General features: G+C 68.6%; 56 protein-coding genes and 2 tRNA genes (2 of these 58 only partly in view). 30 read left to right on the plus strand and 28 right to left on the minus strand.

Annotation, left to right across the window (positions count from 1 at the left end):
- The 6 genes from aceE to ACPCXD_RS15175 form a co-directional block, all read left to right on the plus strand.
- Positions 1-1,724, plus strand: partial view of a pyruvate dehydrogenase (acetyl-transferring), homodimeric type gene (gene aceE, locus ACPCXD_RS15150; RefSeq protein WP_088897245.1) — the 3' portion only. The gene continues 1,126 nt to the left of window position 1, outside the view; the window shows 1,724 of its 2,850 coding nt (coding positions 1,127-2,850); the start codon falls outside the window, past its left edge; the stop codon is at positions 1,722-1,724.
- A gap of 66 nt (positions 1,725-1,790) precedes the next feature.
- Positions 1,791-3,113: a PucR family transcriptional regulator gene (locus ACPCXD_RS15155; RefSeq protein WP_229565065.1), complete on the plus strand. Its 1,323-nt coding sequence runs from the start codon at positions 1,791-1,793 to the stop codon at positions 3,111-3,113.
- A 128-nt stretch (positions 3,114-3,241) separates the two neighbouring features.
- A complete protein-coding gene (locus ACPCXD_RS15160; protein ID WP_088897295.1) occupies positions 3,242-4,159 on the plus strand; it encodes an ACP S-malonyltransferase in 918 nt (305 codons plus the stop codon).
- Positions 4,160-4,279: 120 nt separating this feature from the next.
- On the plus strand, positions 4,280-4,558 hold the full coding sequence (gene acpM / locus ACPCXD_RS15165; RefSeq protein ID WP_016691373.1) for a meromycolate extension acyl carrier protein AcpM: 279 nt from the start codon (positions 4,280-4,282) through the stop codon (positions 4,556-4,558).
- Positions 4,555-5,811 carry a KasA/KasB family beta-ketoacyl-ACP synthase gene (locus tag ACPCXD_RS15170; RefSeq protein WP_186455110.1) on the plus strand — a complete coding sequence of 419 codons (1,257 nt, stop codon included), beginning with the start codon at positions 4,555-4,557 and terminating at the stop codon, positions 5,809-5,811. Before acpM ends, ACPCXD_RS15170 begins: the two co-directional genes overlap by 4 nt.
- A 91-nt stretch (positions 5,812-5,902) precedes the next feature.
- Positions 5,903-7,336: an acyl-CoA carboxylase subunit beta gene (locus ACPCXD_RS15175; RefSeq protein WP_016691371.1), complete on the plus strand. Its 1,434-nt coding sequence runs from the start codon at positions 5,903-5,905 to the stop codon at positions 7,334-7,336.
- 112 nt (positions 7,337-7,448) lie between these two features.
- Here the strand turns inward: ACPCXD_RS15175 and ACPCXD_RS15180 are convergent, their stop codons facing one another.
- The 3 genes from ACPCXD_RS15180 to ACPCXD_RS15190 all read right to left on the minus strand — a co-directional run bounded on the left by ACPCXD_RS15180 (position 7,449) and on the right by ACPCXD_RS15190 (position 10,071).
- Positions 7,449-7,955, minus strand: a complete 507-nt coding sequence (locus tag ACPCXD_RS15180; RefSeq protein ID WP_423660166.1) for a DUF3145 domain-containing protein — start codon at positions 7,953-7,955, stop codon at positions 7,449-7,451.
- 123 nt (positions 7,956-8,078) lie between these two features.
- The gene (locus tag ACPCXD_RS15185; protein ID WP_423660168.1) at positions 8,079-8,891 is read right to left on the minus strand and encodes a serine hydrolase domain-containing protein; all 813 of its coding nucleotides are present in this window, start codon (positions 8,889-8,891) and stop codon (positions 8,079-8,081) included.
- A gap of 52 nt (positions 8,892-8,943) precedes the next feature.
- The gene (locus ACPCXD_RS15190) at positions 8,944-10,071 is read right to left on the minus strand and encodes an NDMA-dependent alcohol dehydrogenase (protein WP_016691368.1); all 1,128 of its coding nucleotides are present in this window, start codon (positions 10,069-10,071) and stop codon (positions 8,944-8,946) included.
- 168 nt (positions 10,072-10,239) lie between these two features.
- Here ACPCXD_RS15190 and ACPCXD_RS15195 point away from each other — a divergent pair, with 168 nt between their 5' ends.
- The 4 genes from ACPCXD_RS15195 (at position 10,240) to ACPCXD_RS15210 (ending at position 14,876) form a co-directional block, all read left to right on the plus strand.
- The gene (locus ACPCXD_RS15195) at positions 10,240-11,892 is read left to right on the plus strand and encodes an MBL fold metallo-hydrolase (protein WP_301845523.1); all 1,653 of its coding nucleotides are present in this window, start codon (positions 10,240-10,242) and stop codon (positions 11,890-11,892) included.
- 143 nt (positions 11,893-12,035) lie between these two features.
- Positions 12,036-12,455, plus strand: a complete 420-nt coding sequence (locus ACPCXD_RS15200) for a Zn-ribbon domain-containing OB-fold protein (protein WP_088897239.1) — start codon at positions 12,036-12,038, stop codon at positions 12,453-12,455.
- Between the two features lie 31 nt (positions 12,456-12,486).
- The gene (locus ACPCXD_RS15205; protein ID WP_088897294.1) at positions 12,487-13,638 is read left to right on the plus strand and encodes a thiolase family protein; all 1,152 of its coding nucleotides are present in this window, start codon (positions 12,487-12,489) and stop codon (positions 13,636-13,638) included.
- Between the two features lie 200 nt (positions 13,639-13,838).
- Entirely contained in the window at positions 13,839-14,876 is a 1,038-nt protein-coding gene (locus ACPCXD_RS15210) for an alpha/beta hydrolase (protein WP_229565071.1), read from the plus strand.
- 10 nt (positions 14,877-14,886) lie between these two features.
- On the opposite strand, the gene ACPCXD_RS15215 is transcribed toward ACPCXD_RS15210, so the two are convergent.
- The gene (locus tag ACPCXD_RS15215) at positions 14,887-15,852 is read right to left on the minus strand and encodes an endonuclease/exonuclease/phosphatase family protein (RefSeq protein ID WP_088897237.1); all 966 of its coding nucleotides are present in this window, start codon (positions 15,850-15,852) and stop codon (positions 14,887-14,889) included.
- A 39-nt stretch (positions 15,853-15,891) separates the two neighbouring features.
- On the minus strand, positions 15,892-16,857 hold the full coding sequence (locus tag ACPCXD_RS15220) for a helix-turn-helix transcriptional regulator (protein WP_301845529.1): 966 nt from the start codon (positions 16,855-16,857) through the stop codon (positions 15,892-15,894).
- A gap of 61 nt (positions 16,858-16,918) precedes the next feature.
- Here ACPCXD_RS15220 and ACPCXD_RS15225 point away from each other — a divergent pair, with 61 nt between their 5' ends.
- Complete coding sequence (locus ACPCXD_RS15225; protein ID WP_088897235.1) at positions 16,919-17,491, plus strand: DinB family protein; 573 nt, start codon at positions 16,919-16,921, stop codon at positions 17,489-17,491.
- 1 nt (position 17,492) lies between these two features.
- On the plus strand, positions 17,493-17,930 hold the full coding sequence (locus ACPCXD_RS15230; protein WP_229565073.1) for a VOC family protein: 438 nt from the start codon (positions 17,493-17,495) through the stop codon (positions 17,928-17,930).
- A gap of 12 nt (positions 17,931-17,942) precedes the next feature.
- Here ACPCXD_RS15230 and ACPCXD_RS15235 read toward each other — a convergent pair whose 3' ends face one another.
- Positions 17,943-18,332, minus strand: coding sequence for a VOC family protein (locus ACPCXD_RS15235; protein ID WP_423660173.1), 390 nt, complete (start codon positions 18,330-18,332; stop codon positions 17,943-17,945).
- Positions 18,333-18,405: 73 nt separating this feature from the next.
- On the opposite strand from ACPCXD_RS15235, the gene ACPCXD_RS15240 reads away from it, so the two are divergent.
- Complete coding sequence (locus ACPCXD_RS15240; protein WP_423660175.1) at positions 18,406-19,152, plus strand: TetR/AcrR family transcriptional regulator; 747 nt, start codon at positions 18,406-18,408, stop codon at positions 19,150-19,152.
- A gap of 38 nt (positions 19,153-19,190) precedes the next feature.
- Positions 19,191-19,478 carry a hypothetical protein gene (locus ACPCXD_RS15245; protein ID WP_258261199.1) on the plus strand — a complete coding sequence of 96 codons (288 nt, stop codon included), beginning with the start codon at positions 19,191-19,193 and terminating at the stop codon, positions 19,476-19,478.
- Between the two features lie 69 nt (positions 19,479-19,547).
- On the opposite strand, the gene nhaA is transcribed toward ACPCXD_RS15245, so the two are convergent.
- Positions 19,548-21,401, minus strand: a complete 1,854-nt coding sequence (gene nhaA, locus ACPCXD_RS15250; protein WP_423660177.1) for a Na+/H+ antiporter NhaA — start codon at positions 21,399-21,401, stop codon at positions 19,548-19,550.
- A gap of 437 nt (positions 21,402-21,838) precedes the next feature.
- Between nhaA and ACPCXD_RS15255 the strand changes: the two genes are divergently transcribed.
- Positions 21,839-22,285 carry a hypothetical protein gene (locus ACPCXD_RS15255; RefSeq protein ID WP_088897230.1) on the plus strand — a complete coding sequence of 149 codons (447 nt, stop codon included), beginning with the start codon at positions 21,839-21,841 and terminating at the stop codon, positions 22,283-22,285.
- Here the strand turns inward: ACPCXD_RS15255 and ACPCXD_RS15260 are convergent.
- From ACPCXD_RS15260 to ACPCXD_RS15270, 3 genes are all read right to left on the minus strand, one after another.
- On the minus strand, positions 22,282-22,662 hold the full coding sequence (locus tag ACPCXD_RS15260; protein ID WP_088897292.1) for a hypothetical protein: 381 nt from the start codon (positions 22,660-22,662) through the stop codon (positions 22,282-22,284). The genes ACPCXD_RS15255 and ACPCXD_RS15260 overlap by 4 nt on opposite strands.
- Positions 22,663-22,784: 122 nt before the next feature.
- Positions 22,785-22,858 (minus strand) — tRNA-Ile (locus ACPCXD_RS15265).
- A gap of 189 nt (positions 22,859-23,047) precedes the next feature.
- Positions 23,048-23,120 (minus strand) — tRNA-Asn (locus ACPCXD_RS15270).
- Between the two features lie 148 nt (positions 23,121-23,268).
- Between ACPCXD_RS15270 and ACPCXD_RS15275 the strand changes: the two genes are divergently transcribed.
- On the plus strand, positions 23,269-23,514 hold the full coding sequence (locus ACPCXD_RS15275) for a hypothetical protein (protein ID WP_024101344.1): 246 nt from the start codon (positions 23,269-23,271) through the stop codon (positions 23,512-23,514).
- A 4-nt stretch (positions 23,515-23,518) separates the two neighbouring features.
- On the opposite strand, the gene dnaG is transcribed toward ACPCXD_RS15275, so the two are convergent.
- From dnaG to ACPCXD_RS15290, 3 genes are all read right to left on the minus strand, one after another.
- Positions 23,519-25,414, minus strand: a complete 1,896-nt coding sequence (gene dnaG / locus ACPCXD_RS15280) for a DNA primase (RefSeq protein WP_088897229.1) — start codon at positions 25,412-25,414, stop codon at positions 23,519-23,521.
- Between the two features lie 79 nt (positions 25,415-25,493).
- Positions 25,494-26,765, minus strand: a complete 1,272-nt coding sequence (locus tag ACPCXD_RS15285; RefSeq protein WP_088897228.1) for a deoxyguanosinetriphosphate triphosphohydrolase — start codon at positions 26,763-26,765, stop codon at positions 25,494-25,496.
- Positions 26,766-26,803: 38 nt separating this feature from the next.
- Positions 26,804-27,496 (minus strand): YdcF family protein, encoded by a 693-nt coding sequence (locus ACPCXD_RS15290; RefSeq protein ID WP_059380849.1) that lies wholly within the window; start codon positions 27,494-27,496, stop codon positions 26,804-26,806.
- 86 nt (positions 27,497-27,582) lie between these two features.
- Here ACPCXD_RS15290 and ACPCXD_RS15295 point away from each other — a divergent pair, with 86 nt between their 5' ends.
- Positions 27,583-29,592 (plus strand): TPM domain-containing protein, encoded by a 2,010-nt coding sequence (locus ACPCXD_RS15295; protein ID WP_059380848.1) that lies wholly within the window; start codon positions 27,583-27,585, stop codon positions 29,590-29,592.
- Between the two features lie 3 nt (positions 29,593-29,595).
- The gene (locus ACPCXD_RS15300) at positions 29,596-30,666 is read left to right on the plus strand and encodes a DUF6670 family protein (RefSeq protein ID WP_145692475.1); all 1,071 of its coding nucleotides are present in this window, start codon (positions 29,596-29,598) and stop codon (positions 30,664-30,666) included.
- Positions 30,667-30,748: 82 nt separating this feature from the next.
- Here ACPCXD_RS15300 and ACPCXD_RS15305 read toward each other — a convergent pair whose 3' ends face one another.
- Positions 30,749-32,140, minus strand: a complete 1,392-nt coding sequence (locus ACPCXD_RS15305) for a glycine--tRNA ligase (protein ID WP_006554466.1) — start codon at positions 32,138-32,140, stop codon at positions 30,749-30,751.
- A 116-nt stretch (positions 32,141-32,256) separates the two neighbouring features.
- Between ACPCXD_RS15305 and ACPCXD_RS15310 the strand changes: the two genes are divergently transcribed.
- Complete coding sequence (locus tag ACPCXD_RS15310) at positions 32,257-32,700, plus strand: ArsR/SmtB family transcription factor (protein ID WP_202399854.1); 444 nt, start codon at positions 32,257-32,259, stop codon at positions 32,698-32,700.
- Complete coding sequence (locus tag ACPCXD_RS15315; protein WP_088897226.1) at positions 32,697-33,113, plus strand: Fur family transcriptional regulator; 417 nt, start codon at positions 32,697-32,699, stop codon at positions 33,111-33,113. The genes ACPCXD_RS15310 and ACPCXD_RS15315 overlap by 4 nt, the downstream gene beginning before the upstream one ends.
- A 40-nt stretch (positions 33,114-33,153) precedes the next feature.
- Here ACPCXD_RS15315 and ACPCXD_RS15320 read toward each other — a convergent pair whose 3' ends face one another.
- Genes ACPCXD_RS15320 through recO form a run of 4 tightly spaced genes read right to left on the minus strand, consistent with a single transcriptional unit; the run spans position 33,154 to position 35,723 of the window.
- Positions 33,154-33,711: a T3SS (YopN, CesT) and YbjN peptide-binding chaperone 1 gene (locus tag ACPCXD_RS15320; protein ID WP_088897225.1), complete on the minus strand. Its 558-nt coding sequence runs from the start codon at positions 33,709-33,711 to the stop codon at positions 33,154-33,156.
- Entirely contained in the window at positions 33,708-34,133 is a 426-nt protein-coding gene (locus ACPCXD_RS15325) for a hypothetical protein (protein WP_016691345.1), read from the minus strand. Before ACPCXD_RS15325 ends, ACPCXD_RS15320 begins: the two co-directional genes overlap by 4 nt.
- Complete coding sequence (locus tag ACPCXD_RS15330) at positions 34,130-34,936, minus strand: isoprenyl transferase (RefSeq protein ID WP_051032947.1); 807 nt, start codon at positions 34,934-34,936, stop codon at positions 34,130-34,132. Before ACPCXD_RS15330 ends, ACPCXD_RS15325 begins: the two co-directional genes overlap by 4 nt.
- Positions 34,893-35,723 (minus strand): DNA repair protein RecO, encoded by an 831-nt coding sequence (gene recO, locus ACPCXD_RS15335; protein WP_072740431.1) that lies wholly within the window; start codon positions 35,721-35,723, stop codon positions 34,893-34,895. The genes ACPCXD_RS15330 and recO overlap by 44 nt, the downstream gene beginning before the upstream one ends.
- A 103-nt stretch (positions 35,724-35,826) precedes the next feature.
- On the opposite strand from recO, the gene ACPCXD_RS15340 reads away from it, so the two are divergent.
- The 4 genes from ACPCXD_RS15340 (at position 35,827) to ACPCXD_RS15355 (ending at position 40,278) form a co-directional block, all read left to right on the plus strand.
- The gene (locus ACPCXD_RS15340) at positions 35,827-37,236 is read left to right on the plus strand and encodes an amidase (RefSeq protein WP_423660183.1); all 1,410 of its coding nucleotides are present in this window, start codon (positions 35,827-35,829) and stop codon (positions 37,234-37,236) included.
- Positions 37,227-37,802 carry a TetR/AcrR family transcriptional regulator gene (locus ACPCXD_RS15345; protein ID WP_258261013.1) on the plus strand — a complete coding sequence of 192 codons (576 nt, stop codon included), beginning with the start codon at positions 37,227-37,229 and terminating at the stop codon, positions 37,800-37,802. The genes ACPCXD_RS15340 and ACPCXD_RS15345 overlap by 10 nt, the downstream gene beginning before the upstream one ends.
- A gap of 260 nt (positions 37,803-38,062) precedes the next feature.
- Complete coding sequence (locus tag ACPCXD_RS15350) at positions 38,063-39,589, plus strand: permease (RefSeq protein WP_423660185.1); 1,527 nt, start codon at positions 38,063-38,065, stop codon at positions 39,587-39,589.
- A 41-nt stretch (positions 39,590-39,630) separates the two neighbouring features.
- Positions 39,631-40,278, plus strand: a complete 648-nt coding sequence (locus ACPCXD_RS15355; protein ID WP_423660229.1) for a cysteine hydrolase family protein — start codon at positions 39,631-39,633, stop codon at positions 40,276-40,278.
- Positions 40,279-40,288: 10 nt separating this feature from the next.
- Here the strand turns inward: ACPCXD_RS15355 and era are convergent, their stop codons facing one another.
- From era to ACPCXD_RS15380, 5 genes are all read right to left on the minus strand, one after another.
- The gene (gene era / locus ACPCXD_RS15360; protein WP_024101353.1) at positions 40,289-41,206 is read right to left on the minus strand and encodes a GTPase Era; all 918 of its coding nucleotides are present in this window, start codon (positions 41,204-41,206) and stop codon (positions 40,289-40,291) included.
- Positions 41,203-42,519, minus strand: coding sequence for a hemolysin family protein (locus ACPCXD_RS15365; protein ID WP_423660187.1), 1,317 nt, complete (start codon positions 42,517-42,519; stop codon positions 41,203-41,205). Before ACPCXD_RS15365 ends, era begins: the two co-directional genes overlap by 4 nt.
- Before the next feature lie 58 nt (positions 42,520-42,577).
- A complete protein-coding gene (gene ybeY / locus ACPCXD_RS15370) occupies positions 42,578-43,120 on the minus strand; it encodes an rRNA maturation RNase YbeY (protein ID WP_006554478.1) in 543 nt (180 codons plus the stop codon).
- 49 nt (positions 43,121-43,169) lie between these two features.
- The gene (locus ACPCXD_RS15375; RefSeq protein WP_016691337.1) at positions 43,170-44,231 is read right to left on the minus strand and encodes a PhoH family protein; all 1,062 of its coding nucleotides are present in this window, start codon (positions 44,229-44,231) and stop codon (positions 43,170-43,172) included.
- A gap of 102 nt (positions 44,232-44,333) precedes the next feature.
- Positions 44,334-44,936, minus strand: a complete 603-nt coding sequence (locus tag ACPCXD_RS15380; RefSeq protein WP_172414873.1) for a TetR/AcrR family transcriptional regulator — start codon at positions 44,934-44,936, stop codon at positions 44,334-44,336.
- A gap of 181 nt (positions 44,937-45,117) precedes the next feature.
- Here ACPCXD_RS15380 and ACPCXD_RS15385 point away from each other — a divergent pair, with 181 nt between their 5' ends.
- Positions 45,118-46,731, plus strand: a complete 1,614-nt coding sequence (locus tag ACPCXD_RS15385; protein ID WP_423660190.1) for an MFS transporter — start codon at positions 45,118-45,120, stop codon at positions 46,729-46,731.
- On the opposite strand, the gene ACPCXD_RS15390 is transcribed toward ACPCXD_RS15385, so the two are convergent.
- The 4 genes from ACPCXD_RS15390 to hrcA all read right to left on the minus strand — a co-directional run bounded on the left by ACPCXD_RS15390 (position 46,675) and on the right by hrcA (position 50,575).
- On the minus strand, positions 46,675-47,487 hold the full coding sequence (locus tag ACPCXD_RS15390; protein WP_088897217.1) for an alpha/beta hydrolase family protein: 813 nt from the start codon (positions 47,485-47,487) through the stop codon (positions 46,675-46,677). The genes ACPCXD_RS15385 and ACPCXD_RS15390 overlap by 57 nt on opposite strands.
- A gap of 76 nt (positions 47,488-47,563) precedes the next feature.
- Positions 47,564-48,322 carry a 16S rRNA (uracil(1498)-N(3))-methyltransferase gene (locus tag ACPCXD_RS15395; protein WP_088897216.1) on the minus strand — a complete coding sequence of 253 codons (759 nt, stop codon included), beginning with the start codon at positions 48,320-48,322 and terminating at the stop codon, positions 47,564-47,566.
- Between the two features lie 9 nt (positions 48,323-48,331).
- Positions 48,332-49,483, minus strand: a complete 1,152-nt coding sequence (gene dnaJ, locus ACPCXD_RS15400; protein ID WP_088897215.1) for a molecular chaperone DnaJ — start codon at positions 49,481-49,483, stop codon at positions 48,332-48,334.
- Between the two features lie 48 nt (positions 49,484-49,531).
- Entirely contained in the window at positions 49,532-50,575 is a 1,044-nt protein-coding gene (gene hrcA / locus ACPCXD_RS15405) for a heat-inducible transcriptional repressor HrcA (RefSeq protein ID WP_088897214.1), read from the minus strand.
- Between the two features lie 157 nt (positions 50,576-50,732).
- On the opposite strand from hrcA, the gene ACPCXD_RS15410 reads away from it, so the two are divergent.
- Positions 50,733-51,086, plus strand: coding sequence for a type II toxin-antitoxin system VapB family antitoxin (locus tag ACPCXD_RS15410; RefSeq protein ID WP_060651486.1), 354 nt, complete (start codon positions 50,733-50,735; stop codon positions 51,084-51,086).
- Between the two features lie 84 nt (positions 51,087-51,170).
- Positions 51,171-52,667: a protein kinase domain-containing protein gene (locus ACPCXD_RS15415; RefSeq protein ID WP_423660194.1), complete on the plus strand. Its 1,497-nt coding sequence runs from the start codon at positions 51,171-51,173 to the stop codon at positions 52,665-52,667.
- 40 nt (positions 52,668-52,707) lie between these two features.
- Here the strand turns inward: ACPCXD_RS15415 and hemW are convergent, their stop codons facing one another.
- Complete coding sequence (hemW, locus tag ACPCXD_RS15420; RefSeq protein WP_423660230.1) at positions 52,708-53,931, minus strand: radical SAM family heme chaperone HemW; 1,224 nt, start codon at positions 53,929-53,931, stop codon at positions 52,708-52,710.
- A 392-nt stretch (positions 53,932-54,323) separates the two neighbouring features.
- Here hemW and ACPCXD_RS15425 point away from each other — a divergent pair, with 392 nt between their 5' ends.
- The 3 genes in view from ACPCXD_RS15425 to cysD are tightly spaced (at most 49 nt apart) and all read left to right on the plus strand, a layout consistent with a single transcriptional unit that may run on beyond the window.
- Positions 54,324-56,039 (plus strand): nitrite/sulfite reductase, encoded by a 1,716-nt coding sequence (locus ACPCXD_RS15425; RefSeq protein ID WP_088897211.1) that lies wholly within the window; start codon positions 54,324-54,326, stop codon positions 56,037-56,039.
- 49 nt (positions 56,040-56,088) lie between these two features.
- On the plus strand, positions 56,089-56,817 hold the full coding sequence (locus tag ACPCXD_RS15430; protein WP_016695466.1) for a phosphoadenylyl-sulfate reductase: 729 nt from the start codon (positions 56,089-56,091) through the stop codon (positions 56,815-56,817).
- A protein-coding gene (cysD, locus tag ACPCXD_RS15435) for a sulfate adenylyltransferase subunit CysD (RefSeq protein ID WP_088897210.1) crosses the window boundary here: on the plus strand, positions 56,814-56,836 show its beginning. The gene runs 922 nt beyond the window's last position; 23 of the gene's 945 nt are visible here — the first part of the coding sequence; it begins with the start codon at positions 56,814-56,816; its stop codon lies off the right edge, out of view. The genes ACPCXD_RS15430 and cysD overlap by 4 nt, the downstream gene beginning before the upstream one ends.

Raw genomic sequence — 56,836 nt, forward strand, 5'->3', positions numbered from 1 at the left:
TCGTGCGCGAGCACTTCTTCGGCCGCGACCCGCGGACGAAGGAACTGGTCAAGGATCTGTCCGACCAGGACATCTGGAATCTCAAGCGCGGCGGCCACGACTACCGCAAGATCTACGCGGCGTACAAGGCCGCGATGGAGCACAAGGGTCAGCCGACGGTGATCCTCGCGCACACCATCAAGGGCTACACGCTCGGTAAGCACTTCGAGGGCCGTAACGCGACCCACCAGATGAAGAAGCTCACCCTCGAGGACCTGAAGTACTTCCGCGACCTCCAGCGGATCCCGATCTCGGACGAAGAGCTCGAGAAGGATCCGAAGATGCCGCCGTACTACCACCCCGGCTTCGAGTCGCCCGAGATCCAGTACATGCTCGAGCGTCGCCGGGCCCTCGGCGGCTTCCTTCCGGAGCGCCGCACCACCGCGAAGCCGTTGGCGCTGCCCGCGGAGAAGACCTACGACGTCGTCCGCAAGGGTTCGGGCAAGCAGGAGGTCGCCACCACCATGGCGACGGTCCGTGTGCTCAAGGAACTGTTGCGCGACAAGGAGATCGGCAAGCGTATCGTGCCGATCATCCCGGACGAGGCCCGTACCTTCGGTATGGACTCGTGGTTCCCGTCGCTGAAGATCTACAACCGCAACGGTCAGCTGTACACCTCGGTGGACGCCGATCTGATGCTCGCCTACAAGGAGAGCGAGGTCGGGCAGATCCTGCACGAGGGCATCAACGAGGCCGGTTCGACGGCGTCGTTCACGGCGGTCGGTACGTCCTACTCGACGCACGGCGAGCCGATGATCCCCGTGTACATCTTCTACTCGATGTTCGGTTTCCAGCGCACGGGCGACGGCCTGTGGGCGGCGGCCGACCAGATGGCACGCGGGTTCGTCCTCGGCGCGACCGCCGGTCGCACCACGCTGACCGGTGAGGGCCTGCAGCACGCCGACGGGCATTCACTGCTGCTCGCGTCGACCAACCCGGCCGCGGTCACCTACGACCCGGCCTTCTCCTACGAGATCGCCCACATCTTCCGCGACGGTCTGCGGCGGATGTACGGCGGCACGGACGGTGTCGACGGTTTCGGTGGCGAGGACGTCTTCTACTACATCACCGTCTACAACGAGCCGTACTCGCAGCCGGCCGAGCCGGAGGACCTCGACGTCGAGGGTCTGCTCAAGGGCATCTACCTGTACAAGCGGGGCCAGGAGTCGGGTCCGAAGGCGCAGATCCTGGTCTCGGGCGTGATGATGCCCGAGGCGCTGCGTGCGCAGGAGATCCTCGCCGACGAGTGGGGTGTGTCCGCGGACGTCTGGTCCGTCACCTCGTGGGGCGAGCTGCGTCGCGACGGTGTCGAGTGCGACCGGCAGGCGCTGCTGAACCCCGGTGAGGAAGCTCCGGTGCCCTATGTCGCGTCGGTGCTCAACGACGCTGCGGGTCCGTTCGTCGCGGTGTCCGACTGGATGCGCGCGGTGCCCGATCAGATCCGCAAGTGGGTTCCGGGCGACTACACGGTGCTCGGCGCCGACGGCTTCGGCTTCTCCGACACCCGTGGCGCCGCTCGCCGCGTGTTCAACATCGACGCCGAGTCCACGGTCGTCGCGGTGCTCTCGGCGCTGGGCCGCGAAGGCGCGATCGATCGTGAGAAGGCCGTCGAGGCGGCCCGCACCTACAAGATCGACGACGTGACGGCCGCTCCGGTCTCGATGGCGGACCCGGGCGTCGCCTGATCCGTCCGCCGGTCACGTCCGAGTGGCGTGACCGGCCGGCTCGCGGCCGCCGGGTACTTTCGTCCCATGGTCGACGAGCCGCAGCCCCGCCGGACCGGGCAGGTACCGGGCGTTCACAGGGAACGCCCGGTACCGCCGTCCCGTCCTCAGCGGGCACCGCTGCCCGACGCGCTGCTCCGTCGGGTCAAACAGTTCTCGGGGCGACTGTCCACCGAAGCAGTGCACGTCATGCAGGAGCAGTTGCCCTTCTTCGCCGATCTCGACGCATCGCAACGGTCGACCGTGCAGCTGGTCATCCAGACGTCGGTGGTCGACTTCCTCGAGTGGGTGCGCAATCCCGACAGTCCCGACAGCGACCTGCGGTTCAGCCTCGACGCCTTCCAGATGATCCCGCAGGATCTCGCCCGGCGCCTGACACTGCGTCAGACGGTGGACATGGTCCGCGCGGCGATGGAGTTCTTCGAGCAGTGGCTGCCGGCCCTCGCCCGCAACGAGGAACAACTCGTGGCACTCACCGAGGCGATCCTGCGGTACGGGCGCGAGCTCGGGTTCGCCGCCGCGGCGGTGTACGCGGGGGCGGCCGAGTCGCGGGGCGCATGGGACACGCGCCTCGAAGCCCTCGTCGTCGACGCCGTGGTACGCGGGGACACCGGGCCCGACATGCAGTCGCGGGCCGCGACCCTCAACTGGGACGCGACCGCCCCGGCGACGGTGATCGTCGGCACTCCCCCACCCGACCAGGGCGTCTCGGTGATCACCACCGTGCACACCGTCGCCCAGGAGCACGGTCGCGCCGCCCTCGCGGTGGTGCAGGGCGAACGCCTGGTGATGGTGGTCAGCGGGGAACTGCACGGGACGGTCGACGCAGCGAACTTCCGCACCGAGTTGATGCGCGCGTTCTCCGACGATCCCGTCGTGATCGGTCCGACGACACCGACGCTGGCGACCGCACACGTCTCCGCGGTCGAAGCGCTCGCCGGCATGGAGGCGGTCGTCGGATGGCCGGGAGCTCCCAGGCCGGTGCACGCCGCGGAGCTGCTGCCCGAGCGTGCGTTGCTCGGTGATCCCGGCGCGATCGCCGCGCTCGAGGACTTCGTCGTCGCTCCGCTGGCGGCTGCCGGGCCGTCCCTCGCGGACACGCTCGACGCATACCTCGACAGTGGGGGCGCTGTCGAGACTTGCGCCCGAAAGCTGTTTGTTCATCCAAATACCGTGCGGTATCGATTGAAGCGGATCACAGAAATAACGGGTCGGGATCCCACAAATCCCCGCGATGCGTACGTGCTCCGAATCGCTGCCACGGTAGGTCGCCTGGCACGAAGCCATAACGAATTGAGATCGCCTGCACCACCTGCCACTCGATTCACAATTCGCGAATCGGACACGTAACGTCTCCGACCTTTCGTCCGATAGCGAGCATCGACGTGCAGATTTGTGGGAACCCTACAAATCGAGGGGCAACCTTTCATCGCTACCGACATCTCGCAGGCACCCGCTCGCGGTGTTCCCTGGTGATCGTGATTTCGCTGCTTGCCCCCGGTCAGGGGTCTCAAACACCCGGAATGCTCGCCCCGTGGCTCGAGCAGTCCGGAGCGCGCGACCGCATCGACCAGTGGTCGCAGACGGCGGGACTCGATCTCGCGCGTCTGGGCACCACTGCCACCGCCGAGGAGATCACCGACACCGCGGTGACCCAGCCGCTCGTGGTGGCCTCCGCCCTGCTCGCCTTCGAGGATCTCGACCGTCGCGGCCTCGTGCCCGCCGACACGATCGTGGCCGGCCACTCCGTCGGTGAACTCGCCGCGGCCGCCATCGCGGGTGTCATCAGCGCCGACGATGCCGTCGCCCTCGCCGCCATCCGCGGAGCCGAGATGGCCCGCGCCTGCGCGCTCGAACCCACCGGAATGTCCGCCGTGCTCGGCGGTGCCGAGGACGAGGTGCTTGCGCGCCTCGCCGAGTTGGATCTGACCCCCGCGAACATGAACGCGGCCGGTCAGATCGTCGCAGCCGGGCGCCTGAGCGCGCTCGAGGAGCTCGCTGCGAACCCGCCCGAGAAGGCCCGCGTCCGCGCTCTGCCGGTCGCCGGTGCCTTCCACACCCGATTCATGGCACCCGCCCAGGACGCCGTGGCTGCCGCCGCGGCGAAGATCACACCTTCGGATCCGACGCACACGTTGCTGTCGAACTACGACGGCAAGCCCGTCACCTCCGGAGCCGACGCCCTCGAACGTCTCGCAGCCCAGGTCACCCGGCCCGTCCGGTGGGACCTGTGCACCGCCTCCCTGCGTGAAGCGCAGGTGAGCCGGATCGTCGAGCTTCCCCCCGCCGGCACGCTGGTGGGCATCGCCAAGCGCGAGATGCGCGGCACGCCCACCGTCGCCCTCAAGACCCCCGCGGAGATCTCCGCTCTGGCCGAAAGTCTTCAACTCGGTTAGGTTGCTGCGCGCGCCGTCGCACAGCACGGGCACCTCACCGGGACCTCCCCGGACCCCCGACCGGAAACATCCGGCCGGTTTCGAACGACATAGTCGACAGATCGAGAAGGGAGCCACATCGTGGCCGCCACCCAGGAAGAAATCATCGCCGGTCTCGCGGAGATCATCGAAGAGGTCACCGGCATCGAGCCCTCCGAGGTGACCGTCGAGAAGTCCTTCGTCGACGACCTCGACATCGACTCGCTGTCCATGGTCGAGATCGCCGTCCAGACCGAGGACAAGTACGGCGTGAAGATCCCCGACGAGGATCTCGCCGGCCTGCGCACCGTCGGTGACGCCGTGAACTACATCCAGAAGCTCGAGGCCGCAGGCGTTCAGGCCACGAACGACAACGAATGAGTTCTGCTGTGACCTCCCCTTCTCCTCGGGCGCTCCGCAACGTCGTCGTCACCAGCCTCGCGGCTACGACGTCGATCGCCGGTGACGTGGACGCCACCTGGAAAGCACTGCTGGCCGGTGAGAGCGGGATCGGCACCATCGACGGCGGATTCGTCGACGAGTTCGACCTCCCGGTGCGCATCGGCGGAACCCTGAAGGTCAGCCCCGACGAGGGACTGTCCCGCGTGGAACTCCGTCGCATGAGCTTCGTCGAGCGCCTCGCGCTCACCCTCGGACGCACCGTCTGGCAGAACGCCGGCAGCCCCGAGGTCGACCAGGACCGTCTCGGTGTGGTCATCGGTACGGGCCTCGGTGGCGGCGAATCGCTCATCGACGCCGTCGACAAGCTCCGTGACGGCGGCTACCGCAAGGTCTCGCCGTTCGCGGTGCAGATGATCATGCCGAACGGACCGTCGGCCACCGTCGGACTCGAACTCGGTGCCCGCGCCGGGGTCATCACCCCGGTCTCGGCGTGCTCGTCCGGATCCGAGGCGATCGCCAACGCGTACCGGATGATCGCCTTCGGCGACGCCGACATCGTCGTCACCGGTGGTGTCGAGGGTCAGCTGGACGCGGTCGCCACCGCGGGCTTCGCGATGATGCGGGCGCTGAGCACCCGCAACGACGACCCGAAGGGCGCCTCACGTCCGTTCGACAAGGACCGCGACGGTTTCGTCTTCGGCGAGGCCGGCGCACTGATGGTCCTCGAGAGCGAGGAGCATGCCAAGGCACGCGGAGCGACCATCCACGGTCGCATCCTCGGCGCCGGTATCACCTCCGACGGTTACCACATCGTCGCCCCCGATCCGGAAGGTACGGGAGCGGCACGGGCCATGCGGCGGGCGATCGAGACCGCCGGGCTCACCAAGGCCGACATCGGGCACGTCAACGCGCACGCGACGGCCACCCCGATCGGCGACGTGGCCGAAGCCAAGGCCATCAACGCGGCCGTGGGCAACCACGCCGCGATCTACGCCCCCAAGTCCGCGCTCGGTCATTCGATCGGTGCGGTGGGTGCACTCGAAGCAGTACTCACGGTCCTGTCTCTGCGTGACGGGGTCATCCCGCCCACGCTGAATCTCGAGAATCAGGATCCAGAGATCGATCTCGACGTGGTCAAGGGCGAACCGCGTTCCGGCCGGATCGATTTCGCGCTGAACAACTCGTTCGGTTTCGGTGGGCACAACGTGGCGCTCGCATTCGGTCGCGCCTGACCGTCGACGCCAGTCCGCCCCATGCGGTGGAGGCTCCGCCCGGAGCCTCCACCGCAGCCCACCACCACCGCGTCTGCCCGAGGAGTACCCGATGACCATCCTGGATCCAGCCACCCCGCGTGAGACGACGGTGGACCCGAGAGATCCGTTGGCCCGTCTCGAGAAACTGTTCGACCCGGGCAGCCTGGAACTGCTGCACACCCGCGACAAGTCGGGCGTCCTCGCCGCCGTCGGCGACGTCGACGGCATCCGCACCGTCGCATACTGCTCCGACGCCACCGTCATGGGCGGAGCCATGGGCGTCGAGGGATGCAAGCACATCGTCTCCGCCATCGACCACGCCATCGACCACGAGATCCCCGTGGTCGGCATCTTCCACTCCGGTGGTGCGCGTCTGGCCGAGGGCGTCGAGGCCCTCCACGCCGTCGGCCTGGTCTTCGAGGCCATGGTCCGCGCGTCCGGTCTGATCCCCCAGATCTCCGTCGTTCTCGGCTTCGCGGCCGGTGGTGCCGCCTACGGCCCGGCCCTGACCGACATCGTCATCATGGCTCCCGAGGGCCGCGTCTTCGTCACCGGACCGGACGTGGTTCGCAGCGTCACCGGTGAGCAGGTCGACATGGAGTCGCTCGGCGGCCCCGAGACGCACACCAAGAAGTCCGGTGTCGCCCACATCGCCGCGCACGACGAGGCCGACGCTCTGCACCGGGCGCGCCGCCTGGTGTCGATGCTGGCCGAGCAGGGCGAATTCGACGTCGCCGCAGCGGCGCTCGGCGACACCGACCTGCGGGCGCTGATGCCCGCCTCGCCGCGACGCGCATACGACGTCCGGCCGATCGTCCACCAGCTGCTCGACAACGTCGACGGCGAATCCGCCTTCGAAGAACTGCAGGCCGGCTGGGCCCGCAGCATCGTCACCGGCTTCGGCCGTCTCGGCGGCCGCACCGTCGGTGTCATCGCCAACAACCCGCTCCGCCTCGGCGGCTGCCTCAATTCCGAGAGCGCCGAGAAGGCAGCGCGTTTCGTGCGGATGTGCAATGCCTTCGGTGTTCCGCTCGTCGTCATCGTCGACGTCCCCGGTTACCTTCCCGGTGTGAGCCAGGAGTGGGAGGGTGTCGTGCGACGCGGCGCCAAGTTGCTCCACGCGTTCGCCGAGGCGAAGGTTCCCCGCGTCACGCTGGTGACGCGCAAGATCTACGGCGGCGCGTACATCGCGATGAACTCCCGGGCGCTCGGGGCCACCGCCGTCTACGCGTGGCCGGAGTCCGAGGTGGCCGTGATGGGCGCGAAGGCCGCTGTGGGCATCCTCCACAAGAAGGCCCTCGCTGCGGCTCCCGAGGAGGAGCGTGAGGCGCTGCACGACCGTCTCGCCGCCGAACACGAGGCGATCGCCGGTGGCGTCGGGCGCGCGATGGCGATCGGTGTGGTCGACGAGATGATCGATCCCGCCACCACGCGCAGCACGCTGGCCGCCGCGCTCGCTGCCGCACCCGCGGTTCGCGGTGGGCACAAGAACATTCCGCTCTGATCCGGACACAGCACGAGAACACCGGCATCGCTCCTCGGAGCGGTGCCGGTGTTCTCGTATCAGGAAGATGTGGGGTGCGTTCCGGTCGCGTCACCGGGGCGGCGGACCGCGGTCAGCCGACGTCCCGGCGGAGCCATGTCACCTGCGCGCCTTCGTCGCCGCTGCGGTACGGCTCGAGCTCTTCGTCCCATGCCGTTCCGAGGGCGCGGTGCAGTTCGATCGTGACATCGGCGGAGGACAGCATGGCGCGTAGACGCATCTCTCCGACGACGATGTCGCCGTTGGCGCTGGTGCACCCGCGCCACAGACCCAGTCGGGGGACGTAGCTGAAGCGTTCGCCGTCGACGCCCTCGCTGGGGTTCTCGGTGATCTCGAAGCGGAGCATCGGCCACGACCGCAGCACGTCCGCGAGTCGCGCGGCCGTGCCCACGGGCCCGACCCAGTCGACGCAGGTGCGCAGCAGCCCCGGTGCGGCGGGCTGGCCCGTCCACGAGAGATCGGGCCGGCAGTCGAGGATGTCGGCCAGTGCCCACTCGATGTGCGGGCACACGGCCGCCGGTGAGGAATGGACATAGATCACCCCCGCCGTGGCATCCGTGAATTGGTTGGATGCGCGCATACATTCACCTCCGATTCGACCAGGACGTCTTCCCCAACGACCTTCGTCGATCAAGGCTTCTCCATGCAGGCTGCGTACAAGTGTGCCCGTGTGGCGTGTGTTTCGCCAGCGAACCAGAGAGGTTTATGTGAATTCGGTGATGATCGCGTCTCCGAGGGCAGGCCAGAGCGGTTTCGCCCAGTCTCCGAACGCACGATCAGTAAGTACCACAGCGGCGACGGAAATTTCGGGATCTACCCAAATGAAGGTGCCCGACTGACCGAAATGACCGAAAGTGCGCGGTGAATTACCGATGGCGGTCCAATGCGGATTCTTCTCACCGCGGATCTCGAATCCGAGGCCCCAGTCGTTGGGCTTGAGCATCCCGTAGCCGGGCACGAGTCCGTTCAGACCCGGGAACTGCACGCTGGTCGCCTCGGCGAGGGTTTCGCGCGAGACCAGCACGGGGTCGAGCAGCTCGCGCGCGAACAACGCGAGATCGGCGACCGAGGACTGCGCCCCGTGACCGGCCGGCCCCGGCAGGGACGAGGACGGCATGCCGAGCGGCTCGAAGACCGCCTGCCGGAGGTATTCCGGGAACTCGATACCGGTTTCCGTCTCGACGAGTTCGGCGAGCACCTCGAAGCCCGCACTCGAGTAGATCCGCTTGCGTTCGGGTTCGGTCTGCACGGTGCGCTCACCGAACGCCAGACCCGAGGCGTGGGCGAGCAGATGGCGCACCGTCGACCCCTCGGGGCCCGCGGGCTGATCGAGCTCGATCGCGCCCTCCTCGACGGCCACCAGCGCGGCGTACGCCACGAGCGGCTTCGTCACCGATGCGAGGGGGAAGACCTCGTCGAGGTCTCCCCTGGACGCGACCGTTCCGCCGTCGCGGGTCACCACCGCGGCGGCGGAACGGTCGACAGGCCAGTCGCTGAGCAGATCGAGGCTGTGCACGCGATCAGCCTACGAGACGGCCCGGCGGGGCGAGGTCACCGGTCGGAACCGGTCACCAGTCGGCTTCGGTGTAGCGGATGACGCCGCGGATGTTCCTGCCCTCGAGCATGTCCCGGTATCCGTCGTTGATCTGCTCGAGGGTGTAGGTGCGCGTGACCATGTCGGCCAGGTTCAGCTGACCGGACTTGTACAGGTCGAGCAGGTTCGGGATGTCGACGCGGGCGTTGCACCCACCGAAGATGTTGCCCTTGAGGTCCTTCTGCAGCATCGAGAACAGGAACGAGTTCAGCTTGACGTCCATGTCGGACATGTAGCCCATCGCCGTGACGACGCACCGGCCGCCCTTGGCCGTGAGGGTCAACGCGGGATCGACCAGTTCACCCTTCATCTCGCCCACCGTGATGATCGTCGAGTGGCACATGCGGCCCCACGTGATCTCCATGATCGGCACGATGGCCTCCTCGATGGAGGCGTAGGTGTGCGTGGCACCGAACTTCAGCGCCTGCTCGCGCTTGAACGGTTCCGGGTCGATCGCGAAGACGTGACGCGCACCGGAGGCCACGGCGCCCTGCAGGGCGCTCATGCCGACGCCGCCGACGCCGATGATGGCAACCGAGTCGCCGGCCTTGACCTCGGCGATGTTCGTCGCCGAACCCCAACCGGTGGGCACGCCGCAGCCGACGAGCGCGGCGAGCTCGAACGGCACGTCCTTGTCGATCTTGACGACCTGGCTCTGGTTGACTGTCATGTACGGCGAGAAGGTACCGAGCAGGCACATCGCGATCACGTTCTGGCCGCGCGCCTGGATGCGGTAGGTGCCGTCGGAGATCGCCTGGCCGCTGAGCAGTCCGGCGCCGAGATCGCACAGGTTCGAATGCCCCGAGGCACAGGACGGACACCGCCCGCACGCGGGGATGAAGGACAGCACGACGTGGTCGCCCACCTCGAGGCCCACCACTCCCTCACCGACCTTGGTGATCACGCCCGAACCTTCGTGACCGCCCATGGCGGGGAACGACGGCATCGGGGTTGCGCCCGTGACGATGTGGTGGTCGGAATGGCACATGCCGGCGGCTTCCATGCGGATCTGCACTTCGCCCGCGACGGGATCGCCGAGTTCGATCTCCTCGACCGACCACGGTTCGTCGATGCCCCACAGCACTGCACCCTTGGTCTTCATCTGGCTCGCCCTCCATCGCATTGCCGGTTGTGCACGTGACGATAGACACAATCGCACAGAATTGGAACAGGTTCTAGACCTCGTCCCGGTCCGGTCGACATGCGACCGCGGATACCGTGGGACCCGAGCACCGCGGGTCCCCACCGCCCGACCGTCCGAGGAGATGCCGTGCCCGACAATCCGGAACTCACCTTCCACGGCGCGGCGAGAACCGTCACCGGCTCGTGCGCGATGATCGAACTCGGCGACGCCCGCATCCTGGTCGACTGCGGGATGTTCCAGGGTTCGCGCAGCCTCGAGAAACTCAACGTCGCGGAGTTCGCGTTCGCTCCGGAGTCGATCGACGCGGTGATCCTCACCCACGCGCACATCGACCACTGCGGGCTGCTTCCCAAGCTCGTCGCGCGCGGATTCGGGGGCCGCATCTTCTGCACCGCACCGACGGCCGAGCTGCTCTCGTTCATGCTCGCCGACTCGGCGCGGATCCAGGAGTTCGAGGCCCAGCGCCGCAATCGGCGCCGCGACCGCGCGCACCGGCCGAAGTTCCACCCGATCTACACCGAGGAGGACGCCCGACTCGCCGCCTCACGCGCCCGCCCGGTCCCACTCGAGGAGTGGTTCGAGCCGGCACCCGGTTTCCGGGTCCGCCTGTGGAATGCCGGACACATCCTGGGATCGGCGTCGGCGGAGATCGAGGCCGGTGGTGTGCGCATGTTGTTCTCGGGCGATCTCGGCCCGGAACAGAAGGCCTTCCACGCCGATCCGGAAGGCCCGACCGGACTCGACCACGTCGTCTGCGAATCCACCTACGGGGACCGCTCGCGCCCTCGGCTCACGATCGCCGAGCGCCGCGACCTCCTTGCCCGGGAGGTGAACGAGGCACTCGAGCGGGGCGGCAATCTGATCGTGCCCTCGTTCGCCCTCGAACGCACCCAGGAGTTGTTGCTCGACATCGGATACCTGCTCGACGACGAGCGGATTCCGGGGGTGCCGGTCTTCGTCGACTCCCCGCTCGCGATCCGCGCCACCGACGTCTTCGCCGCACATGCCGGAGAACTCGAGGACCTCGACGGCCGGAACGTCTTCCGCCATCCCGGCATCCGGTACACCGCCGAGGCCGAGGAGTCGATAGGGATCGACACCTACCGACGCGCGATCATCATCGCGGCCTCCGGGATGTGCGAGGCGGGACGGGTTCGGCACCACCTGCGGAACAACCTCGCCCGCCCCGACTCGACGGTGCTCTTCGTCGGCTACCAGGCGCAGGGCACGCTCGGCAGGGTGATCCTCGAGGGTGCGTCGAAGGTCCGGATCTCGGGTGAGGACATCGACGTCCGGGCGCAGATCCGGCGGATCGACAGCTACTCCGCACATGCCGACCGCGGCGAGCTGGTGCGCTGGGCCGGGCACCGCGCGCCGATCTCCGGCACGGTCTTCCTCGACCACGGCGAGCCCGATGCGCTCGCTGCCTTCGCGGCGTCGCTGCACGGACTCGATGCGGACCTGAACGTGGTCGTTCCGGAGTTCGGTGCGCGGTACCGGCTCGTGGCAGGTGGCCCGGCCGAGTACGTCGCGACCGTCGCACCGCCGACGCCGGTGCACGTCGGCCGCGACTGGCAGAACGAGTACGCCGAGTTCGCCACCGGTCTGCGCGACCAGCTGCTCGAGATCGACGACCCGCGCACCCGGGAGCGCGCCATCGCTGCGATGCGGAAGGTGCTCGACGAATACCGCACGGGTGCCCAGACCCCGGAGGAGCACCCACGCCACTCGAGGCCGGGTCGACGCAAGCCTCCGCCCCGCCGGAGGCGCCGTTTCTGAGCGGCTCCTTGGCCTCCCGCGAGAATCGGCTCGCGCGATATCCATCCTCTCATTGTAGAGAATGGCATTTCCGTCTAACGTGATCCTCATGTTCGACCGCGGCGAGGGCCGCCGCATCGGCATCGGACAACGGAGGACGAACCATGACGACGAAGGCGCTCGCGCCCGACGTATCCACGTGGCCGGCAGAGAACCCGCAGCTCATCGGCAGCCGCTGCGACGACTGCTCCGCGACCACGTGGCCCACCCAGCCGCGCTGCCCCCGGTGCAGCGGGGCGAACATCTCGGAACTGCTGCTGCCGCGTCGCGGCACGCTCGTGGCATGGACCACGCAGGGATTCGTGCCGAAGCAGCCCTACGCGGGCAACGAGACGGCGGCGACCTTCACTCCCTTCGCGTTCGGCCTCGTCCAGCTCGGTGACGTGGTCCGCGTCGAGGCCCGCCTCACGGAGACCGACCCCGAGAAACTGCGCCCGGGCATGGAACTCGAGCTCACCTTCGTCCCCTTCTACACCGACGAAGAGGGCACCGACATCGTCACGTGGGCCTTCGCGCCGATCTGATCCGCACACATCCCATCGAGGAGTTCCCGACATCATGAACGACGTTGCCATCATCGGGGTGGGCCTTCACCCGTTCGGTAGATTCGGCGCCAAGTCGGCCATCGAAATGGCCGCAGACGCAATCCAGCTCGCGCTCGAGGACTCGGGTGTCGCCTGGAAGGACATCCAGTTCGGCATCGGCGGCAGCTACGAGGTCGACAACACCGACGCCGTCACCCGCCTCGTCGGCCTGACCGGCATTCCCTTCACCAACGTGTTCAACGCGTGCGCGACGTCCGCCAGCGCGATCGAGCAGACCGCCGACGGGATCCGTTCCGGCAAGTACGACATCGGCATCGCGGTCGGCACCGACAAGCACCCCCGCGGCGCCTTCACCGCCGATCCCGCCATGCTCGGTCTGCCCGCCTGGTACGCCGAGAACGGACAGTTCGTCACCACCAAGTTCTTCGGCATGAAGGCGAACCGCTACGCCATCGATCACAACATCTCGCACGAGACGCTCGCACGGGTCGCGGCGAAGAACTACCGCAACGGCGGCCTCAACCCGAAGGCCTTCCGCCGCACGGAGTTCGGCATCGACGAGATCCTGTCGTCGCCGATGCTCAACTACCCACTCACGGCGAAGATGTTCTGCGCGCCGGACGAGGGTGCCGCAGCGGTGATCATGTGCCGCGGCGATCTGGTGTCGAAGTACACCACCAACAAGCCGGTCTACCTGCGATCCACTGCGATTCGCACGCGCACCTACGGCGCGTACGAGGTCCATGCGACGTGGGCGTCGGTCGAGGAGGACGTCTCCCCCACCGCCTACGCCGCCAAGGCCGCCTACGAGGCCGCCGGCATCGGCCCCGAGGACGTCGATGTCGCCCAGCTCCAGGACACCGACGCCGGCGCGGAAGTGATCCACATGGCCGAGACCGGCCTGTGCGCCGACGGCGACCAGGAGAAGCTGATCGCCGAGGGAGCCACCGAGATCGGCGGGTCCCTCCCGGTGAACACCGACGGTGGTCTCATCGCCAACGGTGAACCCATCGGCGCCTCCGGTATCCGCCAGGTCCACGAACTGGTGCTGCAGCTGCGCGGTCAGGCCGGCGAGCGGCAGGTTCCGGGCGAACCGAAGGTGGGCCTCGCCCAGGTCTACGGCGCACCCGGCACCGCCGCCGCGTCGATCCTGTCACTCTGAGTGCCACGTAATCGTTCGAAAGTCCGGCCACCGCACGAGATCCCGAGTGCGGTGGCCGAACTCGTCTCGGCGCCATCGCGAGTCCGGAATCACAGCACCCCGGGGCGCTTTTCGCAACCGGAGGAAGGTACTGTCCAGCTCAGCGGGTCGAGTGTGGGGGAACGACTCATCAGCATCAATTCGAGTCGAGGAGTTCATCCGTGCGTCGATCCGTCGTGTCCCGTCGTGGCTTTCGCAGCCTTGCGGTCGGTCTCGCAGGCCTCTCGGCGCTCGTGTTCGGCACCGCCACCGCGCACGCCGATCCCGAGCAACCCGACGCCGAGCCCGCCACCGCCTACGTCGAGGGCGTCGACGAGGTGACCGACCAGCACTGGACGGTCCGCGTCTACTCTCCAGCCATGGACACCGTGATCCCCCTGGACGTCCTGCGTCCGGCCGATCCGAGCGAGCCCCGGCCGGTCGTCTACGCCCTCGGCGGCGCGGGTGTCGGCGTGATCGACGGCACCGGGTGGATGGAGAGCAGCGACATCGCCGAGTTCTTCTCGGACAAGAACGTCAACGTGGTCATCCCCGCCACCGGCAACTTCAGCTACTTCACCGACTGGGATCTCGACGATCCGGTTCTCGGTCGCAACCAGTGGCAGACCTTCCTCCTCGAGGAACTGCCGCCCGTCGTCGACGAGCTGCTCGACACCGACGGCAAGCAGTCGATCATCGGCATGTCCATGAGCGCCGGCTCCGCGCTGGACCTCGCGATCCAGAGCGGCGACCTGTACTCCGGCGTCGCATCCCTGAGCGGATGCGTCCGCACGAGCGATCCGGTCGGTCAGCTGTACGTGAGGCTCGTCGTCGAGCGCCGCGGCAAGGGCGACGTCGAGAACATGTGGGGTCCGGCCGACGGTCCGCGCTGGGCCGAGCACGACGTCTACCTCAACGCGGAAGGCCTGCGCGGCAAGGCCTTGTACCTGTCGAGCCGCAACGGCCTGCCCGGCCCGTACGACGTCCCCGGTCAGGAACGCGCGGCGGGCGAATCGTTCGCCACGCAGATCGTCGCAGGCGGAGCGATCGAGGCCGCCACGAATGCCTGCACGCACCAGCTGGTGGACCGGCTCCAAGCGCTCGACATCCCGGTCACGGCCGAACTCGATGCCGACGGAACGCATTCGTGGGGCTACTGGGAGGACGACCTGCGCAAGGCGTGGCCGATCCTCGCCGAGTCGATGGGCGCTGAGGCCTGATCGCGAGGCGTCACTCGCCGGGGTCCAACCGGATCCGGGCGACCACCGAACGGTGATCCGCCCCGGGAAGGTCGTCGGACTCGAACGCGACGGCCGTCCCGTTGCCGACGAGGATGCGATCGATCGCCACCAGCGGTGGGCCGGGTTTGTCGGTGGGATAGGTACGCACCGTCCCCGCTCCCGCCTGCTCCGCGGCATCGGCGAAACGCCCCGAGAGCAACGCGCGGAACTGCGCATGGTCGTAGGTCGCGTTGAAATCGCCGCCCACGACTGCGGGGACGTCGGCCGGAGATCGATCGAGGATGTCCTGCAACCGTGACAGTTCGGCAGCCCAGTCCTGCGCGTCGAACACCGGTGGGACCGGATGGAACGCGTGGACCGCGACCGGTCCCGCTCCCGGTACGTCCGCGACGGCCGAGAGCTGGCGGAAGACGAATCCGTCGTGTTCGACGGTGTCCGACAACGGAAACCGGCTCCAGATCCCCGTTCCCGACGCCAACTCTCCGGGGACGAGATACCGATGGGGCAACAGCTCGTCGAGACCGGCACGGGTGAGTCCGTCGACCCCCGCAGAGGTGAGTTCGTTCACCGTGAGCAGGTCGACGTCGCGGTCCCGGACCCGGGACACGACGACCTCGGGATCGGCACCCCCGTCGAACAGGATGTTCGCGTGCATCACCGTGAGGTCGGGACCGTCACCGGACGCGGCCGTCGCGACGTGGAGAGGCGCCTGGGTCCAGACCGCCGCCGCAGCAACCGCAATCGCAACGAGGGCCCCGAGTGGGCGTCGACGGACGGCGAAGACGATCAGCCCGATCACCGCACCGGCCATCAGATACGACGCGCCGGACCCTGCGAGCACCAAGGGCTGAGCCGACCACGTACCGAAGTGGAGCGCGAGCCCGACCGCGCCTGTCGCGGTTGACGTCCACCCGAGAACGTCCGATCCGAGCCGGAGCCACTTCGCAGTCACCACGCCACACAACCATGCCGCAGGTCCGTGCGCGAGGACCCGTCACCGATCGGAGCGGGAGGCGATCGCGGCGAGGCGCTTCGCGAGCCGGTCCGCGGCCTCCCGAAGTTCCGGTGGCTCGATGACGACCGCCTCGAAACCCATTCGCGCGACGTGCATCACGACCCAGTCCGGGTCGTCCGCGCCGACGACGAGTACGCACCACCCGTCCTCGTCGTCCTCGACCCGCCCGACCTGCGGTGGCACCATGTCACGCACCTGGTCGGCGTCCGCCCGCAGGCGGATCCGCGCGATGTACCGGTAGGGCGACTCCGTCACGGACCGCTGGACGTACGACACCGGATCGGGGTGCTGCCGCGGCCGGAACCGCCACGTCGTGGGCGTCACGTCGCGCATCCGGTCGAGCCGGAAGGTGCGCCAGTCGTCGCGATCGACGTCCCATGCCATGAGGTACCAGCGCTGCCCTGCAGCGACCATCCGCACCGGTTCGACGGTGCGCTCGTCGTCCACCTCCTGCCGGGTGGTGTACCGGAACCGCACGCGGATCGCGTCGAGGCATGCGCGAGCCAAGCCCAGCAGCGTGTCGGCATCGATCTCGGTGCTCGTGCCGACGACGGTTTCGGTGGCGCCGTAGATCGCCCGCACCTCCGCGCGCAGGCGCGGCGGCATCACCTGGTCGAGCTTGGCCAGTGCGCGCAGGGCCGCCTCGGCGGCACCGGCGATGGTGCTGCCCGACGCCAGTCGCAGCGACACCGCCGTCGCGATCGCTTCGTCGTCGTGCAGGAGCAGCGGCGGCAGTCTCGTGCCGGCACCGAGCTGATACCCACCGCCGACACCGGGGGTCGCGCGGACGGGATAGCCGAGGGCGCGCAGACGATCGACGTCGCGGCGCACCGAGCGATCGGTCACGCCGAGTTCCGCAGCCAGTTCGTCAGCGGTCCACGACGGGCGACTCTGCAACAGCGCAAGCACCCTCAGAACCCGTTCGGTGGTCGACTCGACGGTCACACGACGATCGTCGCACGGATCACGGACCGAATCTGTCCGGAATATGCGTCAACCTGGAGCCATGACAGAACTCGACTGGAACCACCTACTGCGACAGCAACTCGACTATCCGGTTCGCCGCCGCCTCGACGGCCTCACCGACGACGAATACTTCTTCGAACCCGCACTCGACTGCTGGAGTGTTCGGCCGCGCGGGACGGGCACCGCTCCCCTACTGGGAGGCGCCGGGGCGATGACCATCGATTTCGCGTTCCCCGAACCCGATCCGCCGCCCTTCACGACCATTGCGTGGCGGCTCGGTCATGTGATCGTCGGTGTACTGGCGATGCGCAACGCGAGCCATTTCGGACGCACCGCCACCGACTACATGTCGTTCGAGTACGCAGCGACCGCGGACGAGGCCCTCGCCCAGCTCGATGCCGAACTCGCCACGTGGATCGCGGGCGTCGAGTCCCTCGGGGAAGACGGACTCGCCCGGCCGTGCGGTGAAGCCGAAGGACCGTACGCCGAGTACCCGATGGGCATGTTGGTCCTGCACATCCACCGCGAACTCATCCATCATCTGTCCGAGGTCTGCCTTCTGAGGGACCTCTACCTGCACACCCGTACCCGCGCCCGACAGGAGGCGAGCTGACATGGCCCGCGACATCCAGATCACGTTCGACTGCGCCGATCCCGCGGCTCTCGCGGATTTCTGGGCGGACGCACTCGGCTACGAACTCCAGAAGCCGCCCGGCAATTTCGTCTCGTGGGACGACGCGCTCGACGCGATGGGGGTGCCACTCGAACGACGCAACGACGCGTCGGGCATCGTCGACCCGGACGGGGCAGGGCCCCGGCTGTTCTTCCAGAAGGTGCCCGAGGGCAAGCAGGCCAAGAACCGGATGCATCTGGACGTGCGTGCCGCGCCCGGACTCGACGGCGCCGAGCGCATGGCCGCCCTGGAAGCCGAGGCCGAACGGCTCGTCGCGCGCGGCGCCACGCGCCTGGAGCGTCACGACCCGGCGCCGCCGTTCGGGGCCGGCCACATCGTGATGGCCGACCCCGAGGGCAACGAATTCTGCCTCGACTGAGACTTCGCGTGGTCAGGCCGGTTCCGAGACCCAGTGGACGAGTTGCCAGATGATCCCGTTGGGATCGGCGAACTGGCAGTACCGCTCGCCCCACGGCTCGGTCTCCGGCTTGGTCACCACCGTCGCACCGGCTTCCGCGACGCGCGCGAACTCGGTGTCGACGTCGTCGACGACGAAGGCGATGAGCATGCCCTGACCGGCCGGACCGGCGATGGATTCCGGCTTGAAGGTCGACAGCCCGGTACGCAGGAACACGATATTGAAGCCTACGTCCGGGTGGGACAACGAGACGAATCCGTCCGCGGACATCTCCTCGGTGAAACCGAAGTGCCGGATCGCGAAATCGGCCGATGCGGCCGTGTCGGCGACGTTGAGCGACAACGCTGTCGAATTGATTTTCATAGGACCTCCCCCGGGACAGAAACCTTGTACGGCGTATAGAGTACCCTCGAGAACGAGTTCTCGGGAGGCATTTGTGGCGCGCGACCTGATCGACCTTCTGTGGCGCGAGCATCCCGATGCGCCGACTGGCGGTTCCCGTGGGCCGAAAGCCAAGGTCACCACCACATCCGCGGTGGACGCGGCCGTCACCGTCGCCGACGCGGAGGACCTCGACGCAGTGACGATCCGTCGCCTCGCGACCGATCTGGGTGTCTCCGCCATGGCCCTGTACACCCATGTCGGGTCGCGTGACGAGCTCCTCGTCCTCATGGTCGACCGGGTCCACGCCCGGCAACCCCGGCCGCCCTACGAGTCCCCGTCGTGGCGGGATCGGGTACGGCAGGTCGCCGAAGCCGAACTCGAGCACTATGCCGCGCACTGGTGGCTGTTGGACGTCGACGATCAGCGCACAGCGCTCGGCCCCGGCACAATCGCGAAGTACGACCACGAACTCCACGCCTTCGACGGCACGCCCCTCGGTGACATCGATCGCGACGCCGCGCTCACGTTCGTCGCGGACTTCGTGCGGGGTGCGGCCCGAGCCCGACGACCTGACCCGCACGCCGCCGACATGGGCGAGGCCTGGGCGCGATGGAACGAGCGACTCGCGCACTATCTCGGCGACGACCATCCCCTCGCGCAACGAGTCGGGGCGGCGGCCGGGGCGGAGATGAACGCCGCCTACAGCCCGCACCACGCATGGGAGTTCGGGCTCCAGCGCGTCCTCGACGGGCTCGAACCGCTCATCTCGAATGGCGGGGTGCGGCCCACCCGGGAATGATTTCCCCGAAGGGTCCGTACGAGAGATTCGAGGTTTTCATGAAGCGATTCGCCGCGGGCGTGCTCGGTTGTGCCGCAATCGCCCTCGCAGTGCCGGCCACGGCGAGCGCCGATACCGTCCCCCTGCCCGGCGCCTCCCCCGCCGCCGAGGCAGAGGAGCCACCCTACGAACTGACGCCGGAAGAGCGGGCAGAGGCGGAGCACTGGTGGTACCACGAAGGATGCCGGTACGCCCCGCTGCGGCCGGATTGCGTCGTCCACAACATTGTCGAGACCTTCGCGACCGGTTCGAGCGGGAACCGGGACACGCCGTTCAGCTCCTCGTAGATCCACCCGCCCGCCACGATTTGGGTGGATCCACCCCCGCTATCCGGGGTCGGATCCACCCAAATCACGTCATCCCTCACGCACCTCTTCGAGCCTGCGGATCAGCGTCACCGCATCGAACGGGCCGGTGTGCCGGGTGAGGTCCGAGCCCGTAGCGCCGAGGTAGAAGGTCGGCGTTCCGAAGACGTCGCTGGTCTCGGCGTCGAGATCATCGTCCTCGACGCGGTGCCGATGCCGCCCCAGGCGCAGGTCCTCGTCGAACCGATCCATGTCGAGGTCCAGTTGCTGGGCGTGTTCGTAGATCTCGTCGTGGGAGAGAGCGTCGCTGTGGGCGAACAGGTGGTCGTGCATGTCCCAGAAGCGACCCTGCGCAGCGGCAGCCTCCGACGCTTCGGCGGCGAACCGCGCGTGCGGGTGGTGCTCGTCGAGGGGAAGGTGCCGGAAGACGTACCGCAGGTCGTCGCCGAAGTGCTCGCGCACGTCGCGGATGCTGCCGGTGGCCTTGCTGCAGAACGGGCACTCGAAGTCTCCGTACTCGACGAGCGTGAGCGGAGCGTCGACCGGTCCCCGCACGTGGTCACGATCCGGGTCCACCGGACGCAGCAGCACCAACCCGGCCGGTCCCTGTGGCGGATGCAGGCGGTCGGACAGCCGGAACAACGCCCAGCCCAGTGCAGTGGCGAGAACAGCCGCGAGGAGTACGCCGATCCGGGCGTCGTTGGCCGCTTCGGGAGATTCGATCGCCAGATCCACGATGAACAGGGAGATCGTGAACCCGATGCCGGCGAGCGCCGCACCCCCGCTGACGCGCGAGAGAGTGAGTCCCGGCGGCAGGCTGCCCGGCCGCAGACCCGAGAAGACGGCGGTGGCCGCGGTGATGCCCACGAGTTTGCCGACGACCAGACCGAGGACGACGCCCCACGTGATCGGCGACCGGATCGCAATGCCGACGGTCTCGGCGGAGATCACCACACCCGCGTTGGCGAGGGCGAAGATCGGAACAACGAGGAACGCCGTGTACGGCTGGTAGAGCCGCAACAGCCGCTCGTTGACGGACACCGCGCGGAGTACCCCGAGTTGCGCGGCGCGCGCGTAGTCGGAGTTGGGCGATTGACGGAAGGCCCGCGTGAGTTCGCCGGCGCGCTCCACTTCGCTGCGACGCGGCGGATAGACGGGAAGGATCAACGCGATCAGCACACCGGCGAGGGTCGGGTGCACACCGGATTCGTAGAACGCCACCCATGTCCCCGCCGCGACGACGAAGTAGACGACGCCCCGCCACACCTCGAGCCGGCGGAACTGAAGGATCAGCAACAGTCCGATCGCCGCGGGTATCAGATAGACCGGCTGCAGATCGTCGGTGTAGACGAAGGCGATGATGGCGAGAGCGCCGATGTCGTCGGCCACGGCCAGCGTCAGGATGAACACGCGCAGGCGGGCCGGGCACCGCGGTCCGACCAACGCGAGCGCGCCGAGGACGAAGGCGGTGTCGGTCGAGACGACCACACCCCACGCTCCCGCGGCCTCCCCGCTGGGATTGAGCAGCAGGAACAGTGCTGCAGGCAGCGCCAGACCCGCGATCGCGGCCACGAGCGGGACCGCCGCGCGCGTCCGGTCGGTGAGCTCCCCCATGGTGAGCTCGCGTTTGACCTCGAGGCCGACGACGAAGAAGAACAGCGTCATGACGGCGTCGTTGACCCAGTGTTTGAGGTCGAGGTCGATGCCGTAGTCGCCGATGCTGATGCTGAGCGGCGTGTGCCAGAACGCCTCGTACGAGTCGCCGAGGTTGGCCCAGACCAGAGCGATCAGGGTCGCGGCGAGTACGACGCCTGCCGCGAGCGTGTCGTCGTCCGTGCCGTCGCGGACCCCTGCCAGGAGATCGGACGCCCGGCGGAGCGTCGTCGGTTTCTCGTCGACCGTCATGTGCTCCCTCGTTCCACGGTCCGCTTCGAGCAACTCGGTGCCGGTGAGTACGCCGACGAAACCGCACAACGCCCGGCCCCGGGACGATTATTTCCGGAACCGACCATTCGGAACTGCATTGTCCGAACACAACAATGCAACCGGATCTGTCGTCCAGGAGGCGGAATGCACCCCTCCGACTACCGACCTCGTCCGAAACTAGACCGAATCGTTGTGCCAACAACCGTTTTCGGCGGTTCGACAGCCCGACCGTTACATTCCGCCGCTTCGTGTCACCTCCACGGACGATAGCCCTGCGCGTCCGCGCCGGGTATCGTCACGATCCACCGAAGCGTCGGTTCCGAATAACCCTCGGCGAGAACAACTTTCCTAAGTTCTCTTACGGAGAGGAGGTGGATCCGTTGCTGCACAGGGGAACGATCCGAAGAACCCGATGGATGTTGATCACCGCAGTGGGAGCAGGGGTACTCGTCGCGGCGACGACACATCAGCCCGTCTCTGTGGACGGGACCGACCCGACGGTCGCGCATGCCCGGTCGTCGCACTCCTCGGTCCCGGTGTGCGCGCCGCCGGACGGCGCGCCCGTCTGGCGTCCGGACGCGCTCGGCGACCACCCGGATCCACCGGCTGCGATCGGAGCGGTGGCGAGCGGGCGGATCGGAGGCGTCTTCCATCCGTCCACCACGGTTCGACTGGTCGGCCTGGACGTGTGCGAGCAGCACATCGACCGCAGCATCGTCACGACGAGCGAGGGTTGGTTCCTGTTCACCGGTCTCATGCCGGGTCGCTACACGCTGTTGGGAGACGACGGAACGGTGCTCACCGAGGTCGAGGTCTCCGCCGAGTCACCGGATCACTCCGGACTGGTGCTGGCCCCTGGTTAGGCCGTCAGCACGAGGAGGTAGCCGCCGCCGGCCGACTCGATCCTGGTGTCGAACCGCACTCCCGGCTCGAGGCGCGACAAGCGGTCGAGGAGCCACTCGGAGGCGTCCTCCGCGTCCGACTTCTCGGGACACCGAGCGACGGCGACGCGACCGCCCTTGCGCGTGAGCTGCTCGACCACGCCGATGATGGGCGCCGGGTCGACGACGAACAGCCGGTCGGGCCACAGCACGACGGGTTTGACGGCACCCTTCTTGGTGTTGCAGGCGCGGTGCGCGAGCCGCTCGACTCCACCCTTCCCCTTGCCACCCTTCTTGGCGGTGTTGATGCTGTCGATACTGGGACCGCGCGGGTCGTTGACCGACATGTCGGGGTCCACGGGCTCGTCGCACAACCAGCAACGCCACGCCTCGCGTTCGCCGACTTCTCGAAGGGTGCTCATGGGGTCGAACGCTACCGTTCCGAGAAGCAGGAACATCTCGCGGCCACGAGCGGAGGATGTGGGGCGGGCGGGGCTCGAACCCGCGACCAGCGGATTATGAGTCCGCGGCTCTAACCGACTGAGCTACCGCCCCGTCGCGACGACACGCGTCGCACAGTGCCGCACTCGTCGCACGGCGCGATCGAATGCTACCCGGACACAGCGGGCAACACGCTGCCGGGCGCGAAGTAACAGAGATCACATTGGGGATGCTCTGCCGCATCGGCACACCCCGGATACACAGAATCCTCCCACCCGTGACGGGTGGGAGGATTCTTGGGCGCTCCCCCGGCTGGACTCGAACCAGCAACCGTTCGATTAACAGTCGAATGCTCTGCCAATTGAGCTACAGGGGATTGTCCTGCGGTGCTCCGCGGTTTCCCCCGGTGCGTGAAAAACCATAGCGTCCTACCCACCGCAGCACCAAATCGCCTGCTTGTGGGCATGCTGCGGGGTCATCGGGCAGGATGGGGACGACGCAGTCACGGGTGGAAGGACAACACATTGATGGGTTTGTTGGTCGGGGTCGCTGCGGGATACGTGCTCGGCACCCGAGCGGGTCGCGCGAGATACGAACAGATCAGCAAGACGGCCAAGGCGGTGGCCGCGAGCCCCGTCACGAAGAAGGCGATCGAGGTGGGCCGGCAGAAGCTCGCCGACTCGCTCAGCCCTCAGCCCAAGCTCGAGCCGATGAAGCCCATCGACGAGACGACGACGATCATGATCCCGCGGGACCAGTTGAAGAAGTAGACGGTCAGCCGGCCAGGCCGTCCCCGATGGCCTGGTCGAGCAGGCTCCGCCGGTACTGTTCGAGCGCCATGAGGTCACCGAGCAGGGCGTGGAACTCCTCGGACTCGGTGGCCGGGGAGATCCGCTGCAGTTTGGACTTCAGTTCGGCCACCTGCTCGCCGACCCAGACCTCCTGCAGCCGCGCGAGTACGCCGCCGATGTAGCGCGGCAGCCGGTCCTCTTCGGTGGGGACGGGTTCGACGGCGAGTTCCATCACGAGCGAATGCGCGACGGGGTCGGTCGCGGCCCTTCCGACGGCGTCGACCCATTCGGCTCCCCCGAGGCCCGCTGCGGTTCCGCCGGCGTCGGCGACGGCCTGCCGCACGGCCGCGTAGGCGGGGTCGGTGAAGGTCTCCGGCGGCAAGGAGTCGAAGACGGTCCCGGCGATGCCGGGATACTGCAGGGCGGCCTTGAGCGCGTCGCGCTGCGGCCACAACGTCGGATCGTTGGGGCGGGGACGTCGCAGGGCCGACGCAGGCTCTGCCGTGGCCGTTGCGGCCCGCGTCTTCGCTTCCGGTGCACGGACTCCCCGTCGCGCTTCCTCCTGCACGCGCCGGCGCACGGTGGGGATGTCGTCCCATCCCGTCCAGTGCGCGAGTTGCACCGCGTAGTTGTCGCGGATCGTGCGGTCCTTGATCCGTCCCACCACCGGGACGCATCGGCGCAGGGCCTCGACGCGACCTTCGACGGTGTCGAGATCGTGTTCGGCGAGAATCGATTTCACGACGAACTCGAACATCGGGGTGCGGCGGGCCACCAGGTCGCGCACCGCGCCGTCGCCCGACTGTTGCCGCAACTCGCACGGGTCCATGCCCTTGGGTGCGATCGCGACGTAGGTCTTCGCAGCGGTCTTCTGATCTCCCTCGAACGCCTTCATCGCCGCCGCGCGACCGGCGTCGTCGCCGTCGAAGGTGTAGATGACCTCACCGCGGAAGAAGCTGTCGTCCATGAGCAGACGACGCAGTAGTGCGAGATGCTCGTCACCGAAAGCGGTGCCGCACGCGGCGACCGCGGTCTTCACACCGGCCAGGTGCATGGCCATGACGTCGGTGTAGCCCTCGACGATCACGGCCTGATGCGACTTGGCGATCTCGCGCTTGGCGAGGTCGAGACCGAACAACACCTGAGACTTCTTGTACAGCACCGTTTCCGGTGTGTTCATGTACTTGGCGGTGATCTGGTCGTCGTCGTACAGACGGCGGGCACCGAAGCCGATGACGTCGCCCGCTAGATTGCGGATGGGCCACAGCAGCCGACGGTGGAAGCGGTCGATCGGACCGCGGCGTCCCTGCCGGGACAGTCCGGCGGCCTCGAGTTCGGAGAAGTCGAATCCCCGGCCGAGGAGGTGCTTGGTGAGCGCGTCCCAGCCGGCGGGTGCGTAGCCGCAACCGAACGTCTCGGCGGCCGCCTGGTCGAAGTTGCGTTCGGTCAGGTAGTCGCGGGCGGCCTGGGCGTCGGGCGTGCGCAGCTGCTCGGCGTAGAACTGCTGGGCGGCCGCGTTCGCCGCGACCAGCCGGGCACGGGTGCCCCGGTCGCGCTGGACGGACGGACCGCCGCCCTCGTAGTTCAGCGTGTAGCCGACACGCTCGGCGAGCTGCTCGACGGCTTCGACGAAGCTGACGTGTTCGATCTTCTGCAGGAACGAGTAGACATCGCCGCCCTCACCGCAGCCGAAGCAGTGGTAGTGCCCGTGATTGGGCCGCACGTGGAAGGACGGGGACTTCTCGTCGTGGAAGGGACACAGGCCCTTGAGCGAGTCGGCGCCCCCGCGCTTGAGTGCGACGTACTCGCCGACGATGTCCTCGATGCGCACGCGATCGCGAATGGCCGCGATGTCTCTGTCTGAAATACGGCCGGCCACGAGACGAGTCTAAGCCGCCCCGCAGACTGCTCGGCAGGACGGTCGGCCGCGACCTGCCGTCGCGATCGCTCGAGCCTCGTCAGCCCCAGCTCGCCTGCGCGGCGAGGCTGTCGCGGTCGATCCGTTCGAGGCGTGATTCGGTGCACGAGGCGATCTGATCGACCACGACCCGCACCTTCGCAGCATCGTCGGGCGCGGACTTCCAGGCGGCGACGAAGAACGGGTCGAGACCGACCGGCGCGGTGCGCAGCAGCCACTCGGCGACGCGGTGGATGCGCTCGCGTTGTGATTCCTGGCGGGTGCGGTGGGCGCGGTCGGACATGACGAACTGCAGCGCCATCGTCTTGAGCAACGCGACCTCCGAGACCACGATCGGCGGGACCACGAGGTCGGCGTCGTACCGGGTGACGCGTCGGCCTTCCGTCGCCTCCCGGGTCCCGAGGATCGCTGCGTTGGCGAAGCGGCCCACCAGCTCGCTGGTCAGCTTCTTGAGCGCGACCGAGCAGGCGAGGGTACCGTCGAAGGTGCCGACGGCGCGGACCACCGGCATGGAGGACAACCGCTTGGCCGCCTCGGTCAACTCGGCCGGGTCGAGACCCGAGAATTCGCGCATGCCCACCTCGATGAGTCCGGCGACATCGTCGGGATCGTCGAGCATCCGCAGGTCGATGCGACCGTCGATCACACCGTCCTCGAGGTCGTGCACCGAGTACGCGACGTCGTCGGACCAGTCCATGATCTGCGCCTCGAGGCACTTGCGGCGCTCGGGTGCGTCTTCGCGGATCCAGTGGAGGACCTCGGCGTCGTCGTCGTACGAGCCGAACTTCGCGCCCGGGCGCGGACGCGTCCACGGGTACTTGAGCGTCGCGTCGAGCGAGGCCCGGGTGAGGTTGAGACCGGCGCTCGAGCCGTCCGGATAGAGGATCTTCGGTTCGAGGCAGGTGAGGATGCGCAGGTTCTGCGCGTTGCCCTCGAATCCGCCGCAGGACTCCGCGACCGCGTCGAGTGCCCGCTCACCGTTGTGCCCGTAGGGCGGGTGCCCGATGTCGTGGGCGAGGCCGGCGAGGTCGACGAGATCGGGGTCGGCGCCGAGTCCTTCGGCGATGCTGCGGCCGATCTGCGCGACCTCCATCGAGTGCGTCAGACGGGTGCGCGGGGTGTCGCCGTCGCGGGGGCCGACGACCTGTGTCTTGTCGGCCAGGCGGCGCAGGGCCGCGCAGTGCTGCACGCGCGCACGGTCGCGTGCGAAGGCGGTCCGCTCGGACGCCGCTCCCTCGGACCCGGCGAGCGCCGAGGTCTTCCGCGGCTCGGCAACGCGCCGTTCGAGATCGTGTTCGCTGTAGCCCTGCATCACACTGCCTTCCGTCACCGAAGACCCTACGTTCCGCCTCACTGCTGCGCCGTGTACGGGAAATCGGCGGAGAAGTGGGTGATCTGGTACCAGATCAACGCGCCGGTCTCGCGGGCGATGCCGTGCAGTTGCGACTCGCGGGTGAACACTGCCGGACCCTGGCGGGTGGGAGCTGTCCAGGCGTCGAGACCGGCGTCGCGCGCCATGGTCCGGGTGCGCAGCGAATGCCACGGGTCGCTGACGAGCACGACCGACGACAGGCCCAGATCCGACATCTCGCGGCTGACGGCCTCGACGCTGAGCAGTGTGTCCGAGCCTTCCTCGACGGCGACGATCGCCTCGGCGGGCACCCCGCGCGAGACGAGATAGTTCTTGCCCGCCGCGGCCTCGGTGAACAGGTCGCCTTCCTGCTTGCCGCCGACGGTGACGATCCGCGGCGACACTCCCGCTTCGTAGAGCTTGAGGGCCTGCTCGAGGCGGGCCTCGAAGACCGACGACGGTGTGCCCGAATACTGGGCGGCCCCGAGCACGACGATGGCGTCGGCTGGGGTGCGGTCGTCGATCCGCGCGACCTGCCACACCCGCAACGCCGTGCCGCCGACGACGAGGACGGCGGCGAGCAGCACCCCGACGATCAGTCGCCGGAGCCAGCGCGCGATGCGCGCGCCGACCCCGAGGTCGTCCCCGGTGTACGTCGCGGTGGTGCCGGTGCGGCGGGATGCGGTGCTCACCCCCTGATTCTGCCAGCGAACGAGAACGCGTCGACCGGACGACGCGCCGACCCCGTCCTCACCTCGCAGCCACTAGATTCGATTCCATGGCACACGTATCGGCCGCACCGCCCCGGCGACCTGCACGGTCCGCGCTCGCATTCGTCCCCGCCCTGCTGGCAGTGGCCGCGTGGCTGCTCCTTCCCGCGTCGGCGTCCGCGGAGCCACCCTCGCGGCTCCCCCAGCCGATCACCGACACGGCGGGCGTGCTCGACGACGCCGACGTCGCACGGATCCAGGAAGCGACGAACACCCTGTACGACGAGCACGGCCTGCAGTTGTGGGTGACCTACGTGTCGAGCTTCGACGGACGCGACTACGACAGTTGGGCGCAGGCCACCGCGCAGGCGAGCAACTTCGGTCCCGACACCGCCCTGCTGGCGGTCGCGACCGACGACCGCGAGTTCGCGCTGTGGACACCGACGGGTTCGGAGATCTCCGAGAGCGAACGCGACCGGATCAGCTCGTCCGACGTCGTGCCGGCGCTACGCAACAGTGATTGGGCAGGTGCCGCCGTGGGTGCGGCCGACGGGTTGAGCAACGCCCTTACGCCGTCGGCCGCTCCGGTGACGACGTTGCTCGTCGGCGGCGGTGTCATCGCAGCCGGCGGTGCCGGTGTCTACGCCTACAACCGGCGGTCGAAGAAGAAGCGCGCCGAGGCCGGTGCAGCGCAGGCCGCGCAGATCGATCCGGCCGACACCACCGCCCTGCGCGGTCTGCCGATCGAGGGTCTCGACCAGTACGCGCAGACCCTCCTGGTGGACACCGACAACGCGGTGCGGTCCAGTGCCGAAGCGCTCGAGCTCGCCCGGGGCGAGTTCGGGGACTCGGCGGTGGCTCCCTTCGACCGCGCGCACCGGCAGGCGCAGGTCGCGTTGGCGAACGCCTTCGAGATCCGTCAGCGTCTCGACGACGACATCCCCGAGACGCCCGAACAGCAGCGCGACATGCTCGTGCAGCTCGTCTCCTCGTGTGGGCAGGCGAACCGCGAACTCGACGCGCAGGTCGAGGCGTTCGACAAGATGCGGAATCTGCTGCTCGACGCTCCGGCCCGTCTGGACGGGCTCACGCAGCGCGCGATCGCGCTGACGGCCCGCATCCCGGAGGCCGAGCGGATCCTCGGGCAGCTGCACTCGGAGTTCCCCACCGGCGCCCTGACCCCGGTGGTGGACAACGTCTCGCTGGCCCGGGAGGAGATCTCCTTCGCGGAGAACGCGATCGACCAGGGCCGCACCGCGGTGGCGCGACCGGTCGGTGAGCAGGGCGACGCCGTGCGCGCGATCCGCGAGGCCGAACGCGCACTGGGGCATGCCGCGACGCTGCTCGACGCGCTCGACCATGCGGCGGAGGACATCCGGCGCGCGATCGCGACGCTTCCCGCCGCGGTGGAGGACGCCGAACAGGGTGTCGCCGACGCGAAGCAGCTCCTCGACGCGGGCGGCCCCGAACTCGTCGACGCCCTGAAGGCCGTGCAGGAAGCCCTCGAACACGCTCGGGCCGAGCAGCACACCGACCCGCTGGGCAGTTTCACGCGGGTCGTCGAGGCCGATGCGCGGCTCGACGAGTTGCGTGCCCGGACGCGGCAGGCCAAGCAGCAGGCCGAGGAGATGCGTCGCCGCCTCGAGCAGGATCTGAGCGCGGCGCAGGCGCAGGTCACCGCCGCGGCCGACTTCATCGGGACGCGCCGCGGCGTCGTGGGTGCCCAGGCACGCACCCGCCTGTCGGAGGCCCAGCGGCACCTGCAGGCCGCGCAGCAGGCAGCCGAGTCCGATCCGGCGGCGGCCATCCAGTACGCGCGGTCCGCCGCGTCGCTGGCCGCGCAGGCACTGCGCAGCGCCCAGAACGACGTGCAGCGCTGGAACAACCAGCACCGTCCGCCCCGCGGTGGTTCGTCGGGCGGCAACGTCGCCGGCGCCGTGCTCGGGGGCATCCTCATCAACAGCGTGCTCAACAGCGGCCGCGGTGGTGGTTTCGGCGGCGGTTTCGGTGGGGGCGGCTTCGGCGGCGGTGGTTTCGGGGGCGGCGGCTTCGGCGGATCGAGCGGAGGACGCTTCTAGACCATGCGCCCGATCGCAGCACGCGCACTGGGTGCCGGTCTCGGATCGGCCGTCCGCCTGTTCGATTCCGCCGCGTCGTCCGACGGAAAACCGTTCTCCGAACCCGACATCCTGCGCCCGCACGTCGACACGCGTCGGTTGGGGTGGGTGCACTACGGCGTCATGATCCCGGATCTGCCGGAGCCGCACCGGTTCTTCTCGATGATGTCGCTGATCGGCGCCACCGGGTCGCTCGCCTTCGACAACGACCACGCGCTCGTGGCGCCGCCGCGCCGCAACGCCACCGTGGTCGCCGGCACGGCGGCATCGCATCCCGCGCACTTCGGGAACTACGCCGTGGGCGACGATTTCGTGTCCTCCCCGGACGGATCACTGGTGAAGTTCGGGGACGATCTGAGCCTGACCGGCCGCTACCCCCACTACGAACTCGTGGGACGGCTCGGAACGGTCGACGTCGCGCTGACACTGACCAACACGGACACGGTCTCGTGGTTCTTCCGCAGCCCGCTCTACAAGCACTTTGGGTTGCTCACCGAATACGAGGGCACCTTCACCCACGAGGGCCACAGCGTCACGGCCGAAGGTCTGTGCTCGTTCGAGTACGGGGCGATGCCGAGCCCGTATCTGATGCGGTCCACTCCCCTGCCACCCGCGGCGAAGGCTCCGCTCGACCATTTCGTCTACCAGATCGTCGATCTCGACGCCGACACGCAGATCCTGTTGAGCCGCTACGCGATCGGTGGCCGGCCCTTCATGACGACGGCGATCCTGCGCACCCGCGGCGGCTACGGAACCCGTTTCCGGGACGTGGACTTCGAGATACTCGAACTGCACGACGAGCCCGAGCCGACTCCCTACGGCATCCCGATGCCGGTGCCGCGCCGGACCCGGTTCCTGGTGAAGGACACCCGCGGTCGTCCCTGGCTGGATCTCGAAGGGATCATGGACACTCCGTTCACCTACGGTCTGGGCACCGGATTCGTCACCGGTTTCGCGTGGTCGGCGACCTGGCGGGGCGAGGAGATCTCCGGTCGCGGATATTTCGAGTACATCGATCGGCGCTCGACGACCTGACCGCTACGAAACACCCGCCTACGAAGTGACAGATGCCCTCCGGTCCGTCGGGACCGGAGGGCATCTGCGTCTCTCGGGTCGGTCAGCAGCCGATCAGGCGCTGCGCGAGGTAACCCTCGACCTGGTCGAGGCTCACGCGCTCCTGCGCCATGGTGTCGCGCTCACGGATCGTGACGGCCTGGTCCTCGAGGGTGTCGAAGTCGACCGTGATGCAGAACGGGGTGCCGATCTCGTCCTGGCGACGGTAGCGGCGGCCGATGGCGCCGGCGTCGTCGAACTCGATGTTCCAGTTCTGGCGCAGCTTCGCAGCGAGGTCCTTGGCCTTCGGGCTCAGGTCGGCGTTGCGGCTGAGCGGCAGCACGGCGGCCTTGACCGGCGCGAGGCGACGGTCGAGGCGCAGCACGGTGCGCTTGTCGACACCGCCCTTGGCGTTGGGCGCCTCGTCCTCGGTGTAGGCGTCGACGAGGAAGGCCATGAGCGAACGGGTCAGGCCGGCCGCCGGCTCGATGACGTACGGCGTGTAGCGCTCGTTGGTGGCCTGATCGAAGAAGCTCAGGTCGGTGCCGGAGTGCTTCGAGTGCGTCGACAGGTCGAAGTCGGTGCGGTTCGCGACGCCCTCGAGCTCACCCCACTCGCTGCCCTGGAAGTGGAAGCGGTACTCGATGTCGACGGTGCGCTTCGAGTAGTGCGACAGCTTCTCGAGCGGGTGCTCGTACAGGCGCAGGTTGTCCTTGTTGATGCCCAGATCGGTGTACCAGTTCATCCGGTAGTCGATCCAGTACTGGTGCCACTGCTCGTCCTCGCCGGGCTTGACGAAGAACTCCATCTCCATCTGCTCGAACTCGCGGGTGCGGAAGATGAAGTTGCCAGGGGTGATCTCGTTGCGGAAGCTCTTGCCGATCTGGCCGATGCCGAAGGGGGGCTTCTTGCGCGAGGTGGTGAGCACGTTCGCGAAGTTCACGAAGATGCCCTGCGCCGTCTCGGGGCGCAGGTAGTGCAGGCCTTCCTCGCTCTCGATCGGGCCGAGGAAGGTCTTGAGCATCATGTTGAAGTCGCGGGGTTCGGTCCACTGGCCCTTGGTGCCGCAGTCCGGGCAGACGATCTCGGTCATCGGCACGGCATCGGGGTCGTCGAGCTTGTTCTTCTCGGCGTAGGCCTCCTGCAGGTGGTCCTGCCGGTGGCGCTTGTGACAGCTCAGGCACTCGACGAGCGGGTCGTTGAAGACACCGACGTGGCCGGAGGCGACCCAGACCTGACGCGGCAGGATCACCGACGAGTCGAGGCCGACGACGTCCTCGCGGCTGGTGACCATGTTGCGCCACCACTGCTTCTTGATGTTGTCCTTGAGCTCCACGCCGAGCGGCCCGTAATCCCAGGCGGACCTGGTGCCGCCGTAGATCTCACCGCAGGGATAGACCAGGCCCCGGCGCTTGGCGAGGTTGGCGACGGTATCGATCTTGGATTTGGGTGCCACTCGGTTTCTCCATCTTCGATGCGGGTTTTCGCAGCATGCGTCGATCTGTAAGCCTATCGCTCCTCGTTCGCAGCTCGAATTCGCGCCGGTTGACATGCACAACCGTGCATATCAAAATGGAATCGATTTGCAATAAGGCCCGCCGACCGGCGGCCGTCCCCGCCCCGAGGAGCCCCGTGAGCATCGACGCCGATCCACGTGAGTGCAGCACGGGCGAGCGCGCCCGCGGACCGATCGGAAGCGACGCCCTGCCGTCCCCGGTCGACGTCTCCCCCGCCACCCTCATCGCGGCCGGTGAGCTGCTGCGCGCGCTGTCGGCGCCCGTCCGCATCTCGATCGTGCTCGAACTGCGCGAGTCGGCCCGCTGCGTGCACGAACTCGTCGGCGCCCTCGGCGTCACCCAGCCGCTCATCAGCCAGCATCTCCGCGTGCTCAAGACCGCCGGCGTGGTGCGCGGCGAACGCTCGGGGCGCGAAGTGCTCTACCACCTGGCCGACGACCACCTCGCCCGCATCGTCGTCGACGCCGTCGCTCACGCCCAGGAAGGACGATCGCAGTGACCTCCGCCCGCAAACCTCTCGTGGGGGTCCGCTCGACCCGTCAACGCAGCGCCATCGTCGACCTGCTCGACAACACCGAGGAGTTCCGGTCCGCCCAGGACCTGCACGACGAGCTGCGCAAGCGCGGCGAGGGCATCGGCCTGACCACCGTCTACCGCACCCTGCAGTCGCTCGCCGAGGTCGGCAGCGTCGACGTGCTGCGCACCGACAGCGGCGAATCGCTGTTCCGGCGGTGCTCCTCCGGGCACCACCACCATCTCGTGTGCCGCCACTGCGGCTTCACGGTCGAGGTGGACGGCCCGGAGGTCGAACGCTGGTCGCACGAGGTGGCCGAGTCGAACGGCTTCGTCGACGTCAGCCACACCGTCGAGATCTTCGGCAACTGCCGCGACTGCGCCCTCGCTCAGGCCTGAAGCGAGGGCCGTCGGCCGTCAGTCGCAATCACCGCGGCGATCAGCCGCAATCGCAGTCACCACAGCCGCAACCGTCGACGAGCAGGTTCTCGTCGTCGTCCTCGGCCTCACCGTCGAAGACCGACGCTTCGCCGCCGAGACGCTGCGCCAGCGCGCGTGCCTGCTCGACGACCGGCACGAGCGATGCGACGGCCCGCACGAGATGGATCGGGACCAGCGGCGACGCTGCGACCCGCAGCTCGACGGTGACCCGGTCCTTGTCGAGGACGAACTTGACCTCGGGGAACTCGACCTGCAGGTCGCCGAGGACCTCGGCGGCCCGGGTGCGGCCCGTGATGCCCTCGACCAGGTAGGTGGTGAGCAGCACGAAGCCGCCCTCGGCGTCGACGGTCGCGTAGGTGAGCACGTCGTCGATCCAGATCGGGATCTCGCCGTCCTCGTCGGGCTCGGGCGCTTCCTCGAGGATCTCGGACAGCGTCTCGACCACGGCAGCGGTCAGTGCGTCGTCGTCCTCGGTGGGGATCGCGACGGCGTGCGCCCCGTCGGCGGCGACGACCTCCTCGGTGGTGGTCTCGACGTCGGCGTCGGTGGTGGTCACGAATTCTCCTTGGGGTCGGGGGTGCCGGCGACGGCACCGCGCGCGTCGGCGGCACCGTCGAGCACGAGCAACAGCATGGTGGTCAGCGCCGTGTCGTCGAGACCGGTCGCGGGGAACGAGTACCGCAGCACGACATCGGCGTCGGTCTCGCGTTCGATGAGGTGGACCGAGCCGAACTGCAGGGCGTCGGCGGCGGCCGCGACCCGACCGCGCACGGCGTCGTCGAGCGGAAGATCCCACGCGAGCACTCCGGTGACGGAGACCACGTCGAGTCCTTCGGTGAGCGTGACGACCTGCAGGGCGAACGGCACGGCGCCGTAGTCGAATCCGAACGAGCCGTCGCCGTTCGCGGCGGACGACGGGGTGCGGACGTCGACGAAGGGCGTCAGCGCACCTGCGATCCGCTCACGCAGCGACGTCACTTCACACCACCGAACCGCCGGTCGCGCGAGGCGTATTCGACGCACGCCGCCCACAGATCGCGCCGGTCGAAATCGGGGAACATCGTGTCCTGGAAGACGAGTTCGGCGTAGGCCGACTGCCACAGCAGGAAGTTCGAGGTGCGCTGCTCGCCCGAGGGCCGCAGGAACAGGTCGACGTCGGGCATGTCGGGCTCGTCGAGATACCGCGCGATCGTCGACTCGGTGATGCGTTCGGGATCGAGTTCTCCTGCCGCGACCCGGCGGGCGATCTCCCGTGCGGCGTCGGCGATCTCGGCGCGACCGCCGTAGTTGACGCACATCGTGAGGGTCATGACGTCGTTGTCCTTCGTCAGTTCCTCGGCGATCTCGAGTTCCTTGATCACGCTGCGCCACAGGCGGGGACGGCGACCGGCCCACCGGACGCGCACACCCATCTCGTGCATCTCGTCGCGGCGGCGGCGGATCACGTCGCGGTTGAAGCCCATGAGGAAGCGGACCTCGTCGGGGCTGCGCTTCCAGTTCTCGGTGGAGAAGGCGTAGGCCGAGAGCCACTTGACGCCCATCTCGATGCATCCGCACACCGTGTCCATCAGCACGGCCTCGCCGCGTTCGTGGCCGGCGGTGCGCGGCAGACCGCGCTCCTGCGCCCAGCGACCGTTGCCGTCCATCACGAGCGCCACGTGCTGGGGAATCAGCTCGGGTTGCAGTACGGGAGGTCGCGCGCCCGACGGATGCGGGTCGGGCGGCCGGATCACCCGCTCAGGCGATGGGGGCGTGGTACGTCGTCGAATCACGGTCCCCATCCTGCCGGACACCGCGGGCGACGTCATCAACCCGGTTCCCCGTCGCAGGTTCGGTACGACCGCGCTCGACGAGGGGCAGCGAGCGCAGTTGCCGTTCGAGATGCCACTGCAGGTGCGCGGCGACGAGGCCGCTGGCCTGGCGGCGCACCGCCGTGTCGGCGGCCTCGGTGTCGGCCCAGCGTCCGTGGTTGAGCGCGTCGAGCAGCGCCAACACGCCCGGGGCGGGGGTGGCCGCCCCCGGCGGGCGGCAGTGCACGCACACCGCACCTCCGGCAGCGACGTGGAAGGCGGTGTGCGGGCCGGGACGGTCGCAGCGCGCGCAGTGGGTGATCGCCGGCGCCCATCCCGCGTAGGCCATGGCCCGCAGCAGATAGGCGTCGAGCACGAGTTCGGGCGGCCGGGTGCGGTCGCACACCGCGCGGAGGGCTCCGACAGTGAGCGCGTGCAGGCGCGGCACGGGCGCGCGTTCCTCACCGGCGAGGCGTTCGGCGGTCTCGAGGATCGCGCACGCGGTGGTGTAGCGGGGGTAGTCGTCGACGATGCCCACCGCAAAGGCGTCGAGGGTCTGCACCTGGGTGATGACGTCGAGACTGCGGCCCGGGTGGAGCTGGACGTCGATGTGGGCGAACGGTTCGAGCCGTGCGCCGAACTTCGAGCGCGTCCGGCGCACGCCCTTCGCGACGGCCCGCACGAGTCCGTGCCGGCGCGTCAGCAGGGTGACGATGCGGTCGGCCTCGCCCAGCTTGTGCTGGCGCAGCACCACCGCGTTGTCCCGATAAAGCCTCACTCCCCGAGTCTGTCATGTCGCGGTGACACGGGACGACCCGCGAAGGGACTCGACACCCAGAACTGGAACGCGTTATTGTTCGTTCGAACGAACGGGGGAACGAATGGACGCTCGAACCGACCTGCGCGACCTGAAGGCGACCGTCGAGGCGCTCGACCGCGGCGAGACCACCTCCACGGATCTCGTCCGTGCGAGCCTCGACCGGATCGACGAGTCGCAACCGCACCTGAACGCCTTCCGCGTCGTGCGCCGCACGGCCGCACTCGACGAGGCCCGCGAGGCCGACCGGCGCCGCGCGAACGGCGAGCGTCTCCCCCTGCTGGGCGTCCCCATCGCGATCAAGGACGACACCGACATCGTCGGCGAGACGACGATGTTCGGCTGCGCCGGCACCTTCACCCCGAAGGACACCGACGCCGAGGTCGTGCGCCGTCTACGAGCCGCCGGCGCGGTGATCGTCGGCAAGACGCACTCCCCCGAACTCGGCCAGTGGCCGCTCACCGGCGGCGACGCCTTCGGGCACACCCGCAGCGCGTGGTCGCGCGACCACACCCCCGGCGGCTCGTCGGGTGGCAGTGCCGCGGCGGTCGCCGCGGGCCTCGTGCCGGCCGCCCTGGGATCCGACGGCGCCGGATCGGTCCGCATCCCCGCCTCGTGGTCCAATCTCGTCGGCATCAAGCCGCAACGCGGCCGGATCTCCATGTGGCCCGACGCCGAATCCTTCAACGGACTCACCACACACGGCCCGCTCGCCCGCACGGTCGCCGACGCGGCCCTGCTCCTCGACGTCGTGTCCGGAAACCACCCCGGCGACCGGCACAGGTGCGCGCCGCTCACCGTCTCCGACGCTGTGGGACGAGATCCCGGCAGGCTGAACATCGCTCTGTCGCTGAAGATTCCGTTCACCGCGACACCCACCCGCCTCGACGCCCGCGTCCGCACCCGTATCGCCGCACTCGCCGCCGTGCTGCGCGATCTCGGCCACGAGGTGACCCTCGCCGACCCCGACTACGGAACGACGTTCGGCCTCGCCTTCCTCCCGCGATCCATGGCCGGTATCGAGGACTGGCTGTACCGCCTGCCCGACCCGTCCCTCGCCGACGTCCGCACCCGCGCCAACGCCCGCACCGGCCGGTACCTGCACGGCTATCCGTTGCGGGCGGCGCGCGCGATCGAACCGCGCCTGCACCGTCGGGTCGGCCGCATCTTCGACCGGTTCGACATCGTGCTCGCCCCCACCACCGCCACACCGCCGCTGCCGGTGACGGCGATCGACGGCATCGGCGGCTGGGCGACCGACAAGGTCATCACCGGCGCATGCCCCTACGCGTGGCCGTGGAACGTGCTGGGCTGGCCCGCGATCAACGTCCCCGCGGGTTTCACCGAGGAGCGACTTCCGGTGGGAGCCCAGCTGCTCGGCCCGGAGAACTCCGAACCGCTGCTGGTGTCCCTCGCCTCCCAACTCGAGTCGGTGCTGCGCTGGCACGAACACGCCCCGGAGCACTGGTGGTGACCACACGCGACGACGCCCGCTCGCGGATCGTCCACGCCACCCTGCATCTCGTCGGCACCGACGGGGTCGCCGGGGTGACCAACCGGCGTATCGCGGCGCGCGCCGAGGTCTCGCTGGGGTCGATCACCTATCACTTCCCCACCCAGGCCGACCTGCTGCGCGCCGCGCTCGAGTTCTTCGTCGACGAGGAGACCGAGCGGCTGCGAGAACTCGCCGAGCAGTATCGATCCCGGGCCCTGTCGCTGACGGAGGCTGCCGAACTCACCGAACGCGTCGCCCACGACCTGACCTTCACGGCCGAACGCATCGCCCCCTTCGAGCTCTACGTGCAGGCGGGGCGCGACGAGGAACTGCGGCGGGTCGCCGAACGCTGCTGGCGTGCCTACGACGCGTTGACCGTCTCCGTCCTTTCCGCGCTGGGGGTGCCGGATCCGGAGACGATCGCCCCGACGGTCGTCGCGACCATCACCGGGCTGCAACTGCGCCGCCTGTCGACGGGTACGGAGCCGGATCTGTCGGAGGCCGTTCTGCTGTTGCTGCACGGCGCGGCGGCCACGCGTCGCTGAGTTCCCTTCGGTCACCGGCCCCGGCGTGACGACGCGTTCACATCCGCGCCCGTGACGAAACACCACCGTCACGAATTGTGCAGTGTGCACAGCTCTTCCCCGTCGCGAGTGGTTTGTCGGCCGATTGCCGAGTCCTGTCCGACTCTTCAAGATCGACATGTTCCGGCCGACGACGGCGGTGCCGCCCATCGATGTCGCGGCGCCCTTCGATCCGTCCACGGTCGTCGCCCGCCGCATGTTCACACGTCGAGGAGTCTCCCGTGACCGTCGCGCACATCGTCTTCCTGCTCGGACTGGTCGGCCTGATCGTCGCCATGGCACTACGCAAGAACGTCCTGATTCCGGCCGTCGTCGCGACTTTCGCCACCGCCCTTGCCTACGACGGCAACGTCGCCTCCGCCGTCATGGCGGTCTTCCGCGCCACCCTCACCGCCGGCGGAGCGCTCTTCGAGATCTTCGTCGTCATCGCCGCCGTGACATCGATGCTCGCGGCGATGCGCACCATCGGCGCCGACGAACTCATGGTGCGTCCCTTCGGTCGCTGGATGATCAACGGCCGCGTCGCCTATGTCGTACTGTTCGTCGTCACCTATCTGCTGTCGTTGTTCTTCTGGCCCACACCTGCTCTCGCGCTCATCGGTGCCGTGCTGCTCCCGGCGGCGATCAAGGCCGGACTGCCGCCGCTCGGCGCGGCGCTCGCCCTTGCGATCTCCGGGCAGGGCATGGCACTCGCCTCCGACTACGTCATCGGTCTCGCACCGTCGATCTCGGCGAGCGGCGCAGGTGTGCCGGCCGACGACATCGCCGACCGCGCGCTGGTGTTGTCCCTCATCGTGGGTCTGACCGCGGCCGTACTCGCGTGGTTCCTCACCATCCGCAAGGACATCGTGCGCCACTCCGCGAATCTCGTGTCTGCGACGGACGATCCGGGCACCGGCGGCTCCGTTTCCGGACGTCCGGCACCGCGACCGAACGGGGACCTTCCGACCCCCGGGAACGACCACACCGGGACCGACCACACCGCACCGGTGAGCACGGTGGCCGACATCGACCTGCCCGGAACTCTCACCCCGGTCCTCACCCGCCCCGCACGCGCACGCGCCTGGGCGATCGGGGTTCCCGCGACCTTCGGCCTGGTGCTCGTCTACATGATGCTGGGGCGCTTCACCGATCTCGTGCCGTGGTCGGACGGCGCAGGCGCCTCGCTCGTCGGCGGCACCGCGCTCGTCCTCATGGCCGCCGTGACCCTGACGACGCGCCCGGCCGACGCCCTCGAACACTGCGCCACCCATTTCGTCGACGGCCTGGTCTACGCGTTCAAAGCCATGGGAATCATCCTGCCGGTGGCCGGATTCGTGTATCTCGGCATCCCCGACTACTCCGGTTCGATCCTGGGACTCGAGGACGGCACCGGACCTGCCTTCCTGTTCGACACCGTCGAGACCATCCGGACCTACATTCCCGACAACGGTCTCTTCGCCGCGTTCAGCATGCTCCTGATCGGCCTGCTCATCGGCCTGGACGGCTCCGGCTGGGCCGGTCTGCCGCTCACCGGTGGTATCGCCGCCGCCCTCGCCCCGCAGGCCGGCATGGACACCGCGACGCTCGCCGCCCTCGCGCAGAACGCCGCGACCTGGACCGGCGGCGGCACCCTCGTCATCTGGTCGTCGCTGATCGTGGTCGCGGGCTTCTGCCGCGTTCCGGTCGGGGATCTCGTGCGACGACTCGCGATCCCGGTGGTGAGCGGACTGCTCGTCGCCACCGTCGCCGCGGTGGTGATCTGGTGATCACCGCATCCGCACCGAACACCTTCGAGGAGAGGACCCCCGTGGACGAATCCGGTTTCCGCTACGACCCCCAACGCTGCGCCCTGGTCGTCGTCGACATGCAGAACGACTTCTGTTCCCCCGACGGCGCTCTCGCCGGCTGCGGCTTCGACGTCTCCGCCGCGGTCGCCATGACACCGCGGCTGGCGGAACTGATCGACCGCGCCCGCCGCAGGGACGTGCCCGTCGTCTGGGTCCGTACGGAGCACGACGAGACCACGGACACGCCCCAGTGGCTGGGCCGCGTCGGTACCGGTCCCGGCACGGCGCGGACCGGTCTGACCTGCCGGCCCGGTACTGCCGGAGCGGACTTCTACGGTGTCCGGCCGGAGCCGGGAGAACCGGTGATCGTCAAACATCGCTTCAGCGCGTTCGTCGGCACCGACCTCGACAGCGTCCTGCGGTCACGGGGCATCGAATCGTTGTTGTTCACCGGCGTCGCCACCGAGATCTGCGTCGAATCGAGCCTGCGCAGCGGCCTGTTCCACGAGTACTGGGTCTCGCTCGTCGAGGACTGCGCCGCGTCCTACAGTCCCGCCGCGCACGCCGCCTCGGTCGCGATGGTCGCACAGAACTTCGGGACCGTGGTGACCGCAGACGACCTCGCGTCGATGTGGGTCGCCCGGCCGATCACCGCGTCCACCCCGTAGGGGCTCGGCGTCAGAATCCCAGACGGCCCAGCTGTTTGGGATCTCGCTGCCAGTCCTTCGCGACCTTCACGTGCAGGTCGAGGTAGATCTTCACGCCGAGGAGCTTCTCGATCTGGGTGCGTGCGGCGGTGCCCACCTCGCGCAGCCGCGCACCCCCCTTGCCGATGACGATGCCCTTCTGGCTCGGCCGCTCGACGTAGAGCAGGGCGTGCACGTCGAGCATCTCGCCCTGCTTCTCGGTGCGACCCTCACGTTCGGTGATCTCCTCGATCACAACGGCGAGCGAGTGCGGCAGCTCGTCGCCGAGACCTTCGAGGGCGGCCTCGCGGATGAGCTCGGCCATCAGGGTCTCCTCCGGCTCGTCGGTGAGCTCGCCGTCGGGATAGAAGGCCGGTCCGGGCTCCATGTGCGAGACGAGGACGTCGACGAGGACCTCGACCTGCTCACCCGAGGCCGCGGAGACCGGCACGACCTCGCAGTTCTCGCCGAGGAGTTTCGACACGGCGAGCAACTGCGCGGCGACCTGCTGTTTGCCCACCTTGTCGATCTTCGTGACGATGCCGATGACCGGGGTCTTCGGCGCCATGTGGCGCACCTGCTCGAGGATCCAGCGGTCGCCGGGGCCGATCTTCTCGTCGGCGGGGAAGCACATGCCGATCGCGTCGACCTCGGAGTAGGTGTCCTGCACCAGATCGTTCAGCCGCTGGCCGAGCAGGGTGCGCGGGCGGTGCAGTCCCGGGGTGTCCACCAGGATGAGCTGGGCGTTGTCGCGGTGGACGATGCCGCGGATGGTGTGACGGGTGGTCTGCGGGCGCGACGAGGTGATGGCGATCTTGCTGCCGACGAGTGCATTCGTGAGCGTCGACTTCCCGGTGTTGGGCCGGCCGACGAAACAGATGAAGCCGGAACGGAAGTCGGTGTCGGTCATGCATGCTCCTCGGTGGTGGCCGTATCGGTATCGGTGGGTTCTTCTTCGGGTGTCGCGCGCTGCACGAAGACGGTGCTCACACGCACCCGCCCGCGGACGTCCGGTCCGCCCTCGCCGCGGAGCAGCAGGCCGTGGGTCCGTACCTCCGCACCCGGCAGAGGAACTCGGCCGAGTTCGTAACCGAGGAGTCCGCCGACGGTGTCGACCTCGTCGTCCTCGATGTCGATGTCGAACAGTTCGCCGAGGTCCTCGACGGCAAGTCGCGCGGAGACCCGGTAGGTGTCGTCGCCGAGTTCCTCGACGTCGGGGATCTCCCCGGTGTCGTACTCGTCGGCGATCTCACCGACGATCTCCTCGATGACGTCCTCGATCGTCACGAGGCCGGCGATGCCGCCGTATTCGTCGACGAGGACCGCCATGTGGTTGCGGTCGCGCTGCATGTCGGCGAGCAGGTCGTCGAGGCGCTTCGAATCCGGCACGAAGACCGCCGGCCGCATGACGTCGGCGACGGAGACGCTGCGCCCACCGTCACGGTGGTAGTAGGTCTGCTGGACGAGATCCTTGAGGTAGACGACACCGCGGATGTCGTCGACGTTCTCGCCGATCACCGGGATCCGGGAGTGCCCGCTGCGGACGGCGAGCGAGGTGGCCTGACCGGCTGTCTTGGTCTCCTCGATCCACACCATCTCGGGGCGCGGAACCATGATCTCGCGGGCCGTGGTATCGCCGAAGTCGAACACCGACTGGATCATCCGGCGTTCCTCGTCGGCCACGACTCCGCTTTCCTGAGCGAGGTCGACCAGTTCGCGCAGCTCGATCTCGTTGGAGAACGGACCGTTCCGGAAACCGCGACCGGGCGTGACCGCATTTCCGACGCTGATCAGGATCCGGCTGATCGGGCCGAGCAGGACACCGAGTATCCGCAGCGGTCCGGTGGCGGCGAGCGCGATCGGGTACGCGTGCTGGCGTCCGAGCGTGCGCGGACCGACACCGATGACGACGTAGTCGACGATGACCATCACCGCAGCGCCCACGACGAGCGCCCACGTGCGGTCGAGCACGGCGAGCAACGCACCGACGAGCACGACGGTGGCGGTGATCTCGCAGAGGATGCGCAGCAGCACCGTCAGATTGACGTAGCGGGGCCGATCGTCGAGCAGCCCGAGCAGGCGGCGCGCACTGGGCCGGCCCTCTTTCGCGAGTTCCTCGGCGCGCGCCGCGGATACCGTGTTGAGCGCGGAATCGACGGCGGCGAACAGGCCTCCGAGCACCACCAGGACGACCGCCAGGACGACGAGGGGCACGGTACTCACGCGATCGTCACTCCCTCGATCGGTGTCGTCCGATCACGATGGCTCGTACTGTCGCCGCTCATGATTCGGGGGTGTCGACGAAACCGGCCTTGCCCAGCAACTTCCGGTCGCGGGCGGCGAGCCGCGCCTCGTGCTCGGCCCGGCGGATCTCCTCGTACCACTCGGCGAGGAGCTGGTTCTGCAGGCCGAACATCTCCTTCTCCTCCTCCGGTTCGGCGTGGTCGTAGCCGAGGAGGTGGAGCATGCCGTGCACGGTGAGCAGGGCGAGTTCGTGGGCCACCGGGTGACCGGCCTTCGCGGCCTGGTCGGCGGCGAACTGCGGACACAGCACGATATCGCCGAGCATCGACGGTCCCGGTTCGGGAGCGTCGGGACGCCCGCCGGGTTCGAGTTCGTCCATGGGGAACGACATCACGTCGGTGGGGCCGGGCAGGTCCATCCACCGAACGTGCAGATCGGCCATGGTGTCGAGATCCACGAGCACCATCGACAACTCCGCCGCCGGATGCACATCCATCCGGGCGATCACGAAGCGGGCGACGTCGAGGAGTTCCTCCTCCGAGACGTCCATTCCCGATTCGTTCGAGATCTCGATGCTCATGACTGGAGTTCCTTCTGCACGACGGTATTCGGTTGATCTACAAGGATGTTCATCGACGCTGCACCCGCTGCGCGCGACGCTGGGCGCGGTTGCCGGGGATCCCGTCGCCGTCGCGGGTGGTGGCCTCGAAACGGCTGTAGGCGTCGACGATGTCGGAGACGAGCCGGTGCCGCACGACGTCGCTGCTGTCGAGTCGCGCGATGTGGATGTCGTCGATGCCGTCGAGGATCTCGGTGGCAGCGGCGAGACCCGAACGGGCACCGCCGGGCAGGTCGATCTGCGTGATGTCGCCCGTCACGACGATCTTGGAGCCGAAGCCCAGGCGCGTGAGGAACATCTTCATCTGCTCGGCGGTGGTGTTCTGCGCCTCGTCGAGGATGATGAAGGCATCGTTCAGGGTGCGACCACGCATATATGCGAGGGGCGCGACCTCGATGACCCCGGCCTGCATGAGCTTCGGGATCGCTTCGGGATCCATCATGTCGTGCAGCGCGTCGTGCAGCGGCCGCAGATACGGGTCGATCTTCTCGTGCAGGGTGCCCGGCAGGAAGCCGAGCCGCTCCCCCGCCTCGACGGCGGGACGCGTGAGGATGATGCGGTTGACCTGCTTGGTCTGCAGCGCCTGCACGGCCTTCGCCATGGCGAGATAGGTCTTGCCCGTACCGGCCGGTCCGACACCGAAGACGATGGTGTGGGCGTCGATGGCGTCGACGTACCGCTTCTGGTTCAGGGTCTTGGGCCGGATCGTCTTCCCGCGCCGCGACAGGATGTCGAGACTGAGAACGTCGGCCGGCGACTCGGAGAGCCCCTGGGTGAGCATGCCCACGGTGCGACGCACGGCGTCGGGGGCGAGCGATTGTCCGCGACGGACGATGGTGACGAGCTCGGCGAGCGCACGTTCGGCGAGAGCGACGTCGGCGGGCGCTCCGGTCAGCGTGACGGTGTTGCCCCGCACGTGGATGTCCGCCGCCAGGAGGGCTTCGAGGGCGATCAGATTCTCGTCCGCGGCTCCGAGCAGGGGCGCTGCGGCCTCCGAGGGGAGGTCGAGGCTCGATTTGACCGTGGTCGGTTCGAATTCGGCGGGCTCGTGGGGTCGGTCTGGTTCACTCACGTGGACGGTACGTCCTGCTTTCGGTTCGGCTCCTGCACGACGGTCGTCGTGTTCGTGCCAGTCTAGCGCCGGACGGGGCGTACCCTCCCGCAACAGCGAGTTTCAGCGGGGTTCGGTTCCGCCGTCGCCCGAGCCGGCCTCCACGAGCCACCGTCGTGCCTCGGCGAGGATCCCGGGCGCCCGGTCGGGTGAGACCCCGGCGAGCACGAGGTTGCCCAGGACGATGGTGTCGCCGGAATCGTCGACCAGCCCGAGATTGGCCTGCTCGAGGGTGGCCATCGTCAGGCCTTCCATCATCCCCACGAGCACGGGCGCCGGAAGATAGTCGGAGAGCTGGCCCTGCGCGAGGCCGCGTTCGACGTGCCCGAGGACACGCGAGCGCACCGGGGAGACGAGTTCGGCGATGCGCTGTTCTCCCATCTCCTTGCGCGCGAACGAGAGCAGCACGCGGTAGCGGTCGCCGATGGGCCAGGTCCGCAGCGCCACGACCGCGAGCGCGACGGCGGGATCGTCCGGTTCGGGATGGTCGAGAGCCTCGGCGAGCGCGGTCGAGGCATCGTCGACGATCCCCTCGACGAGGGCTTCCCGATTGGGGAAGTGCGCGTAGACGGTGCGCCGGACGACACCCGCGGCCTTGGCGACATCGTCCATGCTCGCGTCGGAGTCGGCCGCAAAGCACATCACCGCAGCGTCGAGTATGCGCATGCGGTTCGCATTGAATCGGGTTCGCGGTCGTGTGACCGGGTTCTCCACGTTCTCGCCCTCTTCCGCCGACTGTGATCTGTCTTTCATTTTAGTTGCACACGGATGTGCAGCTGCGTAACTTGCACACCACCGTGTAGATAGGGGCTCCGGTCCCGGCCCGTGTCGCACCCGAGGAGAGCCCATGGCCACTGCCGTCACCCCCGCAAGAGGGACTGCAGCGAAGGAACCCTACCGGCTGCGCTGGGTAGGACTGACGGTGCTGTGCCTGAGTCTGCTCATCGTTGTGATGGCCAACACCTCGCTCATCGTCGCCGCCCCCGGCATGCTGCGCGACCTGCAGCTCACCAGCGCCGACATGCAGTGGATCATCGACGGCTACACCGTTCCCTACGCCGCGCTGATGCTGTTGTTCGGCGTGCTCGGCGACCGGTACGGGCGACGCCGCGCGTTGCTGGCCGGTCTGGTCGCCTTCGCCGCCGGCGCGGTCTACGGATCGTTCGCCGACAGCGCCGGCGACGTGATCGTCGCGCGCATCGTCATGGGGGTGAGCGCCGCCGTGATCATGCCCGCGACGCTGTCGCTGCTCGTCGCGATGTTCCCCGTGCACGAGCGTGCCCGTGCGATCGCGGCCTGGGCAGCCACGTCCGGACTCGCGATCGCGCTCGGTCCCCTGCTCGCCGGATGGCTCCTCGAATCGAACTCGTGGGGTTCGACCTTCCTCATCAACGTGCCGATCGCGGCGTTCGCGGCGATCGCGGCCCTGATCCTCGTGCCGGCCTCGAAGGCGGACGATCTCACCCGCACCGACTGGGTCGGCGGCGCCCTGTCCGTCGCCGCTCTCGGCGGAATCGTCTACGCGATCATCGAGGGGTTCCACTTCGGTTGGGGCACCGGGGTGATCGCCACCTCGATCGGCTCGGTGATCGCCGCGGTTCTCTTCGTGGTGTGGGAACTTCGCCACCCCCGGCCGCTGCTGGATGTGCGCCGGGTCGCGGACCGGACCGTCGGCGGCGCCTGCCTGTCGGTGCTGCTGCTGTTCCTCGTCGCCTTCGGGGCCATCTACTTCGTCGCGCAGCAGTTCCAGTTCGTGCTCGGTTACGGCCCGCTCGAGACCGGCCTGCGTCTGCTTCCTCTCGCGGTGACGGTCTCGTTCGGTGCGGCGCTGAGCGGCCGGCTCGCACCCCGACTCGGTGCGCGGATCCTCGTGGGCGCGGGCATGGTCGCCGCCGCGGTGGGCATCCTCACCCTGACCGTCACGGACGGCGCCTCCGACTTCACGCCGTTCCTGATCTCGTTGCTGCTGCTGGGCTTGGGCATCGGTCTGGCCACGCCCCCGTCCACCGACCTGATCATGGGCGGTTTCCCCGACTCGGATCTCGGAGCTGCGGGCGGATTGAACGACACCGCAGTGGAATTCGGTGGTTCGCTGGGCATCGCCGTGCTCGGTTCGATCCTCGCGACCACCTATCACCGCGAGATCTCCGGCTTCCTCGACGGATTGCCGCTCGCGGATCTGACGGGCCCGATGGCCGATCAGGCCGCGATGGCGATCGAGGCGGCCGGCGATTCGGTGGGCGGGGCGGCGATCGTCGCGGAGGAACTCGCGGCGAACCCCTTCGCGGCGTCGTACGCACAACCGCTGCTCGACGCGTCGTCCGCAGCGTTCGCCCAAGCGATCTCGTCCGCGAGCCTCGTCGCCGGCATCGTCCTGCTCGTCGGCGCCGCGGCCGTCACCGCGCTACTCCCCCGCGGACTCCACACGCGCACCCGCAGCGAGGCCGAGATCGGCCACTGACCGCGCGGTGAGCAGGTCGAGCGACCGCTCCCAGGCACGGGTGGTCCGGTTCAGGAAGGCGACGTGGTCCTCGCCGTCGAACAGTTCCAGCGACACCGGATCCCCCGCCGCGTCGGCTGCGTCGACGTAACGATGCGCGACACTCACCGGCACCTGCTCGTCGGCGGTGCCGTGCAGCACCGCGACCGGCACACCGATCGGCGGCCGGTGCATCGGTGAGGCCGACCGGTAACGCTCGGGTGCATCCGCGTAGGACGCACCGAAGAGCGCCTCGAACGCCTCCACGCGACGACCACGTTCCCCGGCGGTGACGAGATCGAGCGCACCCGCCTGCGAGACCACGAATTCCGGTCGCACCGACGTGCTCTCACCCGCGAGCCACACAGCCAGCTGGCCTCCCGCCGAATGACCGACGAGGCGCACACGGTCGGGATCGACCTCGACACCGCCACGCTGCGCGTGCGGAACGACCTCGGTGAAGATCGTCTCGTACGCCGCGACCACATCGGCGGACATCTCGTCCCACGCGCCCCCGGCCTCGAGGCGTCGGTACTCGACGTTCCACGCCACCACACCGCGACGCGCGAGTTCCACCGACAGCGCCGTGCCGAGGGTGAGCTGGTAGCGGCCGTGCCACGAACCGCCGTGGACGACCATGACGACGGGAACGGGCCCCATCACCGTCTCGGGGTCGGGCAGGAAGACGTGCCCGAACTGCTGCGAGTGGGTGCCGTAGGCGATCTTCGTACGAGCCAAGAGAAATCCTTCGGTACGTATGGTCGGGACCCGCCAGCGGTCCCTCAGTACATGGTCGGGACCCGCAAGCGGTCCCTCAGTGCAACGGCCTGGTCCGCCACCGGTCGGTCAACACACCGATCGCGCCGAGTGCCACGGCCGCCGCGGTCGAGGTGCGCAGCACCGTGGGACCGAGACCGACGGCCACCGCGCCCGCGTCGACGAGCGCCTCGACCTCCGCGTCGTCGAGTCCGCCTTCGGGACCGACGATCAGCGTCAGCGAATCGGCATCGCGCACCGGCAGATCGGCGAAGGGGATGGTGGCGGATTCGTGGAGCACCGCGACGACCTCGCCGCGCTCGACGGCCGACCGGACCCGGGCGACGACCTCGGGCGTGCGGTGCAACCCGGCGACCGTCGGCACGTGCGCGCGCCGCGACTGCTTCGCCGCGGACGTCGCGACCGCCTGCCACTTGGCAACACCCTTGACCGCTTTGGCATCCCACCGGGCGACGCAGCGCGCCGACTGCCACGGCACGAACTCGTCGGCGCCGGCCTCGGTGGCCAGTTCGACGGCGAGTTCGGACCGATCGGATTTCGGCAGCGCCTGCACGACGGTCACGCTCGGACGCGGCGGGTCGACGACGCGACGACCGAGCACGAGCGCTTCGAGCCGGTCCTTCGCCACCGCCGTGACCTCGACGTCGGCGACTTCACCGGCACCGTCGGACAACACGAGCCGCTCGCCGACCGCGATGCGGCGCACCGTGGCGGCGTGCCGGCCCTCCTTGCCGTCGAGCACGGCCGTCCGCCCCTCGTCGGGCAGCGGATCGAGGTAGAACAGTGTCGCGGCCACCCGACCGACCTAGCGGGCGCTGAACGCGTCGCGCAGGCGCGAGAACAGGCCGCCGGTGTTCTGCGAACCCGTGGTCACGACCTCGACGTGCTCCCGGTCGCTGTGCCGGCGCAAGTCCTCGAGCAGCTTCGTCTGCTTGTGATCGAGCTTGCTCGGCACCACGACCTCGAGATGCGCGTGCAGGTCGCCGCGCGTACCCGAGCGCAGTTTCGGCATGCCGTGGCCGCGCAGCACCGAGATCGAACCGGGCTGGGTACCGGGATCGATGGTGATCTCGGTGGGTCCGTCGAGGATGGTCTCGACCGTCACCTTGGTGCCGAGCGCAGCGTCGACCATGGGCACGCGGATGGTGCAGTGCAGGTCGTCGCCGTCGCGCACGAAGACCTCGTGCTGCTGTTCGAGCACCTCGACGTAGAGATCGCCGGCAGGACCGCCGCCGGGACCGACCTCGCCCTGGGCAGCAAGGCGGATGCGCATCCCGTTGCCGACACCGGCGGGCACCTTGACGGTGATCTCGCGGCGGGCACGCACGCGGCCGTCGCCGCCGCACTTGCGGCAGGGATCCGGGATCGTCTCGCCGACACCGCGACAGGTGGGGCACGGCCGGGAGGTCATGACCTGGCCGAGGAAGGAACGCTGGACGGACTGGACCTCGCCGGCACCGCCGCAGGTCTCGCAGCGCACGGGCTTCGAGTCGCCGTGGGTGCCGGAACCGGTGCACGCGTCGCACAGGATCGCGGTGTCGACCGTGACCGTCTTGGTGACGCCGCGAGCGCATTCCTCGAGGGTCAGGCGGGTGCGGAGCAGCGAGTCGGCGCCGGGCTGGACGCGGCCGCGCGGACCGCGGGAACCGCCGGCGCCGCCACCGAAGAACGCCTCGAAGACGTCGCCGAGGCCGCCACCGAAGCCGGCACCGCCGAAGCCGCCTGCACCGCCGCCACCGGGTTCGAGCGGGTCGCCGCCGAGGTCGACGATGCGTCGCTTCTCGGGATCCGACAGCACCTCGTAGGCGGCCGAGATCTCCTGGAAACGCTTCTGCGCCGACTCGTCGGGGTTCACATCCGGGTGGTGCTCGCGCGCCAACTTGCGGTACGCCCGTTTGATCTCCTGGTCGGTCGCGTTCTTGGACACGCCGAGCGTCCCGTAGTAGTCCCGTGCCACGTTTGGTTCTCGTCCTTACGTCGTTCTACAGAGCAAAATGGACGGTGCTCAGCGTTCGCCGAGCACCTCACCGATATATCTCGCAACGGTGGCGACCGATGCGATGGTTCCCGGATAGTCCATCCGGGTGGGGCCGAGCACCCCCAGACCACCGAAGACCGTACCCGCGGCCCCGTAACCGGTGGACACGACCGAGGTGGTGCGCATCTCCTCGAACTGGGTCTCCTCACCGATGCGGACGGTGACCCGGCCGGCGTCCTGGCTGGACGCGAGCAGTTTGAGCACCACGACCTGCTCCTCGAGGGCTTCGAGGACCGTGCGCAACGAACCCGGCACTATCCCGTGGCCGTCGAAGTCGGCGGCGTTACGGGTGAGATTGGCGGTGCCTCCGAGCACGAGACGCTCCTCGGGGTGCTCGACGAGGGTCTCCACCAGCACGGTGGTGCACCGGATGAGCGCGTCGCGCAGATCGTCCGGTGCGTTGTCGGCGAGCTCGGTGACCGCGACGGAAGCCGCGGCGAGCCGCTTGCCGGTCAATGCCCCACCGAGCAGCTCACGCAGCCGCGACAGGCCGTCCTCGTCGATCACGTCGCCGAGTTCGACGATGCGCTGATCGACGCGGCCCGAGTCGGTGATGAGCACGAGCAGCAGCCGCGCCGGCGTCAGCCCGACCACCTCGAGATGTCGCACGGACGACGCCGAGAGCGTCGGGTACTGCACGACCGCGACCTGGCGGGTGAGCTGCGCGAGCAACCGCACCGCGCGGCGCAGCACGTCGTCCAGGTCGACGCCCGATTCGAGGAACTGCAGGATCGCGCGGCGCTCGGCCGACGAGAGCGGTTTGACCTCCGCGATCCTGTCGACGAACTGGCGGTAGCCCTTGTCGGTGGGCACGCGTCCCGAGCTCGTGTGGGTCTGTGTGATGTATCCCTCTGCTTCGAGCACAGCCATGTCGTTACGGACCGTGGCGCTGGACACACCGAGGTTGTGCCGGTCGACGAGAGTCTTGGAGCCGATCGGCTCCTTGGTGGACACGTAATCCGCCACGATGGCGCGCAAGACCTTGAATCTCCGCTCCTCGGTACTCGACAACCCGCCACCTCCGTTTCCGCCGCCTGCAGGACTGCACCTCTCGGGGCCGTACCCTGCCAGTCTAATCGCGCGACGACCTCGAAGGTGTCGGGCACGTGTGCGACACCACCCCGAACCGGAGGCGACGCCGTCGGCGCGTCCCCCGTAATGTGTCCGCATGATCTTCAAGGGCGTCCGGGACGGCAAACCGTATCCCGATCACGGACTGTCTCTGCGCGACTGGTCGAGGATTCCGCCCCGCCAGGTGCGCCTCGACGAGATCGTCACGACGACGAAGGTGCTCGAACTCGACCGGCTGTTGTCGGAGGACTCGACCTTCTACGGCGATCTGTTCCCACACGCCGTCCAGTGGCAGGGCGTGCTGTACCTCGAGGACGGGCTCCACCGTGCCGTGCAGTCCGCACTGCGGAACCGGCCGGTGCTGCACGTGCGTGTCTTCGAGTACGACGTGCTGATTCCCGGTGGCGTGCCCGACCCGGGCGCCGAGGTTCGGGGCCCGTCTCCCGCATAGCCCGATCAGGGGTGGATTCGCCCCGTTTCGACCGACGTCCGACGGACCGCCCGAGCTCTCGGACACCGACCGGGAAGGAATGGCATGGGCGAGACGTTCGGCCGCTACGAACTGCAGACCCGGCTCGGCCAGGGCGGGATGGGTCAGGTGTGGTGCGCATTCGACTCGGTCACCGATCGTCAGGTCGCGGTCAAGGTCCTGCCGCCGGAACTCGCCGACGACGCCGGATACCGCGCGCGTTTCGATCGTGAGGCCCGGGCCGTCTCCAAGCTCCGCCATCCGAACATCGTCCCGATCCACAATTTCGGTGAGATCGACGGACGGCTGTACATCGACATGGCCCTGCTCGAGGGCGAGGATCTCGGCACCGTCCTACGACGTGAAGGTTCCCTGCCGCTCGACCGCACCGTGCGCGTGATCGGCCAGGTCGCTGCGGCTCTCGACGCCGCACACGATGCGGGACTGGTGCACCGGGACGTCAAACCGGCCAACATCGTGCTGCACCCCAGCGGCCATACCTATCTGATCGACTTCGGGATCGCACATGCCGACGGTCAGACCGCGCTCACGCGCGAGGCCGGAGCGATCGGCACTCTCGCGTACATGGCCCCGGAACGCTTCGACGGCCGATCCGGGCCGGGTTCCGACATCTACGCGCTGACCTGCGTGTTGTTCCAGTGCCTCACCGGACGAGCACCGTTCGCCACCGACAGCACCGCTCAGCACGTCGCCTCCCATCTCACGAAACCGCCGCCGCGTCCGACCGACCTCGTGCCCGACCTCCCTGCCGCGCTGGACGGCGTCGTCGCACGTGGGATGGCCAAGCGGGTCGAGGATCGGTATCGCCGGGCCGGTGAACTCGCCGAGGATCTGGCCCGGAGCACGATGGACCGGCGGCCGCCGCGCGGGGCACCGGTCCCGCTCCGGAAGGTCGAGCCCGGACCGCCGCCCACGGCGGTGATCCCGCCGACCGCGGTGAACCCGTCGAGCTGGATGGGCCCGCCGACCTTCCCGAACCGACCCCCGATGGGGCCTCCTCCCTCACCTCCGGCGCGTGCACCGCGCCGCGGTGCGGTCGTGGCACTCGCGGTCGCCGCCGCGGTGATCGCGGTGGGGGCGGTGCTCGCCTTCGTCCTCGGGCGGGGCACCGGCGACTCGCCGTCCGCCGGTGCCACGAGTCCACTCCCGGCGGAGACCTCGACACCCTCCACCGTGCCGTCCTCACCCGGATCGACGTCACCCGAACCGACCTCGTCGGAGTCACCGCCGAGTTTCGAGCGTATGGAGACCTTCGTGCGGGACTACTACGCGTTGCTCCCGGACGACACCGAACAGGCCTGGGCGTTGTTCGATCCCCACTACGCGGGGAAGGTCGGCCGGGCCGGGTTCGAGGAGTTCTGGCCGACGATCCGGTCCGTCTCGGTGGATGCCGTGGAGCCCCGCGATGCGTCGAGTGTGATCGTCACCCTGACGTTCGTCACCGTCGACGGCCGGACCGAGTCGGAGAAGCGCTGGGTGTCGGTGGTCGAGAACCGTGGGCGGCTGTCGGTCTACGACTCGGAGCGCATCGGCGCGGCATGACGCGACCGGTCGGTCGGAGCGGCGTGACGCGACCGGACGGTCAGTCGTCCGCGCCGAGCAGGATGGTGCGGACCACCGCGTCGGCGAGCAGCCTGCCCCGGTCGGTCAGCACGAGATGATCGTCGCGCTCCACGGCGAGCCCGTCGGCGACCACCGTCTCCGCCGCGACGCGCTCACCGTCGTCGAGTTCCGACAACGGCAGGCCCGTGCGCAGCCGCACGGTGAGCATGACGAGTTCGGTGTGCCGGTCCTCGGTGGTGAGATGTTCGCTTCCCGCGACGGGCAGGGCTCCGTCGGCGAGGGTCGACGCGTAGCGGGCCGGATGCTTGACGTTCCACCAGCGCACGCCGCCGACATGGCTGTGCGCGCCCGGCCCGGCGCCCCACCAGTCGCCGCCGTCCCAGTAACCGAGGTTGTGGGCGCAGCGCGCCGACGGATCGTCGGCCTTCGCCCAGTTGGACACCTCGTACCAGGTCATTCCGGCGTCGGCGAGTCGCACGTCGATCCGCTCGTACCGCGATGCGAGCACGTCGTCGTCCGGGGCCGGCAGCTCGCCGCGACGGACACGGCGGGCGAGGGCGGTGCCGTCCTCGACGATGAGCGCGTACGCCGAGACGTGGTCGACGCCCGCTTCGAGCACGGCGTCGAGGGAGGCGTCGAGATCGGCATCGCGCTCGCCGGGAGTGCCGTAGATCAGATCGAGGTTGACGTGGCCGAAACCGGCCGCGCGCGCTTCCTTCGCCGCCGCGACGGGACGCCCGGGTGTGTGGGTGCGGTCGAGGACCGCCAGCACGTGCGGCGCCGCGGACTGCATGCCGAGCGACACGCGGGTGTATCCGGCCTCGCGGATCGACGAGAAGAACTCCGTGGAGGTCGACTCCGGGTTCGATTCGGTCGTCACCTCGGCGCCGGGGGCGAGCCCGAACGAGTCGCGGATCGCGTCGAGTACCTGCGCGAGACCGTCCGCGCCGAGCAGCGAGGGCGTTCCGCCGCCGACGAAGACCGTCTCGGCGGCGGGGGCCGGTCGTCCGGCCTCGGACAGCAGCCGGGCGCCGGCGTCGAGTTCGCGGCGCAGACCCTCGAGCCAGGACTGCGGCGAGGCCGCGCTGCCGAGTTCCCCGGCCGTGTAGGTGTTGAAGTCGCAGTAGCCGCAGCGGGTCGCGCAGAAGGGCACGTGCACGTACACGCCGAACGGTCGCGTCCCCACGCCGGCGAGTGCCGAAGCGGGAAGTTCGAGACCGGCCGGACGACCCGCGATACCGATTTCCGTGCCGGTGCGTCGACCGATCTCAGTGCTGTTCACGCCCTCCAGTGTTCCAGAGACCCGAAGGGCGGTTCCGCGCGCGACGCCCCTACCTCGACATTTCCCGAAAATTGGGTGGAAATACCGCCCGCAATTCGGAATCGCCCCGGTGACATGGCACAATGGTCCGCATGACAGGACACGGAGTGCGACTCGTGGCGCGACGCCACGTCGACTTCAAGCGCGTCTGCGCATCCTGTTGTCTGCCTTGCGCCGCTTGTCTCTGCGCCGACTGTCTCTAGTCGGCACTCCCCGGCACATCCCAGATCCCGCCGGGTCGAAGCATGCGTGCACGAGGTCAGCCCCCTCCTGCGCTCGTCGATCCGGTTCCAGCGAATATCAGGAGACCCTGTATGTCGTCGACCACCGACGTCACGCCCGCCGACGAGTCGGCCACTCCCGCCCGCCGCGCGCGTCCCGCCAAGCGTCGCGCCGAGGGCCAGTGGGCCCTCGGTTACCGCGAGCCGCTCAACGCCAACGAGCAGACGAAGAAGGACGACAACCCGCTCAACGTCCGCAAGCGTATCGAGAACATCTACGCGCAAACCGGTTTCGACGGAATCGACAAGAGCGATCTGCGCGGCCGCTTCCGCTGGTGGGGTCTGTACACCCAGCGCGAGCAGGGCTACGACGGCACCTACACCGGTGACGAGAACATCGACCTGCTCGAGGCGAAGTACTTCATGATGCGGGTGCGCTGCGACGCCGGCGCCCTGAATCTCGCGCAGCTGCGCACGATCGCCGGTATCTCCACCGAGTTCGGTCGCGACACCGCCGACCTGTCCGATCGCGAGAACGTCCAGTACCACTGGATCGAGGTCGAGAACGTCCCGGAGATCTGGCGTCGTCTCGAATCGGTCGGTCTGAAGACCACCGAGGCGTGCGGCGACTGCCCCCGCGTCGTGCTCGGTTCGCCGCTCGCCGGTGAGTCCCTCGACGAGATCATCGACGGCACTCCGGCGATCGACGAGATCGTGAGCCGCTACATCGGCAACCCCGAGTACTCGAATCTGCCGCGCAAGTTCAAGACCGCGATCTCCGGCCAGCAGGACGTCGTGCACGAGATCAACGACGTCGCCTTCATCGGCGTCGAGCACCCCGAGCACGGCCCCGGCTTCGACCTGTGGGTCGGCGGCGGTCTGTCCACCAACCCGATGCTCGCGCAGCGGGTCGGCGCGTGGGTGCCGCTCGAGGAGGTCGCCGATGTGTGGGAAGGCGTCGTCGCGATCTTCCGCGACTACGGCTACCGCCGGCTGCGGTCCAAGGCACGCCTGAAGTTCCTCATCAAGGACTGGGGCATCGAGAAGTTCCGCGAGGTGCTCGAGACCGAATACCTGAAGCGTCCGCTGATCGACGGCCCGGCCCCGGCTGCACCGGAGCGTCCGATCGATCACGTCGGAGTCCAGAAGCTGCGCAACGGCCTCAACGCCGTGGGTGTCGCGCCGATCGCCGGTCGTGTCTCGGGCACGATCCTGTCGAAGGTCGCCGACGCCGCCGAGCGTGCGGGTTCGGACCGGATCCGGTTCACCCCGTACCAGAAGCTGATCGTGCTCGACGTGGCCGACGACAAGGTCGAGCAGCTCGTCACCGAGCTCGAGGCGCTGGGTCTGCCGGCTTCCCCGTCGCCGTGGCGCAAGAACCTCATGGCGTGCACGGGAATCGAGTTCTGCAAGCTGTCCTTCGTCGAGACGCGCAAGCGTTCGCAGGCTCTCGTGCCCGAGCTCGAGGAGCGTCTCGCCGACATCAACGCGCAGCTCGACGTCCCGGTGACGATCAACATCAACGGCTGCCCGAACTCGTGCGCGCGCTCCCAGATCGCCGACATCGGCTTCAAGGGTCAGCTCGTCGACGACGGTGAGGGCAACCAGGTCGAGGGTTTCCAGGTGCACCTCGGCGGTGCGCTGGGCTTCGACGCGAAGTTCGGACGCAAGCTGCGCCAGCACAAGGTCACCAGCGCCGAGCTCGGCGACTACATCGAGCGGGTGGTGCGCACCTTCGTCAAGGAGCGCGCGCCCGGCGAGCGCTTCGGCGAATGGGTCGTCCGCGCCGAGGAGGCAGACCTGCGATGACGGGCACTGCTGCAGCGGTCGACACGAAGACGGATCGGGAAGGGACGCGATGACGATCGATACGAACATCGACGAGCTCCGAAGTATTGCCGCGCAGGGGGCGGCAGAACTCGAAGGTGCGTCGGCGCAGGAACTCCTGCGGTGGACGGACGAGACCTTCGGTACCCCCACCACCGACGGTGGACGTAGCGGGTACATCGTCGCGTCCAACATGCAGGACGGTGTCCTGGTCCATCTGGCCGCGCAGCAGCGCCCCGGCGTGGACGTGCTGTTCCTCGACACCGGCTACCACTTCGCCGAGACGCTCGGCACGCGCGATGCGGTGGAGCAGGTGTACGGCGTGAACATCGTCAACGCCCGGGCGCAGCAGTCCGTCGCGGAGCAGGACGCCCTGCTCGGCAAGGATCTGTTCGCTCGCGACCCGAACGAGTGCTGCCGCCTGCGCAAGGTGGTGCCGCTGAAGGAGAGTCTGAAGGGCTACCGCGCCTGGGTGACCGGCATCCGCCGTGTCGAGGCGCCCACCCGCGCGAACGCACCGCTGATCTCGTTCGACGACGCGTTCGGACTGGTGAAGATCAATCCGATCGCGGCATGGTCCGACGAGGACATGCAGAACTACATCGACGAACACGGGATCCTCGTCAATCCCCTCGTCGACGAGGGCTACCCGTCCATCGGGTGCGCCCCGTGCACCACCAAACCACTTCCCGGAGCCGATCCGCGCAGCGGGCGCTGGGCCGGCCGAGCCAAGACCGAATGCGGGTTGCACGCCTCATGACACTCACCGATACGAATCC

This window comes from Rhodococcus sp. AB351 (assembly GCF_049538275.1).
Taxonomy (GTDB): Bacteria; Actinomycetota; Actinomycetes; order Mycobacteriales; family Mycobacteriaceae; genus Rhodococcus.

Bases quoted from the DNA above. Each gene is read 5' to 3' on its own strand.
- ACPCXD_RS15155 (WP_229565065.1), top strand. From the start codon at position 1,791: ATGGTCGACGAGCCGCAGCCCCGCCGGACCGGGCAGGTACCGGGCGTT.
- ACPCXD_RS15170 (WP_186455110.1), top strand. From the start codon at position 4,555: ATGAGTTCTGCTGTGACCTCCCCTTCTCCTCGGGCGCTCCGCAACGTC.
- ACPCXD_RS15175 (WP_016691371.1), top strand. From the start codon at position 5,903: ATGACCATCCTGGATCCAGCCACCCCGCGTGAGACGACGGTGGACCCG.
- ACPCXD_RS15180 (WP_423660166.1), bottom strand. From the start codon at position 7,955: ATGCGCGCATCCAACCAATTCACGGATGCCACGGCGGGGGTGATCTAT.
- ACPCXD_RS15190 (WP_016691368.1), bottom strand. From the start codon at position 10,071: ATGAAGACCAAGGGTGCAGTGCTGTGGGGCATCGACGAACCGTGGTCG.
- ACPCXD_RS15200 (WP_088897239.1), top strand. From the start codon at position 12,036: ATGACGACGAAGGCGCTCGCGCCCGACGTATCCACGTGGCCGGCAGAG.
- ACPCXD_RS15225 (WP_088897235.1), top strand. From the start codon at position 16,919: ATGACAGAACTCGACTGGAACCACCTACTGCGACAGCAACTCGACTAT.
- ACPCXD_RS15230 (WP_229565073.1), top strand. From the start codon at position 17,493: ATGGCCCGCGACATCCAGATCACGTTCGACTGCGCCGATCCCGCGGCT.
- ACPCXD_RS15235 (WP_423660173.1), bottom strand. From the start codon at position 18,332: ATGAAAATCAATTCGACAGCGTTGTCGCTCAACGTCGCCGACACGGCC.
- ACPCXD_RS15245 (WP_258261199.1), top strand. From the start codon at position 19,191: ATGAAGCGATTCGCCGCGGGCGTGCTCGGTTGTGCCGCAATCGCCCTC.
- nhaA (WP_423660177.1), bottom strand. From the start codon at position 21,401: ATGACGGTCGACGAGAAACCGACGACGCTCCGCCGGGCGTCCGATCTC.
- ACPCXD_RS15255 (WP_088897230.1), top strand. From the start codon at position 21,839: ATGTTGATCACCGCAGTGGGAGCAGGGGTACTCGTCGCGGCGACGACA.
- ACPCXD_RS15285 (WP_088897228.1), bottom strand. From the start codon at position 26,765: ATGCAGGGCTACAGCGAACACGATCTCGAACGGCGCGTTGCCGAGCCG.
- ACPCXD_RS15295 (WP_059380848.1), top strand. From the start codon at position 27,583: ATGGCACACGTATCGGCCGCACCGCCCCGGCGACCTGCACGGTCCGCG.
- ACPCXD_RS15300 (WP_145692475.1), top strand. From the start codon at position 29,596: ATGCGCCCGATCGCAGCACGCGCACTGGGTGCCGGTCTCGGATCGGCC.
- ACPCXD_RS15310 (WP_202399854.1), top strand. From the start codon at position 32,257: ATGGAATCGATTTGCAATAAGGCCCGCCGACCGGCGGCCGTCCCCGCC.
- ACPCXD_RS15330 (WP_051032947.1), bottom strand. From the start codon at position 34,936: ATGGGGACCGTGATTCGACGACGTACCACGCCCCCATCGCCTGAGCGG.
- ACPCXD_RS15340 (WP_423660183.1), top strand. From the start codon at position 35,827: ATGGACGCTCGAACCGACCTGCGCGACCTGAAGGCGACCGTCGAGGCG.
- era (WP_024101353.1), bottom strand. From the start codon at position 41,206: ATGACCGACACCGACTTCCGTTCCGGCTTCATCTGTTTCGTCGGCCGG.
- ybeY (WP_006554478.1), bottom strand. From the start codon at position 43,120: ATGAGCATCGAGATCTCGAACGAATCGGGAATGGACGTCTCGGAGGAG.
- ACPCXD_RS15380 (WP_172414873.1), bottom strand. From the start codon at position 44,936: ATGCGCATACTCGACGCTGCGGTGATGTGCTTTGCGGCCGACTCCGAC.
- ACPCXD_RS15385 (WP_423660190.1), top strand. From the start codon at position 45,118: ATGGCCACTGCCGTCACCCCCGCAAGAGGGACTGCAGCGAAGGAACCC.
- ACPCXD_RS15410 (WP_060651486.1), top strand. From the start codon at position 50,733: ATGATCTTCAAGGGCGTCCGGGACGGCAAACCGTATCCCGATCACGGA.
- ACPCXD_RS15415 (WP_423660194.1), top strand. From the start codon at position 51,171: ATGGGCGAGACGTTCGGCCGCTACGAACTGCAGACCCGGCTCGGCCAG.
- ACPCXD_RS15425 (WP_088897211.1), top strand. From the start codon at position 54,324: ATGTCGTCGACCACCGACGTCACGCCCGCCGACGAGTCGGCCACTCCC.
- ACPCXD_RS15430 (WP_016695466.1), top strand. From the start codon at position 56,089: ATGACGATCGATACGAACATCGACGAGCTCCGAAGTATTGCCGCGCAG.